We start from the raw sequence: 57,671 nt of genomic DNA, 5'->3' as shown, positions 1-57,671 counted from the left end.
ACCGGAAATGAATTATATCGTTATGCCATCCCACGAGATGCCTAACTTTGCCCAGGGTATGGATGCGGCTACCTTAAGCAGCATTTATCCGGGAGCTGCCAACCCTATGAATACGATGGGTGCGATGAATCCTATGGACGCCATGAATCCTATGAATATGATGGGTGCGATGAATCCTATGGACGCCATGAATCCTATGAATATGATGGGTGCGATGAATCCTATGGATGCCATGAATCCTATGAATACGATGGGTGCGATGAATCCTATGGACGCCATGAACCCTATGAATACGATGGGTGCGATGAATCCTATGTACTCTATGTATCCAATGAATCAGATGAATCCTATGCACTTTCAGCAGGCACCTTACTACGGCTTCCCTCAGATCCATGGAAAGCCAGATTGTGGCTGTGGCTGCCATAGTAGAACTGAGGCAGAGGTATTAAACCGGAAAATCGATGAGGAGGAGCCCAAGGCTGCTGTCTCCAAAAAGGCTGAAAAAGCTTCTGTGAAAAGCACCAGCTCCCATCGTAGCAAACCATCTATAACTCCTAAAAAAGTGCAGTCGCTCCCCAAAAGCCGCAGGTCAAGCCAGAGCTCCAATAAATCGTCAAGCCGGTCACCTTGGCGGGGGCAGATAACCTAATATAATAGCAGCGGGCAGCAGATGCCGCTTATAAAAAGTAAAGGGCTGCTTTATCACTTTCGAGTGATAGAGTGGCTTTTTTGCATGAGGAACAACCTGCTGGTTATAGTTGGTAACAATCATGCTAAACCTTGACAAGTCAGTTGGGAGGTTGTGTATAAAGTATGGAACCCAGGGGAAAATAGGTAGTATCAGGAGCGGGAAGCTGCTGCTTTTCTACTATTTCCAAAAGAAAGAAGGGGTTCTTCTTATGGTTATTATTGCTTTTTTAAAAAAACTTAAAAAACAATTACAAAAAAGCCTTCGCTGGAAGCGGAAATGGATGAATCTGACGATGATATTGGTGGTGGCCGCTACTTTATCCGCTGCATGGGTATTGCTGCAGGGTGCTGAACAAATCGTTACTGAGCATGCCGTGTTTGGTACGGGTATTACTCAGCCCTCGGAGCTTAAACCGATGCAGACCGAGGAAGAAATACAGGCATTGGCCAACAAGATTAAAGACCGGCAAAAAGCGTTTATCCGGACGGTATACGTATGTGGCGATGAGCTGGAACCGATCGGGCAGATGGATGCGGCAGAGATGCTGGCCTACCACAAAAGCAATCCCTATACAGTGGCTAGCTTGGCGGCGGATGGAAGCATTCATTTTGTTAAAACAATTGAGGACTTATCGCCACATTGTAAAGAAAATGCTTATTTTGGCATGGACAAAGGTGGAAACCTCTCTCTATTTGAAGGTGTTCCCGGAACGGGCGAGGGCAATGTAATCCAAACCTTTTTTCAATTAAATATTGAACATCTGGAAAGCAGCCTGCCAAGGGATGCGATTAAAGAACTGTATCGAGGTATACAGGTGAGGGATTTGTCAGAATATAATAGCGTTTTGTCGACCTTTAGTGACTTTGCCGTAGAGGTGACCGAAAAAGCGATGCAGCTTTCTCGTTAGGCTCCAGCATTGCACCGCAACAACTAATGTCCGTTCAGGAGAAGGTTTCTCCGGTACGGTCTTTTTTGCGTGTTCATCAGCGGAAATATCTGCTATAATGGAACACATATGTTCGCTTTTAGCAAGTTGGGAGTGTTAGAGAGATGCGGATCATGGGGATTGACCCGGGCATTGCAATTGTTGGTTTTGGATTGATTGATAAGCAGGGAAGCAAGCTAGTGCCTGTCCAATATGGCTGTATTCAGACGGAAGCTCATACTGATGGTGCAGTTCGTTTGAAGATGGTGTATGACTCCATGGTGCAGCTCATTGATAAATATAAGCCGGATGCTGTGGCGATTGAAAAATTGTTTTTTAACCGTAATGTCACAACGGCGATGGCGGTTTCGCAAGCGAGAGGTGTGCTTATTTTGGCAGCTGTGCAGCAAGGGCTGGAAATTGGTGAATATACGCCATTGCAGGTGAAGCAGGCTGTAGTGGGCTACGGAAAGGCTGAGAAGAAGCAGGTGCAGGAGATGGTGAAGCTATTTCTCCATTTGTCCGCTGTGCCTAAGCCGGATGATGTCGCGGATGCTTTGGCGATTGCGATTTGCCATGCTCATTCTCAAGTGCTTTTACAAAAATTTAAAGAGGTCCGAAAACCATGATTGATTTTTTAAGAGGTATTGTTGTACATAGAGAGATGGATTATTTGGTGCTTGATGTGAGGGGTGTGGGCTATCGGGTTTTTTGCACCAATCCTTATGCTGTTGTGGCTAAGGCTGGGGAAGAGACCACGATGTTTATCCACTACCAGGTCCGCGAGGACGCACACTTATTATTTGGCTTCCCGAATCGTGAGGAGCAATCGATGTTCCGTTTGCTTTTGGAGGTCAGCGGGATTGGGCCGAAGGTGGCAATTGGTGTATTAGCCGGGGGAAGGCCTGAGGTTATCGCTACTGCGATCCAACAGGATAATATCACCTTTCTGATGAAGCTCCCAGGCATTGGACGCAAAACAGCCCAGCGGATGATCCTGGACTTGAAGGATAAGCTGGGTGCGCTTCATGTTGCGGAGGACTCTTTATCCGCATTTGCGAGTGGGGGAAGCTCATCTGCAGCTCAAGCCAGTGGCGTCTGGGCAGAAACGAAATCTGCGCTTCTGGCGCTGGGTTATACCGAGGCTGAAGCCGACCGCACTGGGCAGCTCATCAAGCCGAAGCTAAAGGGCGAAGAAACGGTCGATGTCGTCATTAAGCTTGCCCTGCAGGCCTTATTCCAGCAGTCACAACGTTAGAAAGGAGGCATCCCGATGGACGACGATCGAATCATATCGGCCAATTTAATGATGGAAGAAGAACAAACGATGGAATTCAGCCTTCGACCGCGTTATTTAGCTGAATACATCGGACAAGCCACAGCCAAAAACAATCTAAAGATTTATATAGATGCAGCCAAAATGCGCAAGGAAGCGTTGGACCATGTACTTTTATACGGTCCGCCAGGGCTTGGAAAAACGACGTTATCCAATATTATTGCCAACGAATTAGGCGTCAATATCCGCACCACCTCAGGACCAGCTATAGAACGTCCAGGGGATCTGGCCGCCATCCTCTCCAATCTGCAGGAAGGCGATGTTTTGTTTATAGACGAGATCCACCGCTTGAACCGCACGGTTGAAGAGGTATTATACCCGGCGATGGAGGATTATGCCCTCGATATTATCATCGGTAAAGGGCCAAGCGCCCGCACGGTTAGATTGGATTTGCCTCCATTTACTTTAATCGGTGCCACTACAAGGGCAGGGCTGCTATCCGCACCGCTTCGTGACCGATTTGGCGTGATCAGCAGGCTGGAATATTATACGATAGATGAATTAACGTATATTGTTAGCCGCACCGCCGATATTTTGCAGGTGCAGGTGCTCGGGGAAGCCGCACGTGAGATCGGCATGCGCTCGCGGGGAACGCCGCGGATTGCCAATCGGCTGTTAAAGCGGGTACGTGATTTTGCCCAGGTAAAAGGTGATGGGATCATCACGATGGATATTGTAAAGCATGCATTAATAAGCATCCAGGTGGATAATCTGGGTCTTGATGAGATTGACCATAAAATGCTTCGAGCCATTATTCTTAGCTTTCAGGGAGGCCCCGTTGGGCTGGATACAATTGCGGCTACTATAGGTGAAGAAAGCCAGACGATTGAAGATGTGTACGAGCCTTATTTGTTGCAAATTGGATTCTTGCAGCGGACGCCGCGTGGGCGTATGGCAACCCATACCGCCTATCGCCATTTGGGGCTGCCTATACCAAATAGTTCACCGTGAAAGGGGGAATAGGTTCATGTGGAAGCTTCAACCTATGCTCATTCGCTGGGCAGAGCCGCTACGCACATATCGGCTAAAGGTAAGCTGGAGCGCTGGATTAACAGGTGTTATTAGCTTGTGCTTGTTTGCAGGAGCAGCAATTCCGGCTCACGCTGCAGCGATCATTCCTAAACTGGACATGGTTAGGATCGCGCTTTTTATTGATACGGGAAAGTACAGCTCTCCGGCCTCGGAGGTTACTCTATCTGCCGAGAATGGCCTTGGAATCAGCATTCGAAATACTGCCGGAATGAAGCAGTTATTCGTTACCGCGGATCAAAGCCCAATGCGTGCAGCTTTGGATTCCTATAGTGCAGTTGCCTTGGAAACGGCTGATCCAGGGCAAGCCAAGGCATTAGCGAAAAAGCTGGACGATTTAAAAATGGACACAGCGGTTGTAGCTCGTACCAAGCTGGGGAAGCCTGTGTACCAGCTAGTCCTAGGCCCCTACGCAACGAAGGAAGCGGCGGCGGCGGGATTGGCGAAAGCAGCGGCTGTTCCTGATGTCAGTGCTGCCAGCAAAGGTTTAGCTGGCAAGGTCAGTGGGCCGCTCCACTGGATCGCTGGCACGTATGTAGCGGAAGCTGAAGCTGGAGGGCAGGTAGCGCTGATCGAGCAAGCCGGCTATGAGGCGGATGTAGCGTACCTGGACGCTCCGGCAGGAGCTCCAGGCTATGCGGTTATGGTGAGCGGTGCCGCTGATGGGGCTGCGCTGGACGCAACAAAGCTGCAATTAAGCACGGCGCTGCCAGCGGTTGCCTTGCAGCCAGTAGATCCGGCACTTTCGTACGTTTTAAAACGTACCTTGCTGGATCCCGCTTCAACGACGGGAGGGACGAGCCCGCAGCTGTTGCTGGGCGGAACGGCTGCGAAGCTAGCGATCACATCCCCATCTGCGGAGCCAATCAAGGTACTGGAGCGGTCAGAGCGGGCGTACCGGGGATTGGTGGAATTATCCAAGCTGAACAGCAAGTTGGCGGTCATTAACGAGCTGCCATTCGAGCAATATTTGGTTTCGGTCGTTAGCTCGGAGCTTAGCAAGGAATGGCCCCTGGAGGCATTAAAGGCGCAAGCGGTAGCGGCGCGTACCTTTGCCTTAAAGCAGGGAACCAAGTACCAAATCGCCCATCTAACCGATACTACGCTTGATCAAGCCTATAAAGGCGCTACGGCGGAATTCGCCTCTGCAGCTGAAGCGGTGAAAGCGACAGCGGGCGAGGTTATTACCGACCAAGCAGGCTTGATCACTCCTTTATATTATTCCAATGCTGGTGGATTGACTGCCGAGTCTACCGAGGTTTGGGGTAATAAGGTCAGCTATTTACAAAGCACAGCCACTCCAGACGAAGGGGCCGAGAAAGGCAAAGCGATTTGGTACCAGATCGTCTTGCCTAATGGAAATAACGGCTATATCCATTCATCCTATGCCAAGGATACTACACAGAAGAACCCGGCGGGTCTGCCTTATTATGAATCCTCAGGAACCGATATTGCTGTGCGTCCGGCTCCCTACGTGGATAATGCCGCCAATCCGGCTTCCTTTAAGGTCAACATCGGCGACCGTTTTGTCGTGATCGGCCAAGCGGTTGAATCCAACGCCTACTCGTGGATTAGGGGTCCCTATGATGCAGATAAGCTGAAGGAAAGGATCAACACCGCTCTCAAGAAGCCGATTGCTGGCGTTTTAGAGCAGCTGGAGGTTTCTAAACGCGGAGCCTCGGGGCGAGTTATTGAAATGAAGGCGAATGGACAGGTCCTGGAAACCGAATACCCCGACGCATTCCGTACGTTGCTCAATGGATTACCAAGTACGCGGTTTGAAATTGAGGAAACGGGAAGGTATACTATACTGGGGGCAGATGGGGTTACCCGCAATGTTTCTGCTGCCGGGTCTGCTATTTCGATTGCCGGAGCCGCTACGCAAGCCAAGGAGTTGGCTACTCCGCAGCTGTTCGTTTTGAACGGTGATAATAAAGTAAGAATGACGAATAAAAACTCCCAATACATATTCAAAGGAACTGGCTTCGGCCACGGCCTGGGAATGTCCCAATGGGGAGCCAAAGGTTATGCCGAGCTTGGCTATGATTACAAAAAAATATTGCAGACCTTCTATACAGGAGTCTCGATAATCAAGGAATGACGCGAATATGCAGGTAGATTGGTTCGATTTTGAATTACCCGATTCACTTATAGCACAAACCCCATTGAAGGACCGAACAGCTTCTCGATTGCTCACTTTAAGCAAATCGACTGGGGCTGTGGAGCACAAGGCATTTCAGGATTTGATCGACTATCTAGAAGCCGGGGATGTACTTGTGTTGAACGATACACGAGTATTGCCAGCCAGGCTTTTTGGTGTGAAATCGGGAACGGGCTCTAAAGCGGAGCTATTGCTTCTGAAGCAGCTTGAGGATGATCGCTGGGAGGTTCTGATGCGCCCTGGCAAGCGACTGAAGGCTGGAGCTGTTATCCTGTTCGGGGAACACGCAGAAGATAAGCCGTTGCTTACTGCCACTGTAGAAGAAGAGCTGGGAATGGGTGGCCGTATCGTGAAGTTCACTTATGACGGAATCTTTCCAGAGCTGCTTGATCGTTTGGGGCAAATGCCACTTCCACCCTACATTAAAGAACAGCTCCCCGAAAAGGAGCGTTACCAAACCGTCTATGCCAAGCATGAAGGCTCCGCTGCAGCACCTACGGCCGGGCTTCATTTTACGAAAGCTTATTTGGAAAGACTTGAGCAAAAGGGGATACAATTAGCCTATATAACGTTACATGTAGGATTGGGCACTTTCCGTCCTGTATCCGTGGACAATGTCGAGACCCATCAAATGCACGAGGAATTTTACGAGGTGAGCGAGCAGGCAGCGACGCTTGTCAACACCGCCAAAGCGAATGGATATAAGGTAGTTGCCGTAGGCACAACCTCGGCAAGAACCTTGGAAACAGCGGCAAGGGAAAGCACCCAGCCTGGTCGAATTGGGCCTGGAAGCGGCTGGACCGGCATCTTTATATATCCCGGTTATACGTTCCAGATCGTGGATGCCTTAATGACGAATTTTCATTTGCCCAAATCGACGCTGCTGATGCTGATTAGTGCATTGGCCGGCAGAGAGCAGGTTTTGGCAGCTTATCAAGAAGCGGTCGAGCAGCAGTATCGGTTTTTCAGCTTTGGAGATGCGATGTTTATTTATTAGTTTAAGCAGGAAAGAGTGATTTCAGTTGGCGATAACCTATGAACATATTAAAACCTGCAAGCAATCCGGAGCCCGTTTGGGAAGAGTCCATACGCCTCATGGAATTATTGAAACCCCGACCTTTATGCCGGTTGGAACCCAAGCTACCGTGAAAACAATGAGCCCGGAAGAATTGAAAGCGATGGACGCGCATATTATTTTAAGCAACACATACCACCTGTTTATTAGGCCTGGGCATGATATCGTAAAACGTGCGGGGGGCTTGCATAAATTTATGAATTGGGATCGACCTATTCTTACGGATAGTGGTGGCTTCCAAGTGTTTAGTTTGAGCAATATGCGTAAAATTACTGAAGAGGGCGTTGCTTTCAAATCCCATCTTAACGGGGATAAGTTATTCATTTCGCCTGAAAAATCTATCGAAATTCAAAATGCTTTAGGCGCGGACATTATTATGGCCTTTGACGAATGCCCGCCATATCCTGCTGAGCATAGCTACACCAAACATTCGCTGGAACGTACTACCCGTTGGGCCGAGCGTTGCTTACGCAGCCATGAGCGTCCTGAGGACCAAGCGCTTTTTGCGATTGTGCAGGGGGGCATGTATGAGGATTTACGTAAACAAAGCGCAACTGAGTTGACTTCCATGGATTTCCCGGGTTATGCTATTGGAGGACTGAGTGTTGGGGAATCCAAACCGCTCATGTATGAGATGCTGGATTACACCGTACCTATTTTGCCGGCTAACAAGCCGCGTTATTTGATGGGTGTGGGATCTCCTGATGCGCTCATTGAGGGATCCATCCGTGGTATTGACATGTTTGATTGTGTATTACCCACTCGTATTGCCCGGAATGGAACATGTATGACCAGCTCAGGAAGACTTGTCATCCGCAATGCCAAATACGCTGAAGATTTTGGACCGCTTGATTCCGAATGCACCTGCTACACATGCCAAAATTATTCTCGTGCTTATATTAGGCATTTGATCAAAGCGGATGAAACGTTTGGAATTCGCCTGACGACCTACCATAATCTTCATTTCCTGGTGGAGTTGATGCGTCAAGTAAGACAAAGTATTTTAGAGGATCGTCTGCTTGATTTCCGTGATCATTTTTTCCAAAAGTATGGCATGAGTGAAAACGGAAAAGGATTTTAACCAATTAGTTAAGGTAAAAGGGGAGATTGAGATGTTCTTAGCTGCTGAAGCTGCTGCAGATCCAGGGTTACAAGGGTATTTGGTTACATACGGTCCATTGGTATTGATGTTTGTTGTCCTGTATTTCTTGCTGATTCGTCCTCAGCAAAAACGTCAAAAAACACGTGGCATGATGCTGGGCAATTTGAAAAAAGGCGATAAAGTGGTAACAATTGGCGGGCTGCATGGCACGATATTAGAGATTACAGACGATACGATTATTTTGCGTGTCAATGATGTAACGAAGCTTACGTTCGATCGCTCTGCGATTAATGCCGTTTCAAGCACAGGGGCATTAGAAGAAAAGAAGTAGGTTGCAGAAATAGCAAATGCGAGCCTCCGCTTTTACGGATGGACTCGCATTTTTGTTATACTGGATGTGGCGGTTTACTTATTTCTTTAAATGAATGCCTAACATGCCTCCAAGTGCACCGGAAATTGTTGTAAGCACGACTAAGTACAATACCTGTGTCGTCAATCCGATATCATAAGCAAGAAAACCGATGGTCCATACGATACATGCATAAACCATTCCAAGCAGCCCTCCATGGTACCAGCCTTTCGATCCACTTCGCTTACCAGCCGTAATGCCGCCGATCAACATGGCTATGCCATGTATAGACATGGTGTAGCTGTAAAGCGAGTTTTCTTGTAGATTGGTGGCGAGCATAAGTAGGGAGGTCAGTAAAGTGCCAAGCAGCATAAATACCATAGCAACCATTAAACCAGAAAATAAGGGAGATTGCTTCATACCCGTTCTCCTCCTGTCAGATAGAGGTTCTTATCATCATTGTATGGGCCCGTACATAAAATTAGTACAGGTTGGCCATTCCTAAACGAGCATTTATTTAGAGATGGCATAATTCGGATGAAGGGAAGTTGGTCTTTATGGGGATTGTCCAATCACTGGCCTATTGGCAGATAGTAGCAGCCATTATCATTTTCATATGTACATGTATTTTAGTCATTTCCGGCTTGGTTCATCGAGCCTATGCTGCACTTGGTGGAGCCTTGCTCATGCTGCTATTAGGCATTGTAAAAGCAGATGAAGCTCGGCAACTGATGCCATGGGCATCCATCGGACTATTGGTGGGTTTAATGGTTATGGTGGGGATGACAACTCGAACAGGGATTTTCTCTTATTTGGCTGTGAAGGCAGCTCAGCTCACAAAAGGCAGGCCACTGCTCCTGCTTCTGTTCCTGTCCATAATGAGTGCTTTAGGAGCTGCATGGCTCGATAATGTAACCGCTGTGTTATTGCTTGTTCCCATTACATTATCGTTAGCAAGGCTAATGAAAATAAGCGCTATTCCGTTCGTGATTACCATTGCGATCAGCGCTAACCTCGGTGGAACCTCTACAATAATTGGCAGCCTGCCTAATCTAATTATAGGTACGGGTGCTGGTCTTACTTTTAATGATTTTATACTAAATTTGGCGCCTCCTCTCTTGATCATTTACATCGTTAATATTTTATTGCTAACCCTCTTTTATTCCAGAAGCTGGACGGCTTCAAAGGCACAAACTCTAGAGCTAATGTTAGTCAAGCCGCAAGCCTACATGAAAGACAAAGGTCTGATTATAAAGGCTGTGGTTATTTGGGTGTTGGTTATTGGTGCTTTTGTCTTGCATCCATTGTTGCGTATCGAGATGTATATCGTCGCATTGGCAGGAGCCTTGCTACTCTGCTTACTTCATATAAAAAGGTACGGAGTAAGGGATATGTACCGTTCCATTGATTGGAGCACACTGATCTATATAAGTGCTTTGTTTATTGTGGTTGGTGGATTAGCGGCAGCCGGCACTGTGCAGATGCTTGTAACGAAGGCTATGGAGCTTACCTCAGGTAATTTGATGTATAGCTCACTGCTAATTTTGTGGATAACCGGAGTCATCTCGGCAACGATGGATAATAAAATTTTCGTCACATTAATGATTCCGATAATTCAGGATTTGGGTATGCAAAGCGAAGGAGCGCTGCATCCTCTCTGGTGGTCTCTAGCCTTGGGAGCAGGGCTTGGAGGCAGCGGAACCTTGGTAGGTGCCACTTCCAATTTAATTGCTGCAGGGCTGGCAGGAAGAGCGGGACAGACGATCACATTTTGGCGATTTCTAAAAGTTGGAGCGCCCTTGACCCTGCTATCTCTATTGATGGGAACCACATATGTAATGTATAGCTACTACTAGCTTATTTAATAAATGCTTTGAAGTTATCTCACATTCATTATAATTGAAAAAGCCGTATTCGCTAATAAATTGCGAATACGGCTCTTTTTAACATATTAGGAAATGGGTATGGGGTGGAGGAACGATAGCGTTCGCCTAGGAAGCTCGTATTCTAACCGCTGGAAGCTATAAATTCACGATTTTTTTACGCAGACGTAGTATCCGAGAAATTCCCGCTGATTAAACGTTTGAGCCTAAACTTGCGAACCACGATACCATGTGTTGGGGAGAAGAGCAGAGCTAGCAGGAACAAGAACCCAGCAGCACTGATCATACTTCCAGCTATCGAAGCATCTAATACAAGGGCTATATAATAACCCATCACTGAGCAGCTACAGCCAATAATTACGCTATACAGGATCATACGGCTTAATTTCTCCGTCAACAGGTAAGCTGTTGCAGGAGGAATGACCAGCATGCCAACAACCAGGATAGCGCCTACGCTTTCGAAGGATGCGACCGTACTGATGGACACAAGTCCCATTAGTATATAATGAAATAACACCACCGGAATGCCAACAGCTGCAGCCATTGCCGGGTCAAAGGAACAAATTTTAAATTGCTTATAAAAGGCTGTGATAAGAATGATTGTCAGCAATAATGCGAACCCTACGCCCCACACAGCCTTGGGTCCAATGTCGAGCCCATAGAATTGAATGGTATTCCAAGGGACATAAGCGATTTCGCCATAAAGCACACAGTCCAGATCCAGATCAATATCTCGGGTATACACACTGACAAGTACAACGCCGACGGCGAATAATGCGGTAAATACGACACCTATTGCCGCGTCTGACTGAACTCCGCTTTGATGGAATAGCTGGATCAGAAAAACAGTGATAAGGCCAACAGCAGCGGCGCCCAACATCATAAATAAGGAATCCCTTGAGCCGCTGATTAGAAAAGCAATGACAATGCCCGGAAGTACAGAATGGCTAACCGCATCGCCGATCATCGCCATTTTCCGAAGCACAAGAAAGCAGCCAACAATTCCACAGGTGCTTGCAACTAAAGCTCCCGTCAATATTATCCAAAAGGTGCTCATAATGGCTTACCTCCATGTTCCAGACGAAGCAAGGCATCATCCTGCTTTAATTGGTTGCGTACAGAAGAGCGAACCAGTAATTTGGACAACACGCCCCGGCGAGGAGCAAACAGCAGAGAAATAACGAAAAGCAACGTTGCAGTAAGCACAGTTAGTGGACCGGTTGGCAAATTGTTGCCACTGGCACTGATGAGGGTGCCCACGAAACCGCTTATGGCTCCGAATAGACCGGAAAGGGCAACCATAAGACCAAGCTTATCCGTCCAGTACCGCGCTGATACGGCGGGTGTAATAAGGAGTGCCGCCATGAGTACAACACCTACAGCTTGAATGCCTACGACTACCGCAATGACAATCAGGAACATAATAAGCTGCTCTAAAAACGGAACAGGGAATCCCATGCCCCGCGCAAAGCCGGGGTCGAAGCTAACTAATTTGAATTCCTTGAATAATAAAGTGCAGATACCGATCAAGAGGATAGAAATGACCGAAATAATAATGACATCGGACTGCACCATCGAGGCTGCCTGGCCGAACAGAAACTTGTCGAGCCCGCTTTGGTTACCGCTGCCACTATGCTGAATTTGTGTAAGTAATACGATGCCAATGCCAAAAAAGACAGAGAGGACAATGGCAAGTGCAGAATCCTGTTTAATCCGGGAATTCCTTGTGATATAACCGATCCCGAACGTAGCCACAATCCCCGCAACCGCGGCGCCAATTAGAAACAGGAAGATGGACTTGGAGCCGGTCAGCATAAAGGTAATACAAATTCCCGGTAATGCAGCATGTGAGAGGGCATCACCCATAAGGGATTGCTTGCGCAAGTAGGCAAAGCTGCCGATAACACCGCTGCTTAAACCAAGCAGCATACATCCGATTAAGATCCATTGCGTGTTGGGATCGAAAAAAAGTTGGAACCAATCTAACATATCCATCACCTCGAATCTATTATCAACGATTTGTCATCCTGCTGCAGCATTGTCAATCGTCCACCATATGTTTCCTGAAGCTTTTCCGTTGTAAAGGTTTGTTCTGTAGGTCCATAAGCAATGATCTGCAAGTTTAACAGCATTACCCAATCAAAATATTCTTTGACCGTAGCCAAATCATGATGCACGACTAATACGGTCTTTTTGAGCATTTTCAATTCGTTCAACAAAGTAATAATCGCTTTTTCTGTTGCTGCATCTACGCCGACAAAAGGTTCATCCATAAAATATAACTGGGCATCCTGGGCTAAAGCCCGCGCCAGAAAAATACGCTGCTGCTGGCCGCCGGATAGCTGGCTGATTTGCCGGTTGGCCAAGTCGGCCATGCCGACTTTCTCCAAGCATTCCATCGCTATTTTTTTCTCAGCACTCCCAGGCCGCTTAAACCAGCCCAAATGCCCATAACGGCCCATGATGACAACATCCAGCGCACTGGTAGGGAAATCCCAATCGACCGACTCACGCTGCGGTACATAGCCAACCAGGTTCCTCTGCTCAGAGTAGGGCCTGCCATAGATGGACACATCGCCGGTTAAGCTTGGGATCAGCCCTAATGCAGCCTTAATCAATGTTGATTTTCCGGCACCATTGGGACCGACAATGCCAATCAGCTTTCCTTCAGGCGCTTCGAAGGTAATATTGCGAAGCACTGGTTTTTTTTGATAGGCGACAGACATGTTGGTGATGGTTAATGGAACTGTACTCATAATAAATGCCCCCTATTCCACAGTATGATTCAATTTTATTGCAATCTTTTATTGTAAGGCTTTGACGATGGTATCTACATTGTGGCGAACCATGCCGATATAAGTGCCTTCCGGCGTTCCGTCTTCACCCATCGCGTCGGAGAAGAGCTCGCCGCCGATTTTTAGGTCATGGCCTTTTTCTTTGGCTCCTTGAATGACTGCATCAATGGCTTTGCGAGGGACACTGGATTCTATAAAAACTGCTTTTATTTTATTATTAACCAAAAAATCGCGTAAATCCGTCACATCCTTGGTGCCCGCTTCGGAAGCGGTACTCATTCCTTGTAGCCCCATCACTTTAACGCCATAGGCGTCCCCGAAGTAGCCAAAAGCATCATGAGCAGTAACCAACACGCGGCTTTGCTGAGGTATAGAGCTCATTTTTTCAACAACCTCTTTATGGAGAGCTTCCAATTGCAATAAGTAGGCTGCTGCATTTTTCTGATAATCCTGGGCATGCGCCGGATCTTGCTTGGCTAAAGTATCGCGGATCGACTCCGTTGCTTTCATCCAGTGCCGGACATCAAACCAAATATGCGGATCGTATTCCGTAGACATTTCAGCTCCCGACCTGAGCTTTGCCCGGTCTATATGGTCCGAGACTGCAACTGAGGTTTTCTTTTCGCCCATTTTTTCTAAAATATCCGCCATTTTGCCTTCAAGATGGAGGCCGCTGTAAAAAATAACGTCCGCTTTGTCTAGCTTTTGAATATCCCCTTGGGAAGCTTTATACAAATGGGGGTCTACACCTGGCTTCATCAAGCCAGTCACTTCAACATGGTCTCCGCCAACCTGCTTAACCACGTCGGTAATCATGCCAATCGTAGCCGTAACCTTAATTTTATTAGTGCTATTTGCGATGGTACTTATCGAGCTGGTTGTTGCACATGCACTGGCTACAGACATTACACATATAAGAGTGATAACCAAGATCAGCATTTTTAAGCCGTGATTTGCTTGTTTGGGATTCGTAAGCTTCATTTGTGTATTCTCTCCTTAATGTTTTCTTCATACAATTGTTTTTACCATGGGAAACATATGGGGCAAAAAAAGAGATCCGAGCGGATCATTTATATAAGTATTATCCTATAACAAAACTGTTTTCCTTGCAACAATTATTTTCATTAGCGACAAATACTTTCCCTAGAGCAACAAATGTAGGCGAAATGGCAACAATTCGCAAACCCGTTTGAGTATGGTGATCAGGGCCGCAGGTCAAAATAGGTAGGAATATGCACAGGAGGGCCATGGAAAATGTGGATACTATTTGCTCGTACCATTATCGTCTATTTCCTTATATTTGTGACGATGCGAATTATGGGGAAGAGGGAAATTGGCAAGCTGTCGGTATTTGATTTGGTGATTTGGATTTTAATTGCGGAGATTGCTGTATTCGTTGTAGAGGATATCCAAAAACCCATCATGGAAGGTTTACTGCCGATGTTCACCTTGGTAGCTATCCAGTTGGTTATCGCTTTATTATCGTTGAAATTTGAAAAGCTGCGCCGACTTTTTGAAGGCAAGCCTTCGTTTATTATTGAAAATGGCAACCTTAACCGTGAGGAAATGAAACGCCAGCGCTACAATCTTGATGACCTGCTGCTGCAGCTACGCCAAAGCAAGGTGATGGATGTGAGCAATGTTGAATTCGCGATTCTGGAGCCTTCGGGCAAGCTGACGGTTGTTGAGAAACAAGGAAATTCGGCTGGAACCTCAGAAGCTTTCTCTAGATCAGCGGATGACCAGAGTCCTTATCGTTATGAAGGCTTGCCCATGCCCTTAATTATGGATGGCAAGGTGCAGGATGAGGGCTTGGAGAAAATCGGGAAAACCCGTTTTTGGCTTAAAAACGAGCTCCAATTGCAAGGGATTAAGGATTTTAAGGAAATCTTTTTTTGCACCTATGATTACCGAGGGAGATGGTATATTGACCGGCGCAAAAAATAAATTATTTGATAAGCTTACGCCCTAACAACAATACGCGCATTAAATCATTGCGGTTAACGATCCTGAATAGAAGCGAGCAGTAAATATACAGGGCAATTCCAACCAAGCCTGAAGCCACAAAACGGATCGTTTCATTATCTAGCCAATGGGTGTACATGATTAAATGGCTGGCCCAACCTGAAATTAGCATCGCTAGCCCCACCTTGGCAAAGTCAATCAGCTGCATCCGAAAGCCAAGCAGCTTGACGACGCTATGCCAGTGCAGAACGGTAACTAGCATAATGTTCACATTAATCGCCATAACGGCTCCTAAAATGCCAAATTGCGGCTGGCTGGCCAGCCAGAATATAAGCGCTAGCTTAATGATGGAGCCTGCTAATGTATTTTTGAGGGCAGCGCCCGGGTGGTTTAAGGCTTGCAGGCTTGCCTGTAAAGGTGCTTGGAAATAGATGAACAGGGCGACTGGCGCCATCATCTTTAGCATCGGGGAAATCTGGCTCTGCCCATACACTAATTGGCATAGCGGCTCAGCAAGCACGAACATAATCATTACAAACGGAGCTCCCGTCACTAAAGCAAGCTTTAATGATTGGTGAAGCCGCGCGTGGATTGTTTTCATATCGTTCAGCGCTGCTGCTTCAGATAAAGAAGGAATGAGCGAAACTGACAGGGAATAGGTCAAAGCGCTGGGAAGCAGCAGGATAGGTATAATCATGCCTTGCAGGATGCCGTATTGGGCGGTTGCAAGCTTGGTGGCCACTCCTGCCGCTGCCAAGCTGCGAATAATAAGAATCGATTCCAGAAAATACGAGCAAGAGCCCACTAGCTTGCTCCCGGTAATCGGGATCGATAATGTCAAGAGCTGTTTCAGATGAGCTAGGCGACCTACCAGGGCATTCGTTCCGATTGTGGCTTTGAGTAAGGTAGCGGTACTTTTGCGGCTTCGCAGGTAATGGATATAAAGCACGAGCAGCGCACAGGCTTCACCTACCATCACACCTGCCATAGCTCCTGCCGCTGCGTATTCGATTCCATAGGGTAACATCATATAGGCAAAGGACAATACTGTAAAAATGCGCACCAGCGTTTCTACCACCTGTGACATGGCGGTCGGGATCATGTTCTGCTTGCCCTGGAAATAACCGCGGAATATCGATCCAATCCCTACAAGCACGATAATAGGGGTCATACATAGGAAGGTGTAGTACACTCGGGCATCGGTCAACAGATGGTTCGAAATCCAGTGCGCCCCAACAAGGCTTATAATAGTAAAGAGAATACTGATTGCAAAAGTGAAACCCATAGCCAGATGGAGAATATGCCGGGTTCGGCTTTCATTGTTTTCAACCTCAGCCTCAGCTACCAGTTTGGCAACAGCGATAGGGATGCCTCCGGTAATAAGGGTTAGGATCACAATCATAAAGGGATAACCCATTTGATAGAGGCCAACCCCCTCAGCTCCAATTAAGCGGGGGAGTGTAATTCTGGGAATGAAGCCAAGGATGCGGTTAATAATTCCGGCAGCGAGTAGAATGAGCGTGCCCTTCATAAACGATTGTTTCGTCACATCGATTCCTTCTTCCTCCCAAGTCTACTACCATGGATATGCAAGACCTGTCCCAGCGCATGCACATTATTTAGCTAATCCTGAAAGCTCGGGAGGAAAAAAACTTTATGCAGCGAATATATCTATATATGTAGGACATGAGCGATGCTTCAAGGCAGGAGGTTTTGAGGATGGAACAGGATGAAACCAAGGGTAGCTTTATGGAGCAGCTAGCAGTTGAGCAGATGGTACGTGAATCTTTGGATAGTCCTTTAACAGAGGAAGAAGCTGAATCCCCTCCACTAACTGAGGAGGAGCTAAATGGGCTTATCGAAAATATATGTACCAGCAAAGCAGAAGAGTTCAGAATGATTGGTTACGAGCAGGTTACGGGGGAAGAAATTTGGGAATGTGTAAGTGATAAGTACAAAAAAACAGGAATGCCGGCTCTGCATCAGATTGTAAACGACATATTATCACTAAAGGTGACGAAGTTTATGAACTGGATGACAATGAGTATATATAAAGGCAACCCTTTCGCTTAGAAGGGGTTATTTTTTTATGCTTTTTCGAGTATTGGCGTAAATAGTCAAATTGACTCGATTTTAGCAGGTGAGTATAATAGGAATATTGAGATTGGAAGGAGCAATTAATTGATATGAAACGGATTGCAATTTTTGTGGCGGTAGTGCTTGTTACCTTTGCACTTATCGCTTGGACAAGCCCAAGCTTAGTTTCAAAAGTTAAGCTTGGATTGGATCTGCAGGGTGGTTTTGAAATCCTGTACGTTGCTGAGCCTATTGAGGTTGGAAAGCCGGTAACGCCAGAATCACTTAAGGAAACGGCCAACAGTCTGGCCAAACGGGCAGATGAACAGGGGATTTCTGAGCCTGAAGTAACGACGGAGGGAAAAGACCGAATCCGCGTGCGCTTGGCTGACGTTAAAAATGAAGAAGAGGTTCGGAATGCTATCAAAAAAACGGCCGAGCTAACGTTCCGCGGACCCGATGGGGTCAAGGAAATGCTGGGTAGTGACTTTGTTGAGAATGGGGCGCAGGTAGGCTTCGACCAGTCGAACCGACCGCAAATCAATATTAAAGTCAAGGATCCTGAGAAATTCAGAAAAGTAACAGAGAAGCTAGTTGGTAAGCCGCTTGCCATCTATTTGGATGAGCGCCAGCTGTCCGCACCTACAGTTAATAGTATTATCAGTGACGGAAATGCAACAATCTCTGGTAATTATACGTTTGAAGAGGCTAAGGAATTAGCTTCGACGATTAATTTAGGAGCTTTGCCGCTTAAGCTGACCGAGAAATATACACAGGTCGTTGGAGCATCACTCGGGAAATCATCCTTGGACCAAACGGTGCGAGCCGGATTGATTGGATCGATTCTGATCCTTCTATTTATGGTGATTTTCTATCGTTTGCCTGGTTTTGTAGCTGCAATCTCCATCATCACCTATTCCTGGTTGCTGCTGGTCGTCTTTGACTGGATGAATGCAACACTGACGCTTCCAGGAATCGCTGCCTTCGTGCTTGGGATCGGGATGGCGGTTGATGCGAATATCATTACTTACGAACGCCTCAAGGAAGAAATACGGAGCGGAAAAAGCTTGATGTCCTCACTAAAGTCGGGCTCTAAGCATTCGTTTAGAACGATTATGGACGCGAACATTACAAACCTTATTGCTGCTGCTGTGCTTTACACAGTGGGTAATGGAGCCATCCGTGGGTTTGCACTTACAACAATCATGAGTATTATACTTAGTGTTGTAACGAATATTTTCTTCTCAAGGATGTTATTGTTCTTGTTAATTAAAAGTAATAAGTTTAAAAAACCTTCTTACTATGGCGTAAAGGAGGCGGAAATCCGTGGACTATAGACAACATTTTGATTTTATGAAGCACCGCAATAAATTTTTCGCCGCTTCTGCTTCTCTATTAATGATCGGAATTATCGTAATTGCCTTATTTAGCATGAATTTTGGTGTTGACTTCAAGGCGGGAACAGGACTGGATATTGGGGTAGGCCAAACGGTTACCAAGGAAAAAGCTGAAGAAATTTTTGCGAGTATTGATCTTAAGCCGGCCATAGTGTCGATCGGTGGAAATAATGACCATATTTCTGCTAGGTATGATGCGATCCTGACAGAGGAGCAAATCAAAAAAATCAATACAACCATGGCAGCGACCTTTGGAGCCCAGGTTTCCCAAGAAGTGAACACCGTATCTCCTGATATTGCTGTCGAACTAGGTCTCAAGGCGATTTATGCTGTAGCTATTTCGTGTGTATTTATTTGTATTTATGTAAGCTTGCGGTTTGAATGGCGTTTTGCCGTAGCGGCGATTATTGCTATCTTGCATGATGCTTTAGTCGTTATTGCGATGTTTGCGATATTCCGTTTCGAAGTCAACCTTCCATTCCTCGCGGCGGTGTTGACGACTATAGGGTATTCGATCAATGATAAAATCGTTATTTTTGACCGTGTCCGCGAAAATCTGCGTTTCTCCAAAGTTAAAACAAGCGACGATTTATCGAATTTGTTGAATAATAGTATTTGGCAGACGATGGCAAGGAATATATACACGGTATTAACCGTATTGCTTGCAGCGGGATGCTTGTTCATTTTTGGTAGTGAATCGATTAAACTGTTTGCACTTGCCAAAATTATCGGCTTGGCTTCAGGAGCGTACTCTTCGATTTGTATCGCAAGCCCGTTGTGGTATTTACTGAAAAACAAGTCCTTAAGTTCTAAAACAAGGGCAAATGTAGTAAAAGAATAATAGCCGGCCGCGTGAACAAAGGAACATCCGAAAAAAGTTTTGCAGTTATTATTCGGTGGCTTCCCTACGGTTCCGCGGCTTTTCTATCAATTTTTAGGGAGTGGCTCTTTTGACAGAGGAACGTTTTCATAAAACGGAGTTTGCTTATTGGATTGGCATTGTCGGCAATATCTTTCTGGCAGCCTTAAAAGGTTTATTTGGTTACCTTTCTGGAAGCAAAGCATTGATTGCTGATGCCCTGTATTCACTTTCGGTAGCCGGAAGCTCATTTGCAGTTTTAATAGGCAATCGTGCCACTAAGCATCAACCCGATGAACATCCTCCCAATACACATGGTAAAGCCGAATCGATTGCGGCTATTATCGTGTCGATAGTGTTGCTGATTGTAGGTATTGAGGCTGGGATTTCATCGCTGAAGGCCATTTATTATGGGGTCGATTCTCCTCCGAAAGCCTTTGCACTTATAGCTATAACGATTTCTATTTTAATTAAAGAAGCGATGTTTCAATATAAATATTATTTGGGCAAAAAATTATCCAGCCAAATGATGATGTCTAGTGCGAGAGAGCACCGTAAAGGAATTTTATCATCCTTTATCGTTTTACTTGGTGTTTCTGGAGCATTGCTTGGTAATTACCTGGGAAATATAGCTATGTATATGTTAGATCCATTGGCTGGCTTTATTGTTTCGATGCTTGTTGTTAATATGGGATACCGATTAGTCATGGAGTCGATCCATCAAACCTTTGACCGTGTGCTGCATGATGAGGATGTGGCAGATTTACTTCGTACCGTGCAGGTTGTTAAAGGAGTCATAGCTGTCGATCATTTAAAGGCAAGAGAGCACGGACATTATGTGGTCGTAGATATTAAAATTAGCGTAAACCCGCGTATTAGCGTACTGGAAGGCAATGATATTGCGAAAACCGTGAAACAAATTTTGATGAAAAGACATATTCATGTATCCGATGTAAGTATCCATGTTCATCCATATGATGCCGGTTATCCTTATAAAAACAACGTGGATCCGGAACATGAAACCTTCCCATCCATGTTACATTAATGCTTACGGAGCCAGTTTTGCTACGCAAAACTTTTAGGAGGTAGTCCATGCTTCACTCAAGAGCAAGATGGAACATAAGCGAAGCGGATGAAGTCCAAGTCAATAAGCTCATCCAAGAGCTTAGTGTAGATCCGTTGCTTGCCCGATTGCTAATCGCCCGTGGAATGACTGATATAACTGAGGTGAATGCATTCCTGCAAGAGACAACGGACTCCAATCATGATCCGTTCCTGTTGGATGGAATGGGTGAAGCTGTAGCACGTATACGCTTGGCTTTGGAACAACGCCAAAAAATAAGGATTTACGGCGATTACGATGCCGATGGAGTCAGCAGCACTACCCTTATGGTTCATTTATTAACCCAATTGAATGCTTCCTTCGATTATTACATCCCTCACCGTGTTCATGAGGGCTACGGTTTAAACCTTAAAGCTATGGATCTGGCGCATGAGCAAGGTATCCAGCTTATTATTACTGTAGATACTGGGATCAGTGCTGTAGAGGAGATCGCTCACGCAGTGAAGCTTGGTCTTGATGTGATCGTGACCGATCACCATGAGCCGCCTGAGAGGCTACCGGAAGCCTGTATTATTATTAATCCTAAGCAACCAGGTTGTGGCTATCCCTTCAAACAATTAGCAGGCGTAGGCGTAGCCTTCAAGCTGGCTCAGGCGATGCTGGGTCGTTGGCCTGAGGAGCTGCTGGAATTTGCGGCAATTGGAACCGTTGCCGATTTGATGCCCCTGCTAGACGAGAATCGGATGATCGTTAAGCAAGGTATAAAGCGGATGCGCAGCTCTGCTAATCCTGGAATCAAAGCCCTGTTTCAGGTTGCAGGGATCAATATGCTGGATGTGAACGCTACTCATATCGGCTTCGCATTGGCGCCCCGCATCAATGCGAGCGGACGGCTGGAGAGTGCGGATGCAGCGGTGCAACTGCTGACAACCGATGATGACCAGGAAGCGAGCCGTCTAGCTTTAGAGATGGATCTGTTAAATAAAGAGCGTCAGCGAATTGTCGATGAAATGACGAAGCAAGCGCTCGCCCTAGTAGATCAGAGCAAACCTGAGCCAATGAAGCGTATCCTTGTGTTGGCTGAAGAGGATTGGAATGTTGGGGTTGTAGGTATTGTTGCCTCCAAGCTAGTAGACCGGTTTTACCGACCTACCTTAGTTTTAAGCATCGATAAAGAAACAGGCCTAGCCAAAGGGTCTGCCCGCTCGATTGTTGGTTTTGATCTATTCCAAGCTCTAACCCATTGCCAGGATTTGCTGGATCATTATGGAGGCCACCAAGCGGCGGCTGGAATGACATTGGCAAGGGAGCATTTGCCTGAGCTTGAACGACGGTTAAACCTACTTGCTGAGGAATGGCTTAGCTTAGAGGATTTCACCCCTATTATGCAGGTGGACTTGGTATGCACGCTTGAGGAAATTGCGGTTACTACCGTGCAGCAATTGGAGCTCCTAGGTCCATTTGGGATGGGGAATCCCATGCCCAAAGTGGTTATAGCTGACTCCATCTGCAAGGAGCTTCGCACGATAGGCAAAGAGCAGCAACATATCAAAATTACATTGCGGACAAGCAAGGAAGAGAGCGCTGCTACTTTGGATGCGGTAGGCTTTAATAAAAGCGCGATGATGCCTTGGATATCGTCTACGGCTTCATTAGATGTGCTAGGGGAGCTTTCCATTAATGAGTGGAATGGTGTCCGAAAGCCCCAAGTGATGATTCAGGATATGCGGATCATACACACTCAATTATTCGATTGGCGGGGAGCCGCCAAAATTGAGCTCAAGCTTAGCGAGTTATCCGAGCGCCTGAGTGCCCCAAGCTCAGGAGCCGAAGCGAGGGCGGCGATTTTCATTTTCGAGACACCTGATGCGAAAATGCTGAAGAAGTATGAAAAACAGTTTCCCATATGGACGATGAACCAGGGAAAAGGAAACATTTTCAGCCCTGCTAATATACTTGCGCGTACCCAAAGCCCAGATCTGATTACCGATGTCATCCTATACGATCTTCCTCCCGACATCTTCCTACTGGGCGAAGCGATAAGGGGCGCTAAGGCGCTACAACGCATCTATGCGATATTCCAAAGCAATAAGAGCTCTGAAGGTGCCTTGCCCACGCGGGACATGTTTAAAACGGTATATGGGGCTGTACACAAACAAGCTCCGGCTGGCATGCCTACAGCCTCTTTTACTGAGGAGCTGTCTAAACGCTCGGGCCTTTCTCCGAATCTGATTCAGTTCATGCTCCAAGTGTTTAACGAGCTGGGCCTAGTTGCCCGCACTGAAATCGGCTATAAGCTGGTAAATAATCCAGATAAGAAGGATTTAACCCTTTCTCAGCTCTATCAAAGCCGGCTAAAAAGTGTAGAAGCGGAGCAAACCCTGCTCTACTCCAGCGCCCATGAACTACTTCAATGGCTACTTAGCAACAAACAATCGAACTTATTATTGGAGGAGCAAAATGGATTTTAAATCGTATATACGTGAAATTAATGATTTCCCTGTACCAGGAATCAGCTTTAAGGATATTACCACCCTGCTGCAAAATGGTGCTGTTTATAAAGAAGCGATCAACGAAATGGCACGTCGTCTAAAGGAAGTTGAAATTGATTGTATCGCGGGTCCTGAGGCCAGGGGCTTTGTGATTGGTGCTCCACTGGCCTACGCGCTGGGGGTAGGGTTTATACCGATTCGCAAAAGTGGCAAGCTACCGGGTGAAACGATCGAAGCTGATTATGCACTTGAATATGGTAAAGACAAGCTGGCGATGCATAAGGACGCGATTAAGCTAGGACAAAAGGTACTGATTGCTGACGACCTGCTAGCTACAGGTGGCACGATAGCAACCTCGATTAATTTGATCGAGCAATTAGGTGGAGAAGTAGTCGGAGCTACCTTTTTAATTGAGCTGCTGGAGCTCCGCGGACGTGACAAGCTGGGATCTATTGATATCATCTCGTTAGTTACTTATTAGTCGCTTTTTATGAGCAGCCGTCTATCCGAATTGCGCTTTTTCGACATATAATGTCGAATTGGCGCAAATATATTGACGTATCCCCTCAGAAAAATGCATAATGGACTAAAATCGAATTAAGGGAATGGATAAAACGTGGAGATTGAGCAGCTTCTTGAGAAGGCGTCGGCTTTTATAAAAGAACATGATTTGAAGCGTATTAGGGAAGCTTACGAATTCGCAGAGCAGGCCCATTCGGGGCAAGTCCGCAAATCGGGGGAGCCTTATATTTTGCATCCACTGGCCGTTGCTGATATTTTGGTTAATATGCAAATGGATTCGACTTCAATCATCGCCGCGCTGCTTCACGATGTTGTTGAGGATACAACGGTTTCCTTGGAGATCGTTAACGAGAAATTTGGAAAAACCTGTGCCATGCTAGTGGATGGCTTAACCAAGCTGGAGAAAATTAAATTTAAAAGCAAGGAAGAGCATCAAAACGAAAATTACCGTAAAATGTTTGTAGCGATGGCCCAGGATATCCGTGTTATTTTGATCAAATTGGCAGACCGCCTGCACAATATGCGTACATTGAAATTTCAATCCGAGGAAGCTCAACGGCGAATTGCTGACGAGACCTTAGAAATCTTTTGCCCTATTGCTAACCGGCTCGGAATTTCCGCCATTAAATGGGAAATGGAAGATATCGCACTTCGTTATTTAAATCCCCAGCAGTATTACCGGATCGTAAATTTAATGCAGAAAAAGCGGGTTGAGCGGGAGCAATATATTGAAGATGTTATTACGAATGTTAGCGATAAGCTGTCGGAAATGGGGATTGAACCGGATATTTCGGGGCGCCCCAAGCATATTTATAGCATTTACAAAAAAATGACCGCACGCAATAAACAATTTAACGAAATCTATGATCTGCTGGCGCTTCGGATTATTGTGGATAATATTAAAGATTGCTACGCTACACTAGGTATCATCCACACCCTCTGGAAGCCTATGCCAGGACGGTTTAAGGATTATATTGCTATGCCCAAATCGAATATGTACCAATCGTTGCATACTACGGTAATTGGCCCCAAGGGCGAGCCTCTTGAAGTTCAAATTCGCACAGTCGAAATGCATAAAACCTCAGAATACGGGGTTGCTGCGCATTGGGCTTACAAAGAAGGCAGCGTAGTGCCATCTGGCAGCTTCGAGGATAAAATGAGCTGGTTCCGCGAAATATTAGAGCTGCAAAACGATACTGAGGATGCATCGGAATTTGTTGAGTCTTTAAAGATGGATTTTTTCTCCGATCTTGTATTTGTATTTACGCCTAAAGGCGAGGTTATTGAGCTGCCTGCTGGCTCGGTTCCGCTTGATTTTGCTTACCGAATCCACACAGAGATTGGCAATCGCACCATTGGAGCTAAGGTAAACAGCCGAATCGTCCCATTGGATTACCGCTTGAAAACAGGCGATATTATTGAAATTTTGACCTCCAAGCATTCTTATGGACCAAGCCAGGACTGGATCAAGCTGGCGCAATCCTCACATGCCCGCAGTAAAATACGGCAATGGTTCAAGAAGGAAAAACGCGAAGAAAATGTAGTTAAGGGCAAGGAATTAATCGAGCGTGAGTTAAAACGGCTGGGGATCGATCCACCTACCTTAATGAAGGAAAATGAGCTTATGGAGGCTGCCAAGAAATTTAACTTCCATGAGATTGAAGATATGTTCTCTGCTGTTGGCTTTAGTGGAATTACCGCTGCACAAATTGTCACCAAGCTTACCGAGAAGATGCGCAAGGAAGCTGAGGAAGCCCAGCAGCAAGCCCTTCAGCTTACGAACGAAATCAAGGAAGTGAAAGGGCCTGCGGAGAAGAAAAGCCGCCCAACTCACGGTGTCCGTGTCAAAGGTGTAGATAACCTGCTTGTACGTTTTGCTCGTTGCTGTAACCCAGTGCCAGGTGATGATATTGTTGGTTATGTTACCCGTGGGAGAGGCGTTTCCGTCCATCGTGATGATTGTACGAATATTCCAGCGGTTGATGGCGGTGAGGAAGGCAATCGCTTGATTGATGTGGAATGGGTGGATTCGGTAGAAGCTAACTATAATGTTGAAATTGAGATTGCGGGTCATGACCGCCTTGGATTGTTAAATGAGGTGCTGCAAGCTGTTTCAGAAAGCAAAACGATTATTTCAGCAGTGTCGGGCCGTTCGGACAAAAACAAGATGGCTGTTATCCACATGTCGATTTTAATCCGTAATATCGAGCATCTGCAATCGGTAGTGGAGAAAATTAAGCGAATTCGGGATATTTATTCGGTACAGCGGATTATGCAGACGTAAAGTAAATAAAGATTGAGGTGTGTAAAGTGCGTGTTGTTGTCCAGCGGAGCAAGCAAGCTCGTGTTGATGTAGAGGGGATCACGGTAGCCGAAATCTCGCGGGGCTTGGTGCTGCTAGTAGGTGTGACTCATGAGGATACCGAGCAAGATGCCCGTTATGCCGCTGACAAAATAGCAGGGCTGCGTATTTTCGAGGACGAGACTGGCAAAATGAATTTGTCCATTCTTGAAACAGCAGGGGCTGTCCTGTCGGTGTCGCAATTTACGCTTTATGGCGATTGCCGCAAAGGAAAACGCCCCAATTTTATGGCGGCAGCACGTCCTGAGCAGGCGCTGCCTTTATATGAGCAATTCAATGAGTTTCTTCGAGGGCATGGCTTAAAGGTGGAGGCTGGCGTGTTTGGTGCCATGATGGATGTATCGCTAATCAATGATGGCCCTGTCACGTTGATCATCGATAGCCACTAACGGTTTGCCGCATAAATCCATATGGATTTGGATAAAATAAGCTCTATCAGCCTGCGAGTGAAGTAGCTTGCTTGGCTATTACAACAAGGAGCTTATTCCCTATGCGTAAATCTATCAACCAAAACTTCGTTTATCGTGCTGATCAACAGCTGCTGTCCTGCAGCAAAAGGGAATCGACGGGCATGCTGGCTGCTTCAATAAACGGCAACGAATTTACTTCCGATTTTTCCTCCGTTCAGGAGCAGATGAAGCAGCAGCCCCGAAGGACATACCGTTAAAGAGACTTCGACAATTTACTGTTTATATTCCGTTGTTCCAAAGAAAAATAAGCAAATGCCGCAGGCTATCCTTGCGGTTTTTTCTTTTGTCTGGCCTTGAGCTATGGTACACTTGAGCTAGTTTTTGCAACCTTTCGGCATTTTGCGCGTATTTAACAGGTGCAGACTACATAGAAGAAGTTTATAAAAATGATATTTACGAGGTGTGAAATGGGGAACACGGGTTATTCAACAGGAAATGCACGAGGCTGGATGCTTGTCGTATTTGCAATATTGCTTGTCGCTGTTATAGGAGCAGGTACTTATTTGTATGCCATGAAGAAGTCGATCCATGGCGGGCTTAAGGAGCCGCAGCAATTGACGCAAGTAAATGTGAGCCCAAAAATTAAAGATAGCTATGATGTGATTGTAGTAGGGACGGATCCAGAGGGGCTCGCAGCCGCTATCTCGGCATCACGCAATGGACTCCAAACGCTATTAGTGGACGGCCAGGATCGTGAAATTCTGGGAGGGTTAATGACGATAGGTTGGTTGAATAGCTTGGACATGAACTATGAGCCTAGCAAAGGGCTTTTATCCAACAATGATATTATGAACAAAGGAATATTCAGCGAATGGTACAACCGCATTGAAGGGGATTCCTTCGATGTGATTACGGCAGCGAATGTGTTTGCGGATATGGTAAGCAAGGAAAAAAATATCGATTTACTGCTGAAAACCCAAAAGATTGAACCGCAAATGAGCAAATCGACAGGTGGGCTACCCCGTGTGGCGGGTGTTATAGTGACCAAAGCCGATGGCACTAAACAAACCATACAGGGTAAAGCTGTAATTGATGCTACCCAGGATGGCGATATTGCAGCGGCAGCCGGGGTTCCGTTTACAATCGGACGTGAGGATCTTGCCGATCCGAAAAGCCGGATGGCAGTCACTGCTGTGTTCAGGTTAAACAATATTACTCCTGAACGTTGGGCAAGCTTTGCGGCGCCTATCCAAGCTGAGGATAAAGGCGCAGGCTCTTACGGAATTAATGAAATGAGCCTGTGGGGTTTAACTAAAATGCAGGATTACCCGGCTGTGAATAAAGAGCGGGTGAAAATGCGAGGATTAAACGGTGGACGGCAAAATGATAATACGATGCTCGTTAACGCTTTACAAATATTTGGTGTCGATCCCTTCAACCCTAAGTCACGCCAGGAAGCACTTCAAATCGCCCAGGATGAGCTTCCGCATGTGCTGGCCTATTTAAAAGAGGTGTACCCTGAATTTGAAGGCGTTGAATTAGCAGGAATCGCTCCTGAGCTCTATGTTCGTGAATCCCGCCATATGCAAGGTGAATACCGCTTATCCGTTGTTGATTTGCTTGAAAATCGGGATCAGTGGGACCGCATCGCTTTTGGTGGCTACCCCGTTGATATCCAACGGACAAGCCCACGTGATAATGGTGCAGTTGTAATTGACCCCGAGAAATATGCCGTGCCTTACCGCAGCATTGTGCCGCTTAAGGTGGATGGCTTGCTAGTAGTGGGCAGGGCTGCCAGCTATGATACATTGCCTCACGGAAGCGCGCGGGTAGTGCCGGTTGGCATGGCAGAGGGTGAGGCAGCAGGGGCATCGGTTAAGATAGCTATTGAGCAAAACCTAAGTTTCCGCGAATTATCCGCTTCCAAGGAAGCGATAGCCAAGCTTCAGGCGATGTTGAATAAACAAGGCATGGATTTACAACCATATACAATTAAAGCATCTGCCTTTATGGAGCATAAAGCGTATGAAGGCTTAAAAACAGCTGTTAGCCTTGGGCTTGCAGGCGGTGGCTATAGAAATGAATTTGATCTCGACAAAGTCTCAAATCAGCAGCGTATGGCCAATATTTTGGAGGGCATGCGCAAGTTCAAGCCTGCTGCCATGGCAGGCAGTGCTTTAACAGTCATTGCGAAGGCCAATGAACCTGCAAAATCGCCGATTACGCTCGATCTAGCCGCCCAGATGATTGCTTCCTTGTTAAAGCAGGATGCAACTCCAGCGAATGCACTCAGCGTCCTGCAGGCTAAAGGATTTTTGAGTAAGCAGACATTAGACGGCATAGCCAATAAACAGGAATTAAATAATGGCGATACGTACATGCTGATCCATGATGTATATAAGCAAATAAAAGCGGCAAAATAATAAAAATACGTGCAAAAACATCTTATTTACTTGACTTTGCTAAATTTCGCTATTACAATAATGGTTATTGAACTGGATTATCATTCCGTTGATGGGATCAAGTACTTCGTGATAAGCGCATACCCAGAGAGAGAAGCTCAAGCTGAAAGCTTCTTTATGTGAAACGAACGAACAGACCTCCCGGAGGACAAGCGGGGAACCACAGGCTAGTTAGCCGTGCAGTAGCCGATTTGCGTAGGCGGGCGTTAACCGCATTTGAGTGTGCAATTGAATGTACAAAGCTTTACCGGTTATGCAATCGGTACATGAGCTGTGAAATTCATTTGCAAATCGTGGGTGGTACCGCGGGATGACTTCGTAACCTAAGTCTCTCGTCCCTGACAATTAATGTCGGGGGCGGGGGCTTTTTTGATTTCCGTTCATCCCTCACAACAGGAAGGAGTTAGGATATGAGCATTCAAAAGCCAAAGGGGACACAGGATTTACTTCCTGGAGAAATCGAAAAATGGCAGTATGTAGAAGCCAAAGCACGTGAGCTATGTAAAAGATTTAATTATCGTGAAATTCGCACACCCATTTTCGAGAATACGGAGCTATTCCAGCGTGGTGTCGGCGAAACAACCGATATCGTAGAAAAGGAAATGTATACCTTCGAAGCCAAAGGTGACCGAAATAAGCCACTTAGCTTTAGCTTAAGGCCCGAAGGAACAGCTGGCGTTGTTCGTGCCTATGTAGAAAACAAAATATATGGCGAGCCAGACATCAGCAAATTGTTTTATATCGGACCTATGTTCCGTTATGAACAGCCACAGGCCGGGAGGTATCGCCAGTTTCACCAATTCGGTATTGAGGCCTTTGGCTCGGTCGACCCGAGTATCGATGCAGAGGTCATTGCACTTGGCTATACCTTTTACAGTGAGCTGGGCATCCAAAATGTAACTGTTGATATCAACTCGGTGGGAACTCCCGCTTGCCGTGATATTTACAAGCAGAAGCTCAAGGAATTTTTTACTCCAGTTAAAGACCAATTATGCTCGGACTGTCAATCCCGTTTTGACCGTAATCCCATGCGTATTTTGGACTGTAAGAAAGACCAAAAGTTGGGTGAAGGCGCTCCAACGATTTTGGAATATTTGGATGAAGAATGTACCGTGCATTTTGCCGCAGTCCAAGAGCATCTTCGCGCCATGAATATTCCATTCCAAATAAATCCTCGTTTAGTCCGTGGACTGGATTATTACACGCACACAGCCTTTGAGTATAAAGCGGCAGGAATCGGCGCTATTGACACGATTGGCGGTGGTGGGCGCTACAATGGCCTCGTAGGGCAGATTGCTGGGGGCAACAACGACCAGCCGGGAGTTGGGCTAGGTCTTGGCTTGGAGCGTACGCTGCTGATCCTGCAGGCGCAAAATGTCGAACTTCCGTCCGAGAAGCTGCTTGATGTGTATTTGATTGGCTTAGGCGAGGCAGCAGAGAAGGAAGTGACGAAGCAGCTACAGTTGCTTCGTTTGGCTGGCGTGAAGGCGGAGAAGGATTACCTGGGCCGCAAAATCAAGGCGCAGATGAAGTCGGCTGACCGCTACAAGGCAACATTTGTCGCCATACTTGGTGATGACGAGCTGTCGCGCGGCGAAATCACAGTAAAATCCATGGCGAATGGCGAGCAACAGACGATGTTGTTAGAGCAATTGGTCACAGGGATGCTGGAAAAAATATAGGTAACGGTGAATTAGAAAACATGAAGCATTAAACGCAAACAAGAGGCTAGAAAATTGCAAGTAACCTTTGGAGGTAGATGGAACCATGTTATTAAAAACACATCATTGTGGATCATTAACAAAAGCAAATGTAGGAGAGACCGTTGTTCTTAACGGCTGGGTTCAAAGAAGACGTGATTTAGGCGGCGTATTGTTTATCGATTTACGGGACCGCAGCGGCTTGGTACAAACCGTATTTAACCCCGATTTTTCGGGTGAAGCCTTGACGATCGCTGACCGTGCCCGCAATGAATTTGTGCTGGCTGTAAGCGGCAAAGTAGTGGAAAGAGATGCAGCTACGGTTAATGCAAACCTGAAAACAGGAGAAATTGAAATTCAAGTTACGCAAATTGAAGTTTTAAATGCTGCCAAAAACCCGCCGTTTTTCATCGAGGACGGCATTGAGATTGACGAGTCTTTACGTTTAAAATATCGTTATCTGGATCTTCGCCGTCCAGAAATGCAGCGCACGCTAATGCTTCGTTCCAAGGCAGCCAAAGTATTTCGTGATTTCTTAGATGAAAATGATTTCCTTGAAATCGAAACGCCTATCCTGACTAAAAGCACACCGGAAGGCGCTCGTGACTATCTAGTGCCAAGCCGTGTACATCCAGGCGAGTTTTTCGCTTTACCACAATCGCCACAAATTTTCAAACAATTGCTGATGGTAAGTGGCTTGGAGCGTTATTACCAAATCGCCCGCTGTTTCCGTGATGAAGATTTGCGTTCTGACCGCCAGCCTGAATTCACTCAAGTGGACATCGAAACCTCTTTCATGTCGCAGGATCAATTACTGGAGATGATGGAAGAGCTTACCGTCAAATTAATTAAAGTAACAACTGGCACCGAGCTTGTACGTCCGTTCCAAAGAATCAGCTATGCCGATGCGATGGGCAAATACGGCTCCGATAAGCCGGACTTGCGTTTTGGACTTGAGCTTGAGGATGTATCGGATATCGTCGTAAGCTCAGGTGTGAAGGTTTTCGCATCTGTTGTTGAAAAAGGCGGCCAAGTTAAAGCATTAAACGCCAAAGGCTGTGGAAGCTGGAGCCGTAAGGAAATCGACGAGCTTGGTGTTTATGCCGGACGTTATGGCGCCAAAGGCCTGGCTTGGATTGTTTTAAAAGAGGGCGAAATGAAAGGCCCTATCGTTAAATTTTTCTCCGAGCAAGAGCTTGCCGTATTAAAAGAGCGTCTAGGCGCTGAAGAGGGAGATTTGCTGTTATTCTCGGCAGATACCAAAAAAGTCGTTGCTGATGTGCTAGGTGCCTTGCGTTTGAAAATTGGGCGCGACCTGGGCTTGATCAACGAGAACGAATTCAAATTTGCTTGGGTCATGGACTTTCCATTGCTCGGTTATGATGAGGATGCCAAACGTTATGTTGCCGAGCACCATCCGTTCACCCGTCCGAACGAAGAAGATATGCATTTCTTCGACACAGATCCGGGCCAAATCAGGGCGCAAGCTTATGACCTTGTTTTAAACGGCTACGAAGTTGGCGGCGGCTCCATGCGTATCTACAAACGCGAAGTTCAAGAGCAAATGTTCCAGGCACTTGGTTTCAGCAAAGAAGAAGCCCAAGAGAAATTTGGCTTCCTGATGGAAGCTTTCGAATATGGTACACCTCCACATGGCGGCATCGCTTTTGGCTTCGACCGTCTGGTCATGCTTATCGCGAAACGCAGCAACCTGCGTGAAGTCATCGCATTCCCTAAAACTGCCAGCGCTACTGATTTGCTGACAGACGCTCCAGGAACCGTAGACGATAAACAGCTAGAACAGCTGTCAATCCGCCTGGCTCCCAAGCAGCCGACCACTAAGTAAGTTAGATCCAGTTCAAGCTGGTCCCAACGGGACGAGGCGAATCGAGCCGAAGCAGCTGAAGTGGTTTTGGTCTGCCGCCCATCCATTCAGGGAGTCCAGAGGGCAACGCCCTCCCAAGCCCTCCATAGGGAGGCTTTGGGAGGGTAATTTTTAACGGAGGTGATACCCATAATGTTACACCAGTTTTCACGAACGGAGCTGGCTATCGGCCCTGAAGGCTTGGAAACGATGCGCAATAGCTGCGTAGCGGTTCTTGGCATAGGTGGCGTTGGTGGTATGGCTGCGGAAGCACTAGCCCGCACAGGGATAGGACGGCTGATCCTAATTGATAAGGATGTTGTCGATATTACCAATATTAACCGTCAGGTTCATGCGTTGATGTCGACAGTAGGACAACCCAAGGCTGACCTGATGCGCGACCGGATTTTGCAAATAAACCCGGAATGTGATGTCGTCTCACTCCGGATGTTTTATACAGAGGAAACCTATGAACAGCTTTTTGCTTATCCATTGGATTATGTGTTGGACGCTTCTGATACAATCAGCTATAAAATCCATTTGATCAAACAATGCCTAGAGCGTAATATCCCAATCATCTCAAGTATGGGCGCGGCTAACAAAATGGATCCTACCAAGTTCCAGGTAGCGGATATTTCCAAAACCTCGATGGACCCCTTGGCAAGGGTGATCAGAACCAAGCTGCGTAAAGAAGGAATCAAAAAGGGTGTAAAGGTCGTTTTCTCGACAGAGAAGCCAATGAAGCCCCGAGAAGACGTCACACAGCGGATTGTGCCTGAGAATGCCCCTGAGATCCGCAAGGCGCAGCAGCCACCAGCCAGCAATGCTTTCGTGCCACCTGTAGCAGGATTGATTGCTGTTAGTGTAGTTATTAAAGATCTGCTGGAAAAAGCGAATCCAGGCCAGCAGACTGTATGACGGTTGGGATTCTGCCAACATTTTGCACGATTAGGTGCCTCAAATAACTCTTGGGAATGAAATGAAGCGCTCAATTAGGGTGTCCGTCCAGAGAGTCTAAATTTGGCAACCACCAATCTTGTCCCTTATAATGTAAAGCATAGGGTTATCTCCTAAGGTAATGGAGATCATTCCTATGCTTTTTTATATGAATAATTAATTTGTATTTTGGGGTCTACGTCACGCCAAAATCAGCGCTTGACGATGTTAATAGGTAGATCAGTTAGACGAGCATGAAAGATGGATTAAGATCAATATCAGATTTGTCATTATAGCGCATGCCTGAAGAACCCATCGAACCCAAAGCCAAGCGTGTCCCGATGGGACGAAAGCGCCACAAGGACACGCATCCATGCTAACAGAGAGGGAGTCCAGCGGGCAGCGCCCCTCGGAGCCCTCCCTATAGGGAGGGCTTGGGAGGGTAAATTCTACGAAGGATTGTGACAAACCATGGATTTATTCACATTAGCAGAAGAGCAAAACCCGAAAGGCAAGCTATTAGCAGACCGGATGCGTCCGGTTACTTTAAATGAATATATTGGGCAAGAGCAGATTGTAGGCCCAGGAAAGCTACTGCGGCGAGCAATTGAAGCCGACCAAGTGTCTTCGCTATTGCTGTATGGACCACCAGGTACAGGAAAAACGACATTAGCCAACATTATCTCCCATGCTACCAAAGGCACATTTATTAAGTTAAATGCGGTCGACGCAACGGTTAAGGATGTACGCGATGTCATCGAGCAGGCCAAAAACAACAAAGCGCTTTACGGTCGCAAAACGATCCTTTTTCTCGATGAGGTCCATCGCTTCAACACTTCACGGCAGGATGCCCTCCTGCCAGCTGTAGAGCAGGGCATCATCGTGTTGATCGGTGCGACAACAGAGAACCCGTTCCACCATGTGAACGGGGCTCTGCTATCGCGCTCCACGCTCTTTGAGCTGCAGGCGCTGACGCACGAGCATTCGCTCATCGCGTTGCGCCGCGCCCTTGCCGACCCCGAGCGCGGGCTCGGCTCGCTGCCGCTTGCAGCGGCAGAAGACGCGCTCGCGCACATTGCGCGCATGGCTGGCGGAGATATCCGCCGCGCGCTGAATGCGCTAGAGCTCGCTGCGCTGACCACCCCGCCGGACGCCAGCGGGGTGGTGCACATTACGCTGGAGGTCGCCGAGGAGTCCATCCGGCGACCCACCGTCAAAGCCGACGAGTCGACGCAGTACGACGTCCTCTCGGCATTTCACAAGAGCGTCCGCGGCTCCAGTGACGCGGCGCTGTTCTGGTTCCTTTATGCCGTTGAGAAGCTTGGCATGGATCCCATGACCTTTCTGCGGCGCCTTATCGTCGCTTGCAGCGAGGATATCGGCCTCGCCAACCCGCAGGCGATGGTGCAGTCGGTGACTGCAATGGACGCTTACCACAAGATCGGCTGGCCCGAGTCGAAATATGTGATTGCGCAAGCGATCCTTTTTGCAGTAGAAAGCCCCAAGTCGAATGCGATTCCGACAACCATTGCCAAGATCATGAATGCGTTCGATCGGCTCGGTGCCGCCGAGGTTCCCTTACATTTACGCGATGCCCACTACAAGGGATCGGAGAAGCTTGGGCATGTTGGTTATCAATATCCGCATAACTTCCCTGGGCACTATGTAGACCAGCAGTATTTACCGGAAAAGCTGCAGGAGCAAATTTTCTATGAAGCGACTGAACAGGGCATGGAAGATAAAATAAGGCAAAATCAAGAGCGACGAAATGGGCAAAAACAGCGAAAATCGCGATAATAGGTCAGGCAGGTTCATTTTAAGCCTATTTCAGGCTTTTTCTCAGTATAAAACCTAGCCATTCATGCTTTTTTATCGAATAGGTTAATTTTTAAGCATAGCTTGAAGTTTGACTGTATATTTTAATCATATATAATTTAATATAGGTGTACAAAAGTTGCTAACTTACGTTTAACCAGTGCCACTCTTGCCCGCACACAAATGAAAGTTTTGCGAATTTATTAAATATAGGGTTTATAATGCTTCACATCATAGAATTAAATGCTTGAAAAAGTAGTTAACCAACGCTTGAAAAATTGAGAATTTAGGGGAGGTGTACCTATTCATCTCAACTTGAGGAGAATAGGAAATTAATTGAGTAGTGACCCGTTACCGATACTTTGGAGTTTTTGTTTGGTTATGTTGTTGGTATTCTTAAATGGCTTTTTTGTGGCAGCAGAGTTTGCAATGGTTAAAGTCCGTGTCAGCCGACTTGATGTGCTGGCTAAGGAAGGCAACCGCAATGCCAAGTTTGCGCAAATCATCATGAGAAACCTCAACGGGTACTTATCGGCTTGCCAATTGGGCATTACACTGGCGTCGTTGGCGCTGGGCTGGATTGGTGAACCCGCGGTAGCTAAACTGCTTCAACCGGTTCTACAGCCGCTACACATACCAGAGACCATCCAACACACGATCTCCTTCATTATCGCGTTTTCTCTCATTACGGCCTTCCATATTACGCTCGGCGAGCAATTTCCCAAAACATACGCCATTCGGATGCCAGAGAAGATTACTATGATTGTGGCAATGCCACTCATTGTGTTTTACAAAGTCATGTATCCTTTTATTTGGTTTTTGAACGGCAGCTCCAATTGGATGCTGCGCAAATCTGGTGTGGAACCAACAGATGAGCATGAATCGGCGCATACGGAGCAAGAAATTCGCGGTTTGATGAAAGAAAGCAACAAGAGTGGCCTCATTAATAATGCGGAACTAACATTGATGGACAATATTTTTGATTTTTCGGAAACCAATGCTCGGGAAATCATGATCCCTCGTACGGAGATGGTTTGTTTATATGCAAACCTGTCATACGAAGAGAATCGGCAAATTGCTGTAACCGAGATGCACACCCGTTATCCCGTCTGTGATCCCGATAAGGATAATACAATCGGTTTTGTGCATATCAAAGACTTGCTAAAGTCAGACCGTGGAATAGGCAATATCAAAAAAATCATACGCCCGATCACCAAGGTACCGGAATCGATGCAAATTAGCGCGTTGTTAAAGCTGATGCAAAAAAGAAAAACGCAAATGGCTCTTCTGATTGATGAGTACGGCGGTACATCAGGCTTGGTAACTTTTGAAGATATTATTGAAGAAATCGTGGGCGAGGTCCAAGATGAATTTGATGAAGAACGGCCGCAAATCGAAAAGCGTGACGAATCGACCCACTCCATTGATGGGCGCATGCTGATTGAAGAAGTGAACAGCTACTTTGGAATCGAAATTGAATCTGATGATTATGATACCATTGGCGGCTGGATTTATGCGCAGGTAGAAATGCCTCCAAAGAGAAACCAGCGTATCGATTACAATGATGAATTTGAATTTGTTATTGATGAGACTGACCATTTGCGAATTTCGCGGATTCTGGTCATTAAACGAAGTGAGGAAGAGGAACAAGAGGTTTCTCTACCGATGAGCGTTTAAAAGCTCCCGATTGGCTTGTCCATATTGTAAGTATTGAAAAAAGCGGATACCCATACAGACCTACCTTCTGACTAAGAAGGGGCTGTACCGGGTATCCGCTTTTTGGTGTTTTCCATCCTTAACGGATGATTTGATCAATGATGCCTCCGCCCAAACAAACCTCACCATCATAAAATACGACAGATTGTCCGGGTGTGACCGCCTTTTGGGGTTTGTCGAACGTAACCTCACAGGTTCCTTCACTTGCGTTAAAAGTAACGCTGACCCCTTGGTCAGGCTGGCGATAGCGGAACTTGGCTGTGCAGCGATAAGGCTGCTCTGGTAAATCGCCGCTAATCCAATTCAAATCAGTAGCTCGCAGCCCAAGGGAGTAGAGGCTTGGATGCTGCTCTCCTTGAACGACAACCAGCACGTTGCTGTCGAGCTTCTTGCCAGATACGAACCATGGCTCGCCGCTGCCGGAGCCTCCACCAATGCCAAGGCCTTGTCGTTGGCCAAGCGTATAGTACATGAGCCCATCATGGCGCCCTTTAACCTCGCCCTCCATGGTTTGCATTTCTCCCGGATTAGCTGGCAGGTAGCCGCTAAGAAACTCTTTAAAATCACGTTCGCCAATGAAACATACGCCTGTGCTATCCTTTTTCTTCGCCGTGGCCAGACCGGCGCGTTCGGCAATAGCCCGAACCTCCGGCTTCGGCAAATGGCCAATTGGAAACATGGCTTTGGACAGCTGATATTGGTTGAGCGCATTTAAAAAATAGGTTTGGTCTTTGTTCGCATCAACGCCGCGCCGCAAACGGTGGATTCCGTCAATATGGTCGACTTGGGCATAATGGCCAGTTGCAATATAATCAGCACCAAGCTCAAGCGCCTTGTTCAGAAACTCCCCGAATTTGATTTCGCGGTTGCACATCACATCAGGGTTAGGTGTCCGCCCCTTGCGATATTCATCCAAAAAATATTGAAAAACCTTGTCCATGTATGGCTTTTCGAAATTTACGGTATAATAAGGGATACCTATTTGGTCACATACTCGGCGCACATCTTCAGCATCCTCTTCAGCGGTACAGTGGCCCCATTCGTCGGTATCATCCCAGTTTTTCATAAATACGCCTATAACTTCATAACCTTGCTCCTTCAATAAAAGCGCTGAAACCGAGGAATCAACACCACCCGACATCCCTAGCACTACCCTTGTTTGCTTATTCATTGCGTTTTGACCTCTCCTTGCTGAATCACATATACCTTTTATTATACCTTGATTACATCAAATAATAAAATATTTCATCATTATGTCACGGTTTTTCTCCCCAAATACAAGGATTTATGATAACATATAAACAATATACATTTGTAATGAATAGCAAAAGAGGTGCTCGATTGAAGATTTCTACCAAAGGCCGATATGGTTTAACGATTATGATGGAATTGGCAACTAAGTACGGAGAAGGGCCGACCTCTTTAAAAAGTATCGCTGAAAAGCATCAGCTTTCTGAGCATTATTTGGAGCAATTGGTAGCTCCCTTGCGTAACGCAGGATTAGTAAAAAGCGTTCGAGGAGCTTATGGCGGCTATATTTTATCGAAGCTTGCAGAGGAGATCACTGCAGGTGATGTGATTCGTGTGCTTGAAGGTCCGATCAGTCCAGTCGATTTTACTGAAGAGGATGATCCAGCCAAACGTGATCTGTGGGTACGTATTCGTGATAGTATCGCGGATGTATTGGATTCCACGACATTAAAGGATTTGATCAGCTTTAAAGGTGAAGGTTTAGATGACAGTTATATGTTTTACATTTAATTTAGTTTAAGATAACGGAGCGATTATGACTATCTATTTCGACCATGCTGCAACAACCCCACTTCATCCAGAAGTTCTAGAAGTTATGCTTCCTATTTACACACAAAGTTATGGTAATGCCTCCAGCACGCACAGCGCAGGTAGAGAAGCGCGTTCTATTGTTCAACGTTCAAGAGAATCGATGGCTTCTTTACTAGGCTGCGTACCCACGCAGCTTGTTTTTACGAGTGGAGGTACAGAAAGTAACAATATGGCTATACTCGGAATAGCTGCTGCTAGGGCTTCCAAGGGTAAACATATCATTACGGTGCAAACGGAGCATCACGCGGTCCTAGATACTTGCCAGCATTTGGAGACTAAGGGCTACGAGGTTACTTATTTACCCGTAGATCCTACTGGGCAAATCCATATGGATCAGTTAGAGCAAGCTATTCGACCAGATACGATTCTTATTAGTGTGATGTACGGTAATAACGAGGTTGGCACGCTACAGCCGATTATCCAGATCGGGAGCTTGGCACGCAGCCATGGTATTTGTTTTCATGTGGATGCTGTGCAGGCATTAGGCTCGTTAACTTCTGATCTAAGTACATTGCCAGTTGATCTAATGAGTTTTTCTGCGCATAAGATCCAAGGACCCAAAGGAATGGGCGCACTCTATATGGGGAAGCAGATTCTCTTAGAACCGATTTTGCATGGTGGAAACCAAGAAAAGCAACATCGTGCTGGAACCGAAAATGTGCCCGGAATTGCAGGCTTTGCCAAAGCTTTACAAATTTTTTGCAGCCATAGGTATGAAATGCAACAAAAGATGGAAAAACTACGTATAGAGATGATAACAGCACTCGAGAAGCAATTGGGGCCAGAGCAGTTCATTATTAACGGTCACCCCACGGAGAGGCTTCCGCATATTCTGAATATAAGTTTTCCAGGCGTGTCCACGGAAACGATGTTAATGAGCTTGGACTTGGAGGGTGTTGCTGCTGCGAGTGGCTCGGCTTGTAGCTCAGGGTCGATTGAGATCTCTCATGTGCTTCAGGCCATGCACCTGCCCGAAAAGGTGATGTCATCTGCGATACGATTCAGCTTTGGTGCAGGGAGTAGCTTGCAGGAAGTTATGGCTTGTACAGATAAAATTGTAACCATTGTAAATCGAATACGTAAAAGATAGTAAGCCAACATCAAGGAGCAATCCCATGGTGGGTAAATGGCTGGTATTCAATTTTAAAACAAATGTCAATTCACAGCTTTTTTCTGGAGGTGGTACCTATTGAAAAGGGTTCGTGATGTGATAGGTCTACCTGTGATAAGCTTACAAACCGGCAAGCAATTAGGCAAAGTGAAAGATATCCTGTTCGGTGATGGTTGGCAGGTTGAGGTTGTCTTGCTGGAGAGCAGGCATTGGTTTTCCGAAGGCATCTGCATTTTGTGGAGGGATGTTGTAGCTTTAGGCAATGATGCTATAACGGTAAATAATGAGGAGGCTATTTCCAGCTTTAATGATACGTATTTGGCTTATACCTCATTTGTTAATGGCAACCGCAAAGTGAAAGGCATGCCCATTATGACCACAAACGGCCAGAGCTTAGGAATCGTTGATGATGTTTATCTGGACACACAAATGGGTAAAAATGTAGTAGGGTATGAGCTCACGGAAGGCTTTATTTCAGATTTAAAAGAAGGGCGTAAATGGCTGCCCTTGCCGGACTCAGTAACGATGGGTGAGGATGCAATTATCGTCCCCGTGCATTGTAATGAATCTTTGGCTGAAATGGCCAAATCCAATGAAGAATAGGGTGATTAAAAATGTTGCGTTGTCCAAACTGCAATTCAAAGGATATCGGAAAAATTGGCTCCCACCAATTTTATTGCTGGGGATGCTTTATTGAGCTTTCCGTAAATGGAGAGAAAATGTCCGTATACCAAGTAGAGGAAGATGGTACCTTAAGCTCTCTAGATGATTTATTTTTTGAAGAGGAAGTGCCGCACATTCATGTTAACTGATAGGCTGCCCGATCAGTTGTTCTACTTATCGCATTTGTTCTAACCGCCTTGTTAATCCGAGCGGCTGGAGCGGATGCGATTTTTTGTGTTCTCAAGAGGATTAAGAAGACAGGTTGTACATATACTTTAGAGAATCACGATCCCGGTTATAGCCAGTATGGGGTTAAGGAATAAAGGTGGGTGACCCGCTTGGGCCAATTTTATAAAAGCCGTTTATTTTCGACTATGGTATATGTGCTGTTGGGTATGTTGATTTTGCTTGTGCTCCTACACATTCGTCCCATTTGGATGGGTGTTTACCACTTTCTTGTAGAGATACTAGCCCCTTTTATTATCGCGATGAGCATTTCCTATGTGCTCAATCCCGTCGTCTCGCTATTAGGTTCCCGTAAAGTACCTAGAACAGTAGCCGTGCTGCTGATTTACGCTGTGTTTATTTTATCGACCACTGTTATATTAATGAACCTGATTCCGATGTTTGTGCGCCAATTAAATGAGTTTAATGAGCACATCCCGGGGCTGGCGATGAAAGCCCAAGGCGTAGTAGATACGATGAATAGCCTGCAATTTGTGCCAGACAGCATTCGGATGGGCATCAACCAATCTTTATCCAAGCTGGAAGCTGGCATCTCCTTGGCCATATCCCAATATATCGATGGGATTGGGAGCACAATTAATATGATTTTTGTCGCGTTTATCATCCCTTTCCTGGCTTTTTACATGCTGAAGGATTTTCAACTGATTGAAAAAACAGTGCTAGCGACTGTCCCCAAGGCTAAACGGAAGCAAGTCATTACACTGCTCGTGGATATCGATACAGCTTTGGGTCATTATATCCGGGGGCAATTTCTGGTATGTGTCATTATTGGGCTGTTGGCGTACCTGGGTTATTGGCTGATTGGGATGCCTTATGCACTCTTGCTTGCAGGGCTGGTGGCTGTTTTTAACATAATCCCTTATTTAGGTCCTTTTTTTGGTGCGGCACCTGCTATTGTTATGGCGTCTACGGTATCAATGAAAATGGTGCTGATGGTTGTTCTTGTCAATACCGTTTGCCAAATTCTTGAAGGCAACGTTATTTCGCCCCAGGTCGTGGGGCGTTCGCTAAAATTGCATCCTTTGCTAATTATTTTTGCTTTGTTGGTAGGAGGAGAGCTTGCAGGCGTGCTTGGTTTAATTCTGGCAGTCCCCGTTTTTGCTGTTATGAAAGTAATTTTGCAGCATCTCTTTCAGTACTACGTCCACCGCAGGACAACATGAAGGAAAGGCTTAGCAAAATTGTAGCGTAGAAGCGTGTTATGCGCTGGTTGACATGGCTTTCGTTGAACGTTTATAATTGCAATAAATCTATAACTGAAAAACGTTGATGAAATCAAGTATGCCATAGTCCATTTCCCAGAGAAAAGGTTTTAGTCTGCGCTTAACAAGCCGGTCTAGCTGAGAGAACCTTATGAATGAAGGATGGCTGAAAGCTCATTTCGGAGTGCGGATGAACTCCGCCGGATGGACTCGTTATAAGTCTTGTGTGAAGGAGATTGTACAGGTGAATTGCGTTCTAAATAACGCAGCTGTACAGTAACCAGGGTGGTACCGCGATCAATTCGTCCCTGTTAGCAGGGGCGATTTTCTGTTTTTTAGGTGTTTTTGTGGGAGATGGAGGAGTTTGCCGCTTCCTGGAGGGTAGGTTCAAACCAAAGCAAGGCAAGGCAAATGTAAGGTAAGGCTGCAAAAAGGAAGCCCCTGCGGGGCAAGGGGTATGCCTGCGGCCGCTCTTGAAAATGGGATATTGTGATTAAACTTGATGTAATATCCCATTTTCAAAGGCGGCACGTAAACTCTCGAGCGCAACCCCTTGCCCCTTCGGGAGCCTTTAGCTGCAATGCATTCCTGCGGATGAACTGCTTTCCCTCCATATGCCGGGAACAGCTACTACATCTCCCACAGGGGATATAGAAGTAAGAGCTTGGCTGATCCGGTTTCTGATCAGCGAGCCTGCCGTGCGCCGCGCACGCACCAGCGAGCTCCGCAGGAGCAATGTGCCGCTAAACGCAGGTTGCTCTGCCCGAGCGGCGCCGCCGCACACGCACAGAAGTCCAAGCGTGTCCCGCAGGGACGAAAGCGCTCCAAGAAGCACGTTGACCATCCACGGGCAACACACATCAGTCAAGCGTGTCCCATAGGGACGTTTAAGCGCCCCGAGAACAACACAGTTCTCACACCCACCAGGGAGTCCAGAGGGCAAAGTCCTTTGGAGCCCTCCCTATAGGGAGGGTTTGGGAGGGTAAAAAATCCACCGGAGGTGTACTTATGAAAGCCAGTGAAATCCGTTCCAAATGGCTCGCATTTTTTGAAAGCAAAGGACACAAGATCGAACCCAGTTCTCCGCTAGTCCCGCACAACGATCCATCGCTATTGTGGATCAATGCGGGGATGGCACCACTCAAGGCGTATTTTGACGGTCGTGTCGTTCCAGACAATCCGCGGATTGCCAATTCACAGAAGTGTATTCGCACCAACGATATCGAAAATGTTGGTAAAACACGCCGCCACCATACCTTTTTTGAAATGCTGGGCAATTTTTCAATTGGAGATTATTTTAAAGAAGAGGCCATTACATGGGCTTGGGAATTTTTGACGAGTCCTGAATGGATCGGATTTGACCCGGAGAGGCTTTCGGTCACTGTGTTTCCCGAGGATACAGAGGCATTTGAATTTTGGAACAAAAAAGTCGGGCTTCCAGAAGAACGGATCTACAAGCTGGAGGAAAACTTTTGGGATATCGGTGAGGGCCCTTGTGGACCTTGTACGGAAATCTTTTATGACCGCGGCGATGCTTATGGAGACTTGAGTGATCCTGAGTGCTGGCCCGGCGGCGAAAACGAGCGTTTTCTTGAAGTGTGGAATCTTGTGTTTTCGCAGTTTAACCATAACAAGGACGGCAGCTACACGCCACTTCCTAATAAAAATATTGATACAGGCGCAGGCTTGGAGCGTCTTGCTTCCGTTCTGCAAAATGCCGATTCCAATTTTGATACCGACCTGTTTATGCCGATTATTGAGCAAACCTGCAAGATTGCCGGTGTCCAGTACCATGTGAATAATGAAACCGATGTAGCGCTTAAGGTGATAGCCGACCATATCCGCACTGTGGCGTTTTCTGTGGGGGATGGGGTGGTGCCTACCAATGACGGCAGAGGCTACGTGATTCGCCGTTTGCTGCGCCGTGCGGTACGTTATGGCAAGGTTATTGGCCTGGACAAACCGTTCCTTCATACGCTTACACCTATCGTTGGCGACATTATGGGTGTATACTATCCGGAGGTTGTCGATAAACGCGAGTTTATTGAGAAGGTCATCCGTACCGAAGAGGAGCGATTCCATGAAACCTTGTCGGACGGCTTGGCGATTCTTGCCGAGTTAACGGATAAGGCTCGTGCCGCAGGCAGGTCCGAGATTAGTGGCGCTGATGCCTTTAAGCTATATGACACCTATGGGTTTCCATTTGACTTGACGGAGGACTTTGCATCTGAGCAAGGATTAACGGTAGACCGTGCTGGCTTCGACACTTCGATGCAGGAGCAAAGGACTCGGGCAAGGGCTGCCCGCCAGGATTCTGAGAGCATGAAGGTGCAAGGAGGTCCGCTTGGCGAGTTGACGGTTAAAAGTGAGTTTGTTGGTTATACTGAATTGGTAACAACTGCTAAGGTAATTGCCGTCGTTTACGAGAACCAATTTGTAGATTTGGTAGGCTTGGGCGAAACTTGCCAGGTCGTGCTGGATGTTACACCTTTTTATGCAGAAAGCGGCGGACAAGTGAGCGACCACGGCTATATGGCATCGGGAGATACGCGTTTAAAGGTGGTTGATGTAAGCAAGGCGCCACACGGGCAGCATGTTCATACGGTACATGTAGAATCGGGTGTACTACGTAAAGGGGATACCGTCCAGGCTTCCGTCAGTGTGGAGATGCGAGAAGATATTATTAAAAATCATACAGCGACGCATTTACTTCATAAAGCATTAAAAGAAGTGCTGGGCGACCATGTGAATCAGGCAGGCTCATCGGTAGCTCCTGAAAGGCTACGTTTTGACTTCTCGCATTTCGGCAGCATTACGGCTGAGGAGCTCCATGATGTTGAACAGCGAGTTAACCAACAAATTTGGAAAAGCACACCGCTTTCGATTTCCGTTAAACCGATCGCCGAGGCCAAAGCTATGGGAGCGATGGCGCTATTTGGTGAAAAATATGGCGATGAGGTTCGCGTAGTCAAGGTTGGCAATTATAGCCTGGAGCTATGCGGCGGCTGCCACGTAGGGAATACAAGCCAAATCGGCTTGTTCAAAATCGTCAGCGAATCCGGGATTGGCTCAGGCGTCAGGCGGATTGAAGCCGTGACAGGCCGTAATGCCTATGTATATATGGATCAGCAGCTACAAGTGTTACGTGATGCTGCAGGCTTGCTGAAATCCAATATTCAGGATGTGCCTAAACGGATTGAAGCTGTATTTGCCCAAGTTAAAGAGCTTTCACGTGAGAATGAATCGATGAAGGCGAAGCTTGGAAATATTGAAGCTGGCTCTTTATCCGACCAACTGAAGACCATTGATGGCATACCGGTACTTGCAGCCCAAGTGAGTGCAGGGGATATGGAAACCTTGCGCAGCATAGTCGATCAAATGAAAGCGAAGCTGAGCTCTGCCATTATTGTGTTGGGAGCCATTTCGGATGACAAGGTAAATCTTGTAGCAGCCGTGACTCCTGATCTCATTGCACAAGGCTACCATGCTGGTAAGCTGATTAAAGAAACAGCAGCGATCATTGGCGGCAGCGGAGGCGGGCGTCCGGATATGGCGCAGGCAGGCGGTAAGGATGCTTCCCGATTGTCGGAGGCGTTAGGACAAGTAGGGCAATTTGTTGAAAATCAAAATAAATTAAAAAAATAAATTTGTGCTGTCAAGAGGAATTTTTCGACAAATAGCGAATATCTAAGAAGGTAACGTGTTTTGTAAGCTAAATATTCATCATTATGTTTCTAGGGGGTGTAGGGATGAGTTCGATGGATAAAACGATGAAATTCAATGTAAAAGCGGAAGAAATCGAAACATCACCCAAGGAAGTCATGCTGGCGGTATATGATGCGTTGCAGGAAAAAGGCTATAATCCGATCAATCAGATTGTAGGCTACTTATTATCCGGCGACCCTGCTTATATTCCCCGCCATAACAACGCCCGGAGTATTATTCGCAAAAGAGAACGTGACGAGCTTATTGAAGAGCTAGTTCGATCTTATTTGCAGCAGCATAAATCATAAGACACCGTGTAGAGCTTGTATCTCAAGCTCTACAGCCGCCAAGGAGCTAGTGACTGATGGAACGACTAATGGGTTTGGACTACGGAGACAAGACGATAGGCATTGCGCTTAGCGATGAATTGGGCTGGACAGCGCAAGGGCTTGAGGTAATCCGAAGATCGACCCTCGAGAAGGATTCGGCAAGGCTCCGTGAAGTTATAGAGCAATACAAGGTCCATGAAATCGTTGTCGGCTTACCGAAAAACATGAATAACACCATAGGCCCACGAGCCGAAATGTGCATCGTTTTTGCTGAATCCTTAAAAGAAATGTTTGAAATTCCCGTTCATTTATGGGATGAAAGGTTGACAACCGTTGCCGCGCAACGTATGTTAATTGATGCTGATGTTAGCAGGAAGAAAAGAAAGAAAGTCATCGATAAGATGGCAGCTGCGCTCATTTTGCAAAACTATATGGATTCCAAAACGAAGAGGTGATTAGCATGACCAACGAGGAGCAGTTTCAAGAAGAAGAAGAGCCGGAAATTATTTATATTCCGGATGATGAAGGCAACGATGAGGAATTCGAAGTTATCATGAAATTCGAGGTAGACGGTTCCGACAAAAAGTACATGATGGTTGTGCCAGTCGATGCGGATGAGGAATCCGATGAGGTTTACGCTTTCCGTTATGAAGAAGACGGCGACGATCTGCAGCTGTACACGATTGATAACGAAGAAGAATGGAATATTGTCGAGGAAACCTTCAATACCTTAATGGATGAAGAAGAGGAAGATGACTCCAATTAGAAAAGCTAAAAATGCTCGTCAATTTTGATTTTGGTTATTGCTTAGTTGGCGTCAGGAGGCATGTGTTTGTATACATTAAAAGATGTCAAATTAATGAATCAGTTGCGCAGCGCATACGGAGATGATATTATTTTGTATGATGAGCAAGAACAATCCGTTGTTTATAAGCTGATTACCGAGTTTCAGTTAGGTGACCAAGGATATGCGGTAGTTATACTGGATCAGCCCAAAGCGGAAGAGCCGGAAATTTTTCGGATTACGACAAGTGCTGGCGGAGAGCTCGAATTGGAAACCATAGATGATGACGAATGGGAAAACGTTTCGGAGCTTTATGACGAGATGGTATTTTCTGAAGATAGTACGTTGTAAACAGCATTGATGGAAAACGGAATGGGCGGAGACAATCCGCTCTTTTCGTTGTTTATGCGTATCTAGCAGAAGGGAGAGCATGTGACAGCTACGAGTAAAGTGAAAAAAACGGTTTGGACTTTAGTCATTTTATTAATTCTTATTATTCTGGCCATCGTCACGGGTTTGGGCTTGTATGTAAAGCAAGCTATGAAGCCTATGCCTGCTTCTTCTCCTAAAACCTTAGTGATTGCACCCGGTACCTCGCCGTCTAAGATTGCGGAGCTACTGGAACGGGAAGGCTTAATTCATAATGCACAGGTTTTTACCTATTATTTGAAATATAAGCAACAAGGCAGCAGGTTTCAGGCAGGTTCTTATGAAATGGCACCAGGTATACCGTTAGAAGCCATCATTGATACCTTAAATAACGGTTTAATTATTAAAGAGCAAGGCATTAAACTGACGGTGCCTGAGGGTTATACGGTCAGGCAAATCGCCGAGAAGGTGAGCCAGCAATTTGGTATGGATGCGAATGTATTTCTGCAGGCTGCTGAGCAGCGCGAGGGCTTCAAAGCTCGTATATTCGCAGAGGTTCCAGAGCAACCACAGCTAAGAAACAGGCTGGAGGGCTATTTATTTCCTGAAACCTATGAATGGAATAAGGATATCAAGGTAGAGGATATGCTCGATAATATGATGCTGGAGCTGGATAAAAAGCTCGCTTCTTTGCCTGAGGATTGGCAGCAAAAGATGCTGGAGAGAGGCCAAAACCTTCATCAGATGCTAACTGTTGCTTCTTTGATTGAAAGAGAAGCAATCCTTGACGAGGAACGTCCATTAATTAGCGGCATTATTCAAAATCGTCTAAAAATCAATATGATGCTGCAAATCGATGCCACCGTCCAATACCTGTTTGATAAGCCGAAGGACCGCCTATTTGAAAAGGATTTGCAGGTAGATAGCCCTTATAATACTTATAACCATAAAGGACTTCCGCCCGGTCCCATAGCAAGCCCAAGCCTTGCTTCGATTAAAGCGGCGATATTTCCAGTTGAAAGCCCCTATTTGTATTATGTAACCAAAAAAGATGGTACCAAAGCGCATTATTTTGCCGAAACCTATGCTCAGCACCAAAATAATATATCACTCAGCAAGAAAAATGAGAGTGCCCTAGCTAAATGAATTTCTATCAAGAGGTGAATGTATAATGAATAAACCCGAGCTTTATATAGCAGCTGGATCCGTTGAAGAAGCACGGCGTTATGTTGAAGCTGGCGCAGATGCGGTATCGGTAGGTGAGCACCGTTTCGGTATGAGGCTCCCCGGTGAAATTAACTTGGATGGATTAAGCGAGCTCATTCCTTGGTGCCACGAGCGTGGAGCTAAGGTTTATGTAGTTGCCAATAATATTATGGATAACGAAAGCATCCCTTTGTTGCCTGCCTATTTGCAGCGTGTACAGGAATTGCAAGCAGATGCGCTTGTATTCGGGGATCCTGCAGTACTTATTGCAGTCCGTCAAGCAGCCCCGGGCTTGCCGCTGCATTGGAATGCTGAGATGACCTCGACTAACTATGTAACTGCCAGCTACTGGGGCAGCAAGGGAGCGAACAGAGTCGTTTTAGCAAGAGAATTGAACATGGATGAGACCCTTGAGATTAAGGCAAACCTTCCTTCGATGCAGGTTCAAGTGCAAGTGCATGGTATTACGAATATATACCATTCCAAGCGCAGCCTGGTAACGAACTATGAGGATCACCAAGGGCGTGGTGATGATAGAGGCAAGGGGCTCGATAACGGTCTGTTTCTGATCGAGCAAGAGCGCCAAGACGAAAGGTTTCCGTTATATGAGGATGAGAATGGAACCCATATTATGAGCTCGGATGATATCTGTATGCTCGAAAACCTGCATGAATTGATCGAAGGCCAAATCGATAGCCTCAAGATTGAAGGGCTGTTAAAGTCGGTTGAATATAACGAAGCGGCAGTGAGCAGCTACCGTCAAGTGATTGACGCCTATTGTGAGGATCCCGAGCAATACCAATTTCAAGAGCAATGGCTTGATGCCATTCGTGAGCTACAGGACCCTAGACGTGAGCTGAGTTTTGGATTCTTTTATAAAGAGCAAGTATATTAATTTAAGAAAAAGGAGTGGTAAGGATGACTATGTTACAGCAGCAGCTTCTTGGCAAGCGAATTCGTTTAGAAAAACCAGAGCTGTTGGCTCCCGCAGGCAGTTTGGAAAAGTTGAAATTCGCTGTGCATTATGGCGCAGATGCCGTTTACATCGGTGGCCAGCAATATGGGCTGAGGTCGAGTGCAGGCAACTTCACCTTTGATGAAATGCGCGAAGGTGTTGAATTTGCCGAGCGTTATGGTGCCAAAGTTTTCGTGGCAACGAATATATATGCCCACAATGAGGATATCGCCGGATTAGAGGATTATTTGCGCGGTATTCAAGATGCAGGGGTAGCGGCCATTATCGTGGCAGACCCAGTTATTATTGAAACCTGTAAGCGCGTTGCACCCAAGCTTGAAATCCATTTAAGCACGCAGCAATCGACCATGAACTGGCAAGCCATTCAATTTTGGATGGAAGAAGGCGTGGAGCGTGTTGTGCTGGCCCGGGAAGTCAGCATGCAGGAGATTGAGGATATCAAGAAAAATGTGAAGGTCGAAATTGAGATATTCGTCCATGGCGCGATGTGCAGCTCTTATTCCGGGCGGTGTGTGCTCTCCAACCATTTCACGGATCGCGATTCGAACCGTGGCGGCTGTTCACAGTCCTGCCGGTGGAAATACGACTTGTTTACAACCGAGCAGGATCAGCAACAAATAGGTATCAAGGAATTGCCTTTATTCCAAGAAAATGATGATGCGTTTTCCATGGGCTCTAAGGATTTATCGATGATTGAGCATGTACCGGAGCTGATCCGCTCAGGCGCAGATAGCTTCAAAATTGAAGGTCGCATGAAAAGTGTCCATTATGTTGCTACGGTAGTTAATGCTTATCGTCAAGCCATTGATGCTTACTTTGCAGACCCTGAGCATTACGAAATGAAGCCGGAGTGGGCTTACGAAATACAAAAGGCTGCAAACCGGCCGCTGAATTCGGGTTTTTTCTATGAGCATCCAGACCATGAAGACCATATTTTCGAGCCAGAGGAGAAAGCAGCCCCTTATGACTTTGTAGGTGTCGTCACCGCTTATGATGAAGTGACGGGTATAGCTACCGTTCAGCAGCGTAACCATTTCAAGCCTGGCCAGGAAATTGAGTTTTTTGGTCCCCAGGGTACCTTTTTCAAGCAGCTCGTACCTTTGCTACATGACCAGGACGGGCAGCCCTTAGATGCAGCCAGGCATCCTCTTCAATCGATCCAAATGAAGCTGGAACAACCGGTAAGACCGATGGATATGATGCGCAAACGAATGAAAAAGGCATAATTGCACTTGCTAAAAGCCTCTGCCTAAGGAGGCTTTTTTTTGTCGAGGGTCAATAGACCCATAGACATAGTTTGAAAAAAGTAATATGATCCAGATGGTCGAAAAACATCGAAGTATACATAAGAATTTAAACAAAATGAAACATTTGAACTATTTTGTTTCCCATGTAAGCGATTTAGAAAAAGGAAATTGAAGGAAAGTGTCGAATTACAAATCATTAAGTTATTGTAGTGTTACTTTTGTTTAAAGAAACTATATGAGATTAGGGTGGTGGTTCCTGTGAAAGGAATACTGTCTACATTGAGCGAATGGACAGCATCGATCGGCAAATTATTCAAAGAGTGGACAACCAAAAGCAAAGAAACCAGTAAAGGAGCTCCGCAAAATTCCAATCATCCTACAAAAGGACTTCGGATAGAAAATCCTGTCAAATCAGTCGGTATGAAATTATTTTTGATTTTTCTTGTCAGTATTTTATTTTTTGTTCTGACGGTTGGTTTTACGTCCTACAGCATTTCCAAAGGCATTATTCAGGAAAAGGTTGCTGATGCTTCCGAACAAACGATTATTCAGGCAGGACAAAAGCTGGATATTATGTATACCGTTTATGAGGATTTATCCATGCAAATTTTATTGGATGAAGATATGAAGAAAATGCTCCTAGATATGGATAGCGTTAACAAAGGCAGCTATGACTTTTTGCAGCTACGCCAAAAATTGGGCGATAAGCTAAATGTATTCTCATATTCGAATAAAACGATCAAGGCTGTACATTTATTTCGGCCAACGGGCGAGCCCCTTAGCTCTGCGGGGGGATCAACCAGCAAAGAAACATTTGCCCAAGAGGACTGGTTTAAAAAGATTGAGGAGAACAACGGGCGTGCTGTTTGGCTAGATACTAAAACGGGTGGGTTTGTTGATACCTCCTCCGGCAGCTATGTAGCTACATTTGCACTTGGACGTGTATTAAAAAATACTTCAACCAACAGCACGCAAGCTATACTGCTGATGGAAATCAATTTAGATACGATCGGCAAGGAATTGGCTGATATTCAAATGGGTGATGGAGGCCAAACACTTATCCTTTCCCCGGATATGAAGGTCACGTATGCTGAAGATCGGGCAACCATTGGAAACCCGACAACGATTGATGTAACACCAGAGCTTCTGGCGGATGAGCAGCGGAGCACGATGAATTTAAAAAAAGACCTGCAACTGGTTTACTATAAATCGGCTAAAACAGGCTGGTTCTTATTAGGCGCTATGCCAATAGCTGAGCTTGTTAAGGATGCCAAAGCAATCTCGAATGTCACTTGGATTATGGCAGGTATTGCCACGATCATTGCAATTGCAATTGGTATTATCATCGTTAGAATGATTGGGCGGCCGATTATCATGCTGCGTAATTTGATGAAGGAAGGGGAGCAGGGCAACCTGACTGTCCGGATGCAGGTTTCATCCCAAGATGAAATTGGCCAATTGGGGCAGAGCTTCAACCAAATGATGGAGAAAATTACGCTGCTGGTTCAACAAACGAACCAATCGGCGCAAGAAGTTCTGGAAACCGCTACGGAGCTATCCGATGTTTCGAAGAAGACGGCTACCTCTGCCAAGGAGATTGCCGTGGCAACGGAGGAGATTGCAGGCGGGGCTTCCAGCCTTGCTATGGAATCAGAACGTGGTAACGAACTGACCCACAGCATTGGAATGCAGATGAAAGCAGTAGTTAATTCCAACGTGGTAATGGGAACAGCGGCCACCGATGTACAGAAATCCAGTGAGCAAGGGATTCTTTACATGTCGGAGCTGATCCAAAAAACGAATGCAACCGAAGCGATGACACGCAATATGGTTGAGAAAGTCGATAATTTGAAGGAAAGTACACGTTCTATCCGGAAAATTCTCGAAGTATTAAGCAATGTTTCTAAACAAACGAATATTTTGTCGCTGAATGCGACGATTGAAGCGGCTCGTGCAGGTGCAGCCGGTAAAGGCTTTATGGTGGTTGCCGATGAAATTCGTAAGCTCGCCGACCAATCCCGCCAATCGATTGCGATTGTAGGACAAATTACCGAAACGATCCAGAAAGAAATTGATGAGACGGTTAAAGCCTTATCCAACGCCTATCCGATTTTCCAAGAGCAGATCTTGTCGGTTAAGGAAGCCGATTTAATTTTTAAAGAAGTACAGAACCATATGGGTGGTTTTATTGGACAATTGTCCGAGGTAACAGAATCCATAAGCCAATTGGATGCTTCACAGCTAGTGCTTAATGATGCGATGGCCAATGTAAGCGCCGTTGCCGAAGAATCCTCAGCTACTTCACAGGAGGTTGCATCACTGAGCTCGGAGCAATTAAATATCAGCTCTGGTTTGGTTCGTTTGTCAGACAAGCTTGAGCAATTATCCAATTCCTTGCATGATTCACTTTCTAAATTTGATGTATAACCTAGATGTATAACCTAGATGTATAACCTTAGATGTATAGCCTATGCTGTAAAGACTGCATGAAAGGCGTTACAGGTATTAACTGAAAAAGCCTACGGTTGACCACTCGAAGTGGATTAGCCGTAGGCTTTTTTATGTTTCCGTGAAGTAAGTAAAATGGTTAAGTAATAGCGATATTATTTAAGCAGCGGAACCATCCAAGTAGCATTGTCGATCCAAGTACGATTAGTAAACTCACGTCCCCGTATAACGACCTGGTGAGCATATACTTCAATATACATGCCCTGCGCCGATTCAGAGGTCAATCCGGGAACCAAGCTTCTTGTACGCCCTACAGAGGCGTTATTGAACCAATGAAAGCTGTTCTCCTCATTGTAATGGTTCTCGGTGCCGAAGCTGCGATGGGTGTGCCCTGAGAGCACAAATACATTTTTGTATGGCTTCAGGATTTCCCTGAATTCATTGGCGCGAATAAGCTGGTGTGATCGCCCGTCGCTGCCGGGACTAGGCAACGGCTGGTGGATGAACACCAACGAAGGTTTTCCGTCTCCATGGGCTTTCATAATTTCCTGCAGCCATTTCAACTGCTCGTCCGAATACCAGGCACCCTCTCCCACCTCAGGACGTTCCTCTACATAAGCATCCTGAGAGACCATAATGAGATGGACGTCATTAATCCAAGCATCGATATAAGGTAGGTCGCCATAAGCCAAGAAGTTCTGGAACCGTTGGCGGGACATCGCATCCGTCTTGCCATTAGGCACGGTTTCGGTTGAGAATCCACCGTCATCCGTTAACCAAATATCGTAATAGTCATGATTGCCCATATTCCCATAAATCTGGGGAAGCTCATATTGGTTTAAGATCTTTTTCAGCAACAAATAGTCGTTCAATCTTCCGAAGTCGGTTAAGTCTCCTCCCAGAATAATCCCATCCAGCTTACGGTTCCAGTTCGTAATGTCCTGGAGCGCCAAATGCAATTTATCAGACATCGAAGTAGCATCTACCGTAATGTGCAAATCACTTAACAAAAAGAAGGCAGCGAGAGGCTCATTGGACGTTTCTTCAATGAATATGGAGGGGGTAGCTGGCAACACAGTCTCTGCTTGAACTGCAAAGCGGCGAAGAAAGGGTAAGGAGCCTGCTACTCCAGTAGAGATAAGCCCCATGGAAAGCAATAATCTTTTGACGAAATTTCTGCGTGTTAACATCGTAGCATCACCCAATCATATAGTGCCTGTTCGTTATGTATCTTGACAGGTCAGCTTAGAATTAATCAAAAATTCATATTCTCCTCTATTATAGCTATCCTGCAGGGTGATCTCAATCAAGCTACTGTTTAACCAAAGCTAAACTTATGTATAGCTTCGATAATAGGTGCATCATAGCGATATAATCAGAGCGGTGCCAATGAATACGCTCCCTTCGCATAATTTAAGCCGGTTTGGCTATTGCACAATCAAACCAGCCTATTAATCCGTGCCTATTTATTTCAGCAAAAGGATATCGTGATCGCAACGGTTCCTTACCATTTACATCGATAAGTGTGGCTATCATTTAACTTGTTAATCTTCGGCCCGCTACTGTGGGGCTTATTTTTATTATCTTTATATAAACTGCACAAAAACTGCATAAAAACTAGACAATTGTCTTTTCATGGAAGAGCTTATGCAGTAACATAAAGGGATATGGACAAACTATGAAGCCATTTGTAACGGAGGTTGTTAGATGCAGATAAAGAACAAGCAGCGCTCCTTTATGGCGGAACTGCTGATCTGGGTTGGCTTGCTTATTGTAGTGCCGCTGGTGGCGGTAGCCTTCTTGTTTTATCAGCATGAAATGTCGGGTATGACCCGAATTGAACAGGAAAAGTCGACCCAGACCAGTCGTGCTGCCCACAAAATGGTTGAACGTCTTGGGGATACAATCCTTGGCGTTACCGTGACCAATGGATATTGGGAGGAAAACCGGCAAGCGGTGCTTAATCATGACTTGACTTGGATTGAGGACAGTGTCGGGGTCGTCCCCAATGTGGTGCCCAATATCGATTTTGTAGCGGAAACGGATTTGCAGGGTAATGTGCTTGTGCAGACGGGAGACGTGGCCGAGTTTACCGGGCAGATAGGCTTTCCCTTTTTGCTGGAAAGGTTTCAAAAGGATCAGCAATTCTCTGGTGTTGTCAACACGTCCAAAGGAATCGCCGTTATTGCGGTGGCGCCGGTTACGAACAATAAGGGTGAGGCGGCTCCGGTGGGTCTTGTCATATTCGGAAGGTTGCTAACGAATGAAATTATTATGGGCTTGAAGGATACGCTTCAGGCTGATATAGCGCTACTGCTCCATTCAGGACAGTTTCTTTCCTCTACAGAAGGCTTATCTGCCGAGCAGTTAAAGACTTACATGAACGGAACGGAAACGGGAAATGGTGAGCAATTTAAGCTGGAGCGCCGCCAGCAGGTATTCGTTTCACAATCAGCGGCACCGCTGCTCGATATGTCGGGAAAGCAGATCGGCACGTTATATGCCGAGATACCGACCCGGTCGACAACGGAGGCTGCCGATCGACTGGGCACCTTGGGCTTATATGCGCTTAGCGGCATGTTATTATTGCTTTTGCTCGTTATTTTGCTGGTTAGGCAGCGGATTATATTGCCGCTCCGGCATTTCAGCCTAACGCTGGAGGAGGTCGCAGCGGGACGGCCTGTGAACGAATTGCCCAAGCATGTCCAGCATGCAGAAGCCCAAATTGTGGGGGCAATTGAAAAAATCATGCAATGGAATAAGGTGCTGGAGGAGACGGTTGCTGGGCGTACAGCCTCGATTCGTACCCTGCTGGATAATGCCAGGCAAGGCTTTATGTCACTTGGTGCAGATTTGCTTGTTATGGATGAATACAGCGTAGAATGCACACGTATTTTCAAACAGGATATTGCTGGTAAGCGCTTAGCCGAAGTCTTTTATGCTGAGGACAAACAGGAGGCCCAGCTGTTAGAAACGATTCTCGGTGAGTTTTACAATGAACCCGATGAGTGGAAAAGAGAGCTGATCTTCTCGTTGCTCCCAGAAGAAATTAAGCTGCAGGACAAGGTCATCCAAATCGAGTTTAAATATTTGGCAGCGTCTGAAGATACCCTAACTCCGAAAGAACAAGCCGGGATTATTATGGTAATGCTGACGGACATTACGGAAACTAGGCGTTTGGAGGAGTTAATGTCCCGTGAGCGGAAAAGGCTGCAAATGGTTGTCCACGTCATTACCCATTCCGAGGACTATGCACAGATTATAAGAAGCTTTGAAAGCTTCTGTGATATCGAGCTGATTGAAATTTCGGGCAGCATCGACTCCGTAGAGGAGAAGCTGCTTTCGATTTATAAATCCATCCACACCTTTAAAGGAAGCTTTGCCTTATTGCAATTTATCCATATTGTCCCGCGGCTTCACCAATTGGAATCGGATTTGACGGAGCTGCTCGCCCATGAGGAGAAACTCTCAGCAGCAGGGCTGGAGCTTTGGTTGCAGAACCTGCAACTGCACGATTGGCTGGAGGAGGATAGCTTGCTGCTCAAGGAAGTACTGGGTGATGCCATGTCTGAAATGGGTATGGAATATGAGGTTAAATTAACCAAAGCAGAATGGCAGCATCTGGAGAAGGAACTAAGAGCAAGACTAACGGATACCGAAGATAGGCTCTGGCTTGCCGGGCTGAAGCAATGGCGCTTCAAGCCACTTAAAGCCTTGATTCAGCATTACCCCGCTTATTTATCCGAGATGGCCGAGCGAGATGGCCTGCTCTTGCATCCCATCGTATTGCGCGGCGGCGATGTGCTGGTCGATCCCGAGAAGCTGGGAGGCTTAACGCAATCATTAATCCACATCGTGCGCAATATTGTGGTTCATGGGATCGAGTCGCCTGAAGAACGGCTGGAAATGGGTAAGGATGAATATGCAACCGTCAATTTCTTCGTTGAGCACGAGGATAACGAACTGGTGCTTACGATATCGGACAATGGCCGCGGTATTGATCTTGATGCTGTGCGTTCGAGGGCGGAATCGAGCGGACTGCTGCCGCCGTATAATGAATTGAAGCCCTTGTCCAATGAACAAATCGCCGAGCTGATCTTTAAGGATCAGCTCTCTACGACGAAGCAAGCAACAGAATGGTCAGGTCGAGGTATTGGTTTATCCGCAGTGAAAGCCGAGGCAGAAAAGCTGGGTGGAACCATACGCGTAGCAACAATAAAAGGCGGGGGCACTAAATTCATTGTGAAGTTTCCTTATGATAACATTACGGCTGTAGGAAAGGTTGGATAATCTTGTACCCAGAAGATCAATTTTTTCAGGTATTTATTAGCACCTCGCTCCACTATTTAAACGGGCTTGGCATTAAAGGGCTAAAGCCTATCCCAGATAGTATCGGAAGCTTATATTTGGAGGATGTGACTGCCTTTATCCAGCTTAGTGGTGCCGTTCAAGGCGGAATGTTATTTACGGTAGACCAAGCTTTGTCTGGAATTCTCGCCCACCAATATATGATTGAAGATATTACCGATGAGGAAGCTGCTGAATTTGGTGTCGAGGT

Annotated in this window: 52 protein-coding genes (2 of these 52 cut by a window edge); 43 read left to right on the top strand and 9 right to left on the bottom strand. The window is 46.2% G+C overall.

Annotation, left to right across the window (positions count from 1 at the left end; all coding sequences use genetic code 11):
• The 9 genes from G9U52_RS39205 to yajC all read left to right on the top strand — a co-directional run.
• Positions 1 to 649: the end of a LysM peptidoglycan-binding domain-containing protein gene (locus tag G9U52_RS39205; RefSeq protein ID WP_243767239.1), read on the top strand. The gene continues 1,187 nt to the left of window position 1, outside the view; only the last 649 of its 1,836 coding nucleotides appear in the window; its start codon lies beyond the left edge, outside the window; its stop codon occupies positions 647 to 649.
• Between the two features lie 322 nt (positions 650 to 971).
• Positions 972 to 1,598 (top strand): BofC C-terminal domain-containing protein, encoded by a 627-nt coding sequence (locus tag G9U52_RS09540; RefSeq protein ID WP_243767238.1) that lies wholly within the window; start codon positions 972 to 974, stop codon positions 1,596 to 1,598.
• A 143-nt stretch (positions 1,599 to 1,741) separates the two neighbouring features.
• A complete protein-coding gene (gene ruvC, locus G9U52_RS09535; protein WP_166148749.1) occupies positions 1,742 to 2,245 on the top strand; it encodes a crossover junction endodeoxyribonuclease RuvC in 504 nt (167 codons plus the stop codon).
• Positions 2,242 to 2,874: a Holliday junction branch migration protein RuvA gene (ruvA, locus tag G9U52_RS09530; protein WP_166148748.1), complete on the top strand. Its 633-nt coding sequence runs from the start codon at positions 2,242 to 2,244 to the stop codon at positions 2,872 to 2,874. Before ruvC ends, ruvA begins: the two co-directional genes overlap by 4 nt.
• A 15-nt stretch (positions 2,875 to 2,889) precedes the next feature.
• On the top strand, positions 2,890 to 3,903 hold the full coding sequence (gene ruvB, locus G9U52_RS09525) for a Holliday junction branch migration DNA helicase RuvB (RefSeq protein WP_166148747.1): 1,014 nt from the start codon (positions 2,890 to 2,892) through the stop codon (positions 3,901 to 3,903).
• Between the two features lie 16 nt (positions 3,904 to 3,919).
• Complete coding sequence (locus G9U52_RS09520; RefSeq protein ID WP_166148746.1) at positions 3,920 to 6,082, top strand: SpoIID/LytB domain-containing protein; 2,163 nt, start codon at positions 3,920 to 3,922, stop codon at positions 6,080 to 6,082.
• 7 nt (positions 6,083 to 6,089) lie between these two features.
• The gene (queA, locus tag G9U52_RS09515; RefSeq protein ID WP_166148745.1) at positions 6,090 to 7,139 is read left to right on the top strand and encodes a tRNA preQ1(34) S-adenosylmethionine ribosyltransferase-isomerase QueA; all 1,050 of its coding nucleotides are present in this window, start codon (positions 6,090 to 6,092) and stop codon (positions 7,137 to 7,139) included.
• Positions 7,140 to 7,164: 25 nt separating this feature from the next.
• Entirely contained in the window at positions 7,165 to 8,298 is a 1,134-nt protein-coding gene (tgt, locus tag G9U52_RS09510; protein WP_166148744.1) for a tRNA guanosine(34) transglycosylase Tgt, read from the top strand.
• A 31-nt stretch (positions 8,299 to 8,329) separates the two neighbouring features.
• Complete coding sequence (gene yajC, locus G9U52_RS09505; RefSeq protein ID WP_166148743.1) at positions 8,330 to 8,650, top strand: preprotein translocase subunit YajC; 321 nt, start codon at positions 8,330 to 8,332, stop codon at positions 8,648 to 8,650.
• A 78-nt stretch (positions 8,651 to 8,728) separates the two neighbouring features.
• Here the strand turns inward: yajC and G9U52_RS09500 are convergent, their stop codons facing one another.
• Positions 8,729 to 9,088 (bottom strand): TIGR04086 family membrane protein, encoded by a 360-nt coding sequence (locus tag G9U52_RS09500; protein WP_166148742.1) that lies wholly within the window; start codon positions 9,086 to 9,088, stop codon positions 8,729 to 8,731.
• 137 nt (positions 9,089 to 9,225) lie between these two features.
• Here G9U52_RS09500 and G9U52_RS09495 point away from each other — a divergent pair, with 137 nt between their 5' ends.
• A complete protein-coding gene (locus tag G9U52_RS09495) occupies positions 9,226 to 10,524 on the top strand; it encodes an SLC13 family permease (RefSeq protein ID WP_166148740.1) in 1,299 nt (432 codons plus the stop codon).
• Positions 10,525 to 10,708: 184 nt separating this feature from the next.
• Here the strand turns inward: G9U52_RS09495 and G9U52_RS09490 are convergent, their stop codons facing one another.
• From G9U52_RS09490 to G9U52_RS09475, 4 genes are read right to left on the bottom strand one after another with little or no spacing between them, the layout of a single operon-like run.
• Entirely contained in the window at positions 10,709 to 11,608 is a 900-nt protein-coding gene (locus G9U52_RS09490) for a metal ABC transporter permease (RefSeq protein WP_166148738.1), read from the bottom strand.
• On the bottom strand, positions 11,605 to 12,540 hold the full coding sequence (locus G9U52_RS09485; RefSeq protein WP_166148736.1) for a metal ABC transporter permease: 936 nt from the start codon (positions 12,538 to 12,540) through the stop codon (positions 11,605 to 11,607). Before G9U52_RS09485 ends, G9U52_RS09490 begins: the two co-directional genes overlap by 4 nt.
• 5 nt (positions 12,541 to 12,545) lie before the next feature.
• Positions 12,546 to 13,307: a metal ABC transporter ATP-binding protein gene (locus G9U52_RS09480; protein ID WP_166148734.1), complete on the bottom strand. Its 762-nt coding sequence runs from the start codon at positions 13,305 to 13,307 to the stop codon at positions 12,546 to 12,548.
• 48 nt (positions 13,308 to 13,355) lie between these two features.
• Positions 13,356 to 14,327 carry a metal ABC transporter solute-binding protein, Zn/Mn family gene (locus G9U52_RS09475; protein ID WP_166148732.1) on the bottom strand — a complete coding sequence of 324 codons (972 nt, stop codon included), beginning with the start codon at positions 14,325 to 14,327 and terminating at the stop codon, positions 13,356 to 13,358.
• A gap of 273 nt (positions 14,328 to 14,600) precedes the next feature.
• On the opposite strand from G9U52_RS09475, the gene G9U52_RS09470 reads away from it, so the two are divergent.
• The gene (locus G9U52_RS09470) at positions 14,601 to 15,293 is read left to right on the top strand and encodes a DUF421 domain-containing protein (RefSeq protein WP_166148730.1); all 693 of its coding nucleotides are present in this window, start codon (positions 14,601 to 14,603) and stop codon (positions 15,291 to 15,293) included.
• A gap of 1 nt (position 15,294) precedes the next feature.
• On the opposite strand, the gene spoVB is transcribed toward G9U52_RS09470, so the two are convergent.
• Positions 15,295 to 16,860 carry a stage V sporulation protein B gene (gene spoVB, locus G9U52_RS09465; RefSeq protein ID WP_166148728.1) on the bottom strand — a complete coding sequence of 522 codons (1,566 nt, stop codon included), beginning with the start codon at positions 16,858 to 16,860 and terminating at the stop codon, positions 15,295 to 15,297.
• 170 nt (positions 16,861 to 17,030) lie between these two features.
• Here spoVB and G9U52_RS09460 point away from each other — a divergent pair, with 170 nt between their 5' ends.
• The 16 genes from G9U52_RS09460 (at position 17,031) to G9U52_RS09395 (ending at position 36,946) form a co-directional block, all read left to right on the top strand.
• Positions 17,031 to 17,384, top strand: a complete 354-nt coding sequence (locus G9U52_RS09460) for a post-transcriptional regulator (RefSeq protein ID WP_311764838.1) — start codon at positions 17,031 to 17,033, stop codon at positions 17,382 to 17,384.
• Positions 17,385 to 17,497: 113 nt separating this feature from the next.
• Complete coding sequence (secD, locus tag G9U52_RS39870) at positions 17,498 to 18,724, top strand: protein translocase subunit SecD (protein WP_243767237.1); 1,227 nt, start codon at positions 17,498 to 17,500, stop codon at positions 18,722 to 18,724.
• Entirely contained in the window at positions 18,714 to 19,625 is a 912-nt protein-coding gene (gene secF, locus G9U52_RS39865) for a protein translocase subunit SecF (RefSeq protein ID WP_311764837.1), read from the top strand. The genes secD and secF overlap by 11 nt, the downstream gene beginning before the upstream one ends.
• A 100-nt stretch (positions 19,626 to 19,725) precedes the next feature.
• Positions 19,726 to 20,688 (top strand): cation diffusion facilitator family transporter, encoded by a 963-nt coding sequence (locus G9U52_RS09450; protein ID WP_311764836.1) that lies wholly within the window; start codon positions 19,726 to 19,728, stop codon positions 20,686 to 20,688.
• A 47-nt stretch (positions 20,689 to 20,735) separates the two neighbouring features.
• Positions 20,736 to 23,177: a single-stranded-DNA-specific exonuclease RecJ gene (gene recJ, locus G9U52_RS09445; RefSeq protein WP_166148723.1), complete on the top strand. Its 2,442-nt coding sequence runs from the start codon at positions 20,736 to 20,738 to the stop codon at positions 23,175 to 23,177.
• Positions 23,167 to 23,679 carry an adenine phosphoribosyltransferase gene (locus tag G9U52_RS09440; protein WP_166148721.1) on the top strand — a complete coding sequence of 171 codons (513 nt, stop codon included), beginning with the start codon at positions 23,167 to 23,169 and terminating at the stop codon, positions 23,677 to 23,679. The genes recJ and G9U52_RS09440 overlap by 11 nt, the downstream gene beginning before the upstream one ends.
• Positions 23,680 to 23,814: 135 nt before the next feature.
• Positions 23,815 to 26,004, top strand: a complete 2,190-nt coding sequence (locus G9U52_RS09435; protein ID WP_166148719.1) for a RelA/SpoT family protein — start codon at positions 23,815 to 23,817, stop codon at positions 26,002 to 26,004.
• A 26-nt stretch (positions 26,005 to 26,030) separates the two neighbouring features.
• Positions 26,031 to 26,471: a D-aminoacyl-tRNA deacylase gene (gene dtd, locus G9U52_RS09430; protein ID WP_166148717.1), complete on the top strand. Its 441-nt coding sequence runs from the start codon at positions 26,031 to 26,033 to the stop codon at positions 26,469 to 26,471.
• Positions 26,472 to 26,572: 101 nt separating this feature from the next.
• Positions 26,573 to 26,749 (top strand): hypothetical protein, encoded by a 177-nt coding sequence (locus tag G9U52_RS09425; RefSeq protein ID WP_166148715.1) that lies wholly within the window; start codon positions 26,573 to 26,575, stop codon positions 26,747 to 26,749.
• Between the two features lie 210 nt (positions 26,750 to 26,959).
• Complete coding sequence (locus tag G9U52_RS09420) at positions 26,960 to 28,915, top strand: FAD-dependent oxidoreductase (protein WP_166148712.1); 1,956 nt, start codon at positions 26,960 to 26,962, stop codon at positions 28,913 to 28,915.
• A gap of 158 nt (positions 28,916 to 29,073) precedes the next feature.
• Positions 29,074 to 29,268 (top strand): hypothetical protein, encoded by a 195-nt coding sequence (locus G9U52_RS39200; protein ID WP_207952874.1) that lies wholly within the window; start codon positions 29,074 to 29,076, stop codon positions 29,266 to 29,268.
• Between the two features lie 96 nt (positions 29,269 to 29,364).
• Positions 29,365 to 30,636, top strand: coding sequence for a histidine--tRNA ligase (gene hisS, locus G9U52_RS09415; RefSeq protein WP_166148709.1), 1,272 nt, complete (start codon positions 29,365 to 29,367; stop codon positions 30,634 to 30,636).
• 85 nt (positions 30,637 to 30,721) lie between these two features.
• Complete coding sequence (gene aspS, locus G9U52_RS09410) at positions 30,722 to 32,500, top strand: aspartate--tRNA ligase (protein ID WP_166148706.1); 1,779 nt, start codon at positions 30,722 to 30,724, stop codon at positions 32,498 to 32,500.
• 171 nt (positions 32,501 to 32,671) lie between these two features.
• Positions 32,672 to 33,436, top strand: a complete 765-nt coding sequence (locus G9U52_RS09405; protein ID WP_166148704.1) for a tRNA threonylcarbamoyladenosine dehydratase — start codon at positions 32,672 to 32,674, stop codon at positions 33,434 to 33,436.
• A 489-nt stretch (positions 33,437 to 33,925) separates the two neighbouring features.
• Positions 33,926 to 35,251 (top strand): replication-associated recombination protein A, encoded by a 1,326-nt coding sequence (locus tag G9U52_RS09400; protein WP_166148702.1) that lies wholly within the window; start codon positions 33,926 to 33,928, stop codon positions 35,249 to 35,251.
• Between the two features lie 399 nt (positions 35,252 to 35,650).
• Positions 35,651 to 36,946, top strand: coding sequence for a hemolysin family protein (locus G9U52_RS09395; RefSeq protein WP_166148700.1), 1,296 nt, complete (start codon positions 35,651 to 35,653; stop codon positions 36,944 to 36,946).
• A gap of 118 nt (positions 36,947 to 37,064) precedes the next feature.
• Here the strand turns inward: G9U52_RS09395 and mnmA are convergent, their stop codons facing one another.
• Positions 37,065 to 38,156, bottom strand: coding sequence for a tRNA 2-thiouridine(34) synthase MnmA (gene mnmA / locus G9U52_RS09390; protein ID WP_166148698.1), 1,092 nt, complete (start codon positions 38,154 to 38,156; stop codon positions 37,065 to 37,067).
• 170 nt (positions 38,157 to 38,326) lie between these two features.
• Between mnmA and cymR the strand changes: the two genes are divergently transcribed.
• From cymR to G9U52_RS09365, 5 genes are all read left to right on the top strand, one after another.
• Positions 38,327 to 38,746: a cysteine metabolism transcriptional regulator CymR gene (gene cymR, locus G9U52_RS09385; RefSeq protein ID WP_166148696.1), complete on the top strand. Its 420-nt coding sequence runs from the start codon at positions 38,327 to 38,329 to the stop codon at positions 38,744 to 38,746.
• Between the two features lie 22 nt (positions 38,747 to 38,768).
• A complete protein-coding gene (locus G9U52_RS09380; protein ID WP_311764848.1) occupies positions 38,769 to 39,917 on the top strand; it encodes a cysteine desulfurase family protein in 1,149 nt (382 codons plus the stop codon).
• Positions 39,918 to 40,016: 99 nt separating this feature from the next.
• Entirely contained in the window at positions 40,017 to 40,541 is a 525-nt protein-coding gene (locus G9U52_RS09375) for a PRC-barrel domain-containing protein (protein WP_166148692.1), read from the top strand.
• Positions 40,542 to 40,552: 11 nt separating this feature from the next.
• On the top strand, positions 40,553 to 40,750 hold the full coding sequence (locus tag G9U52_RS39860) for a YrzR-like zinc ribbon domain (protein WP_166148690.1): 198 nt from the start codon (positions 40,553 to 40,555) through the stop codon (positions 40,748 to 40,750).
• 189 nt (positions 40,751 to 40,939) lie between these two features.
• Positions 40,940 to 42,010, top strand: coding sequence for an AI-2E family transporter (locus G9U52_RS09365; protein WP_166148688.1), 1,071 nt, complete (start codon positions 40,940 to 40,942; stop codon positions 42,008 to 42,010).
• 610 nt (positions 42,011 to 42,620) lie between these two features.
• On the opposite strand, the gene G9U52_RS09360 is transcribed toward G9U52_RS09365, so the two are convergent.
• Positions 42,621 to 42,893 (bottom strand): hypothetical protein, encoded by a 273-nt coding sequence (locus G9U52_RS09360; protein ID WP_207952873.1) that lies wholly within the window; start codon positions 42,891 to 42,893, stop codon positions 42,621 to 42,623.
• Positions 42,894 to 43,057: 164 nt separating this feature from the next.
• On the opposite strand from G9U52_RS09360, the gene alaS reads away from it, so the two are divergent.
• The 9 genes from alaS (at position 43,058) to G9U52_RS09315 (ending at position 53,092) form a co-directional block, all read left to right on the top strand.
• Positions 43,058 to 45,694: an alanine--tRNA ligase gene (gene alaS / locus G9U52_RS09355; RefSeq protein ID WP_166148684.1), complete on the top strand. Its 2,637-nt coding sequence runs from the start codon at positions 43,058 to 43,060 to the stop codon at positions 45,692 to 45,694.
• A gap of 104 nt (positions 45,695 to 45,798) precedes the next feature.
• Entirely contained in the window at positions 45,799 to 46,062 is a 264-nt protein-coding gene (locus G9U52_RS09350; protein ID WP_028549809.1) for an IreB family regulatory phosphoprotein, read from the top strand.
• 56 nt (positions 46,063 to 46,118) lie between these two features.
• Positions 46,119 to 46,538, top strand: a complete 420-nt coding sequence (ruvX, locus tag G9U52_RS09345; RefSeq protein ID WP_166148681.1) for a Holliday junction resolvase RuvX — start codon at positions 46,119 to 46,121, stop codon at positions 46,536 to 46,538.
• A 5-nt stretch (positions 46,539 to 46,543) separates the two neighbouring features.
• Entirely contained in the window at positions 46,544 to 46,849 is a 306-nt protein-coding gene (locus tag G9U52_RS09340) for a DUF1292 domain-containing protein (RefSeq protein WP_166148679.1), read from the top strand.
• A 60-nt stretch (positions 46,850 to 46,909) separates the two neighbouring features.
• Positions 46,910 to 47,218, top strand: coding sequence for a DUF1292 domain-containing protein (locus G9U52_RS09335; RefSeq protein ID WP_166148678.1), 309 nt, complete (start codon positions 46,910 to 46,912; stop codon positions 47,216 to 47,218).
• 81 nt (positions 47,219 to 47,299) lie between these two features.
• Positions 47,300 to 48,382 (top strand): endolytic transglycosylase MltG, encoded by a 1,083-nt coding sequence (gene mltG / locus G9U52_RS09330; protein ID WP_311764835.1) that lies wholly within the window; start codon positions 47,300 to 47,302, stop codon positions 48,380 to 48,382.
• A 22-nt stretch (positions 48,383 to 48,404) separates the two neighbouring features.
• Positions 48,405 to 49,337 (top strand): peptidase U32 family protein, encoded by a 933-nt coding sequence (locus tag G9U52_RS09325; protein ID WP_166149464.1) that lies wholly within the window; start codon positions 48,405 to 48,407, stop codon positions 49,335 to 49,337.
• A gap of 23 nt (positions 49,338 to 49,360) precedes the next feature.
• Positions 49,361 to 50,644, top strand: coding sequence for a peptidase U32 family protein (locus tag G9U52_RS09320; protein WP_166148677.1), 1,284 nt, complete (start codon positions 49,361 to 49,363; stop codon positions 50,642 to 50,644).
• A 441-nt stretch (positions 50,645 to 51,085) separates the two neighbouring features.
• On the top strand, positions 51,086 to 53,092 hold the full coding sequence (locus G9U52_RS09315; RefSeq protein ID WP_166149462.1) for a methyl-accepting chemotaxis protein: 2,007 nt from the start codon (positions 51,086 to 51,088) through the stop codon (positions 53,090 to 53,092).
• A gap of 176 nt (positions 53,093 to 53,268) precedes the next feature.
• On the opposite strand, the gene G9U52_RS09310 is transcribed toward G9U52_RS09315, so the two are convergent.
• Positions 53,269 to 54,303: a metallophosphoesterase family protein gene (locus G9U52_RS09310; RefSeq protein ID WP_166148676.1), complete on the bottom strand. Its 1,035-nt coding sequence runs from the start codon at positions 54,301 to 54,303 to the stop codon at positions 53,269 to 53,271.
• Between the two features lie 517 nt (positions 54,304 to 54,820).
• On the opposite strand from G9U52_RS09310, the gene G9U52_RS09305 reads away from it, so the two are divergent.
• Together G9U52_RS09305 and G9U52_RS09300 are read left to right on the top strand one after the other, a co-directional pair.
• Positions 54,821 to 57,403: an ATP-binding protein gene (locus tag G9U52_RS09305; protein ID WP_166148675.1), complete on the top strand. Its 2,583-nt coding sequence runs from the start codon at positions 54,821 to 54,823 to the stop codon at positions 57,401 to 57,403.
• Between the two features lie 2 nt (positions 57,404 to 57,405).
• Positions 57,406 to 57,671 carry the 5' portion of a chemotaxis protein CheX gene (locus G9U52_RS09300; RefSeq protein WP_166148674.1) on the top strand. Its footprint extends 226 nt past the window's final position, so the window shows 266 of its 492 coding nt (coding positions 1–266); the start codon lies at positions 57,406 to 57,408; the stop codon falls past the right edge of the window.

Origin of the sequence: Paenibacillus agricola (assembly GCF_011440305.1) — a bacterium.
In the GTDB taxonomy this organism is placed as follows: domain Bacteria; phylum Bacillota; class Bacilli; order Paenibacillales; family NBRC-103111; genus Paenibacillus_S; species Paenibacillus_S agricola.
The sequence above is the reverse complement of the archived record's forward strand: the minus strand, read 5'-3'. Positions and strand labels throughout refer to the sequence as shown.

Bases quoted from the DNA above. Each gene is read 5' to 3' on its own strand.
- G9U52_RS09360 (WP_207952873.1), bottom strand. From the start codon at position 42,893: ATGGTCAACGTGCTTCTTGGAGCGCTTTCGTCCCTGCGGGACACGCTT.
- G9U52_RS09395 (WP_166148700.1), top strand. From the start codon at position 35,651: ATGTTGTTGGTATTCTTAAATGGCTTTTTTGTGGCAGCAGAGTTTGCA.
- G9U52_RS09425 (WP_166148715.1), top strand. From the start codon at position 26,573: ATGCGTAAATCTATCAACCAAAACTTCGTTTATCGTGCTGATCAACAG.
- G9U52_RS09480 (WP_166148734.1), bottom strand. From the start codon at position 13,307: ATGAGTACAGTTCCATTAACCATCACCAACATGTCTGTCGCCTATCAA.
- G9U52_RS09540 (WP_243767238.1), top strand. From the start codon at position 972: ATGAATCTGACGATGATATTGGTGGTGGCCGCTACTTTATCCGCTGCA.
- G9U52_RS09470 (WP_166148730.1), top strand. From the start codon at position 14,601: ATGTGGATACTATTTGCTCGTACCATTATCGTCTATTTCCTTATATTT.
- yajC (WP_166148743.1), top strand. From the start codon at position 8,330: ATGTTCTTAGCTGCTGAAGCTGCTGCAGATCCAGGGTTACAAGGGTAT.
- G9U52_RS09310 (WP_166148676.1), bottom strand. From the start codon at position 54,303: ATGTTAACACGCAGAAATTTCGTCAAAAGATTATTGCTTTCCATGGGG.
- G9U52_RS09440 (WP_166148721.1), top strand. From the start codon at position 23,167: ATGGATTTTAAATCGTATATACGTGAAATTAATGATTTCCCTGTACCA.
- G9U52_RS09335 (WP_166148678.1), top strand. From the start codon at position 46,910: ATGTGTTTGTATACATTAAAAGATGTCAAATTAATGAATCAGTTGCGC.
- secD (WP_243767237.1), top strand. From the start codon at position 17,498: ATGAAACGGATTGCAATTTTTGTGGCGGTAGTGCTTGTTACCTTTGCA.
- G9U52_RS09490 (WP_166148738.1), bottom strand. From the start codon at position 11,608: ATGAGCACCTTTTGGATAATATTGACGGGAGCTTTAGTTGCAAGCACC.
- G9U52_RS09495 (WP_166148740.1), top strand. From the start codon at position 9,226: ATGGGGATTGTCCAATCACTGGCCTATTGGCAGATAGTAGCAGCCATT.
- G9U52_RS09305 (WP_166148675.1), top strand. From the start codon at position 54,821: ATGCAGATAAAGAACAAGCAGCGCTCCTTTATGGCGGAACTGCTGATC.
- alaS (WP_166148684.1), top strand. From the start codon at position 43,058: ATGAAAGCCAGTGAAATCCGTTCCAAATGGCTCGCATTTTTTGAAAGC.
- G9U52_RS09340 (WP_166148679.1), top strand. From the start codon at position 46,544: ATGACCAACGAGGAGCAGTTTCAAGAAGAAGAAGAGCCGGAAATTATT.
- ruvA (WP_166148748.1), top strand. From the start codon at position 2,242: ATGATTGATTTTTTAAGAGGTATTGTTGTACATAGAGAGATGGATTAT.
- ruvX (WP_166148681.1), top strand. From the start codon at position 46,119: ATGGAACGACTAATGGGTTTGGACTACGGAGACAAGACGATAGGCATT.
- G9U52_RS09520 (WP_166148746.1), top strand. From the start codon at position 3,920: ATGTGGAAGCTTCAACCTATGCTCATTCGCTGGGCAGAGCCGCTACGC.
- mnmA (WP_166148698.1), bottom strand. From the start codon at position 38,156: ATGAATAAGCAAACAAGGGTAGTGCTAGGGATGTCGGGTGGTGTTGAT.
- G9U52_RS09485 (WP_166148736.1), bottom strand. From the start codon at position 12,540: ATGTTAGATTGGTTCCAACTTTTTTTCGATCCCAACACGCAATGGATC.
- G9U52_RS09405 (WP_166148704.1), top strand. From the start codon at position 32,672: ATGTTACACCAGTTTTCACGAACGGAGCTGGCTATCGGCCCTGAAGGC.
- ruvC (WP_166148749.1), top strand. From the start codon at position 1,742: ATGCGGATCATGGGGATTGACCCGGGCATTGCAATTGTTGGTTTTGGA.
- G9U52_RS09475 (WP_166148732.1), bottom strand. From the start codon at position 14,327: ATGAAGCTTACGAATCCCAAACAAGCAAATCACGGCTTAAAAATGCTG.
- aspS (WP_166148706.1), top strand. From the start codon at position 30,722: ATGTTATTAAAAACACATCATTGTGGATCATTAACAAAAGCAAATGTA.
- G9U52_RS39860 (WP_166148690.1), top strand. From the start codon at position 40,553: ATGTTGCGTTGTCCAAACTGCAATTCAAAGGATATCGGAAAAATTGGC.
- queA (WP_166148745.1), top strand. From the start codon at position 6,090: ATGCAGGTAGATTGGTTCGATTTTGAATTACCCGATTCACTTATAGCA.
- G9U52_RS09315 (WP_166149462.1), top strand. From the start codon at position 51,086: ATGAAATTATTTTTGATTTTTCTTGTCAGTATTTTATTTTTTGTTCTG.
- G9U52_RS09500 (WP_166148742.1), bottom strand. From the start codon at position 9,088: ATGAAGCAATCTCCCTTATTTTCTGGTTTAATGGTTGCTATGGTATTT.
- G9U52_RS09420 (WP_166148712.1), top strand. From the start codon at position 26,960: ATGGGGAACACGGGTTATTCAACAGGAAATGCACGAGGCTGGATGCTT.
- ruvB (WP_166148747.1), top strand. From the start codon at position 2,890: ATGGACGACGATCGAATCATATCGGCCAATTTAATGATGGAAGAAGAA.
- G9U52_RS09400 (WP_166148702.1), top strand. From the start codon at position 33,926: ATGGATTTATTCACATTAGCAGAAGAGCAAAACCCGAAAGGCAAGCTA.
- recJ (WP_166148723.1), top strand. From the start codon at position 20,736: ATGCTTCACTCAAGAGCAAGATGGAACATAAGCGAAGCGGATGAAGTC.
- G9U52_RS09350 (WP_028549809.1), top strand. From the start codon at position 45,799: ATGAGTTCGATGGATAAAACGATGAAATTCAATGTAAAAGCGGAAGAA.
- G9U52_RS09460 (WP_311764838.1), top strand. From the start codon at position 17,031: ATGGAACAGGATGAAACCAAGGGTAGCTTTATGGAGCAGCTAGCAGTT.
- hisS (WP_166148709.1), top strand. From the start codon at position 29,365: ATGAGCATTCAAAAGCCAAAGGGGACACAGGATTTACTTCCTGGAGAA.
- G9U52_RS09320 (WP_166148677.1), top strand. From the start codon at position 49,361: ATGACTATGTTACAGCAGCAGCTTCTTGGCAAGCGAATTCGTTTAGAA.